A 57,671-nucleotide genomic window follows, 5' to 3' on the forward strand; every position below is an offset into this window, starting at 1 on the left:
TGGCGGGCGTACTGCTGAACCTGCTCGCACCGCAGCCGTACACGGGGCTGCCCCTGCTGGCCGCGGCGCCGCTGGTCGCCGGGGCGATGCTGTCGTTCCGGGCCTGCGTCCTCGTCGCGAGCTTCGCCTGCGGGGTTTCGTTGTCGCTGGATGTCTTCCAGGGGCGTTCCACGTCGGCGAGCCTCGTCGACATCGCCGTGATCGCCGTGATCGGGATTCTGGCCCTGGGAGTTAATCTTCTGTTGCGGCGTCAGGGCAGGGACCTGGCCCGGGCGCGGGTCATCGCGGAGGCGGTGCAACTGGCGGTTCTCCCGGACCCACCGTCCCGGGCCGGGCCACTGGCCGTCGCCGCCGGATACACCGCCGCGCAGGTCGAGGCGAGAATCGGCGGCGACCTCTTCGCCGTGCAGGAGACGCCCTACGGTGTGCGCATGATCATCGGGGACGTGAAGGGCAAGGGGCTCCAGGCGGTCGCGTCGGTCTCGGTCGCGATCGGTGCGTTCCGGCAGGAGGCCGAGAACGCCCCCACCCTGGCCGAGCTGGCCCAGCGCCTGGACGACGCGCTGAGCAGGGAGTCGAGCCGATGCGGGAACGCGACGTACAGCGAGGACTTCACCACAGCCGTGCTGGCCGAAGTGCCCGGCGACGGTGAACTGCTGCGCCTGGTCAACCGCGGTCACCCGGGCCCGTATCTGATCCACGACGGCGTGATCGAACGGCTCGACGCCACCCGCCCGCAGGTGCCCCTGGGCATGGGGCTGGGAGCGCTCGCGGCACTGGACCACGACGAGCTCACCGATGTCGTCCGGCTGCCGTCCGGCGCACTGCTGCTCATGATCACCGACGGTGTCACCGAGGCGCGCAACCGGACGGGCGCCTTCTACGACCCCTGCGCGTCCACCGCGCTCATCGGTGCCCACTACCTGGAACCCGGCGACCTGGTCCGGGCGGTGACCGCGGACGTCGCACGCTGGACCTCCGACGGCCATCAGGACGACATGGCCATTCTCGCCGTCGCCCGGCGTGGCGGCCATCGGATCGAACGGGACCTGTCCGGCTGATCATGAGGGTCGCGGGGGAGCGTGTGGACGCGTAGCGCGGTGGGTGTCATGATCACGCGGGCGTCCGGCGCGGGTCCGGTGCGCAGGGAGGGACCGTGAAGCTCTACGTCGCCATACCTGCTGTTCTGCTGGCGTTGCTCATCGCCGCCTCCGGCATAGCGGGGATCACCCGTGGCTGGGTGCTCCCCACGAACCGACGGCCGGTCCACCGACCGCGCCTCTACGGCTGGGGCCAGTTGATGGCTGCCATCGCCCTGTGCTGGCAACAGGCCGTCTTCTGGGTGCTCAGCGACCCCGACATCCGCCAGTGGGGAACCGTGGCCGGCAGCGCGCTTCTGCTGACCGGCTTCATCATGATGGCGGTGAGCCGGCGCACGCGTGGTCGTCGGCAGGGCAGCGGCACGCCCTGAGAGCCTGGCGGGTGGCCGGTTGATTACACCGCGATGAGGTCCTCGACGGTCTTGGCTCGGGCGGACTTGCGGTGGGATTCATGGCTCCACCGCGATGGTGCCCGGCGAGCCGGACGAGCATCAGACGGATCATCGCCACCTTGAGCCGTATGCCGCACGTCGGTCCGGCGGGGCGCCCTGGCAGACTCTGCGCTGTGATACCCGACCTGACGCAACTGCGCGAGCTGGTCGCAGAATCACCGGAGTACGGCCGCAGGCCGGCCTAAGCTGTGTCGGAGGCGGTGATCCGCGCCACCGAAGCACGCGTCGGCGCGCTGCCGCCGTCGTACCGGTGGTGGCTGGCCGAGTTCGGGCGCGACCGCGTCGGGCGCGCGGACATCGCGACGATCACACCGGCCGAGCTTGCCGACGACGATGTGTACGCGCCCGAGTGGGTGCTGATCGGGGACGACAGCGGGGGCGGGGGACTGTTCATGCGCCGCCACGGCCGCGACCGAACCCGCGTGCACCGCTTCGATCTGGGCGCGATCGGCGAGGACGTCGAAGCGGACTGCGAGCTGCTGACGGACGACCTGATCGGCTGGCTGGAGGCGAGCCGGGGTTGACGGCCGCCGGCCGCTCCGTGCGCGAGCGCCTCTCTTTCGTCCCATTCGCAGGCATCCGTGTGCCTCTGCCGAGCGTGGGTCGACCGGCGTGACCATGAGGGTGTGAACGGTCATCACCACTCTTCCGGGCCGCCTGTCGGCGTGCTGAAGACGAGGCCACTGGGGCCCGGTCGCCGCGAGAGGTACTGGTCGGCGCCGCGGGCCGCGGACCGACTCGCCACCCTCGCGTGCGAGTAGTTCAACTCGACCTGGTGCACAGCAACTTCGGAGTAATGTCAATATCCGTTGCGCCGTATCGGGGTGTTCAGATCCTCCGTATTCGACATGCGGGCGCGTTGAGGTTTGCCCTCGCTTCTTGTGCAGATTTAGTGACGCTTCAAGGGGTTGGTTATGCATGTCCGGTCTATCTCTCATAAGGCTGCGATGTCGTCATTTTCGAAACTTGTCACTGTTCGGCATTCGCTTAACAACATGTATCGGACATGCTCTTGACAGGTTCCAGGGGCCGTTATTGCATTTGCTTTGCTGTGTGCTGCCAAATGCCCTGAATCGGGGGTGCAGTTCTCTCAAGGGGTGTGATGTGAGTGCAAAATCTGGCATGTCCGGAATCATTGCCGCGATCGGATTGCTGGTCGCGACCGTGGGTGCGACGGCCATGGGGGCCGTCCCCGCCGCCGCGGCGGGCACCTGTGCCGGAGTGAGTCCGGACTTCAACGGTGATGGTCTTGTCGACATCGTGGTCACGGACCCGCAGGCCACCGTGAACGGAGTGCCGCAGGCCGGTCTGGTCCGAGTGCTCTACGCCGGAGGCAAGGGTGTCAGCGAGATTTCGCAGGCGACCCCCGGGATGGGGGTCACTCCGGAGCGAGGGGACCAGTTCGGGACGGCGGTCGCCTGGACGGACTTCAACGGCGACGGCTGTACCGACCTTGTGATCGGGACCCCGTACGAGGACACCGGCGGCACCGGGTCGGATGTCAAGGACGCCGGCTTCCTGCACATCATCTACGGCTCGCCCTCCGGTATCGGCGAGGGTTCGGTCATTGAGGCCTACGCCCAGGCGGCGTTCACCCCGGGGACGAGCAACGAGGCAGGTGACCGCTTCGGTTACGCACTCCAGGCAGGTACGACCGACAAGGGCCTGCCGTACCTCGTCGTCGGCGTTCCGGGCGAGGGGGTGATCGTGAATGGTGTGGATCACGTCAATGCCGGTGCCATCGCCTACCAGCAGGGCAGCAAGCGAAGCACGGTCACTCAGGACAGCCCGGGTGTGCCTGGCGTGGTCGAAGCAGGCGACCAGTTCGGTGCCTCGCTCGCCGGCACCAATCGCTATTTCGCCGTCGGGGTGCCGGGGGAGACCATTGGTACCGACGCGGTTGCCGCGGGAACCGTGGCCGTCTTCAACCACACACTCACCGACGGAGTACCGACCGCGATCGCCGGCATGGACCAAGCGGGCGAAGGTGAGGCTCTGACGGGAATTGCCGAAACTGGTGACCGGTTCGGTGCTGCGATATCGATGACCGGATATCGCCCGGCTGACCAGACGTACAACTCCGATGTCCTTCTCGCCATCGGAACACCGGGCGAGGGCGTAGGCAGTGTGCCCGACGCGGGCGGCGTTGCGGTGGTGCGAGTCGAACCCTCCGGCCGTGTCACCGAACTCAAGGCACTCGATGCCGAGACCGCGAACGTCGAAGGAGATGCCAAAGCCGGCGACTTCTTCGGGCAGCGTGTGGCCATCACGAACACGAACACCAATGTCGTCACCAGCACCGCCACGGTCCGGCTGGTCGTGGGCATTCCCGGCAGGGACGTCGACGGAGTGAAGGACGCCGGGGTGATCCAGGTGTTCAATCCGCTCGACAGTGCCATAGGAACAGCTGACAAGATCATCAAGCGTGGCTCGTCCGTCCTGCCGGGCAATCCGACAGCCCGTGACTTCACCGGCATCTCAGTGCGCTCCGGCACTGTGACCCTCTACATCGGTGTTCCGTACAGCAAGGACGCCGCCACATCCAAGGGCGTCCTCTACACAATGCCTTGGACCGACATCGACGGCACCACAACCGGTGGGACCAAGACGTTCCAGCCAGGTAGTGGCGGGATCTCGGACATCGGTACTTCCTTCGCCACGGTCGGATGACCGGCATGGGGCGCCATGAGCTGAACAACGATGTGAGCAACAGAGAGCAGAACACGATCGTGGACAGACGTTGCATCCAGAGGCGTCGGCGCAGCCGCAGACCCGTACTGGCGGTGACCCTGACGGCCCTGCTGGCCACGGGGATGGGATTCCCGGCCCTGTCTGGCGAGCTTTCGGAGGCTGCCGCGGCACCCGCCGAGGGCCGTGCCGCCGCCGGAACCGAGGCGGCTCAGCAGGTTGCCGCGGAAACCGATTCCCCGGTCGAGGTACTGAGCCTGCGTGACGAGCGCAGCACCACGGTTGCCAATCCCGATGGCACCTTCACCACCACCACGGCTGTCCAGCCCGTACGCACCAGTAAAGACGGACGGTGGGTGGACATCGATACCACTCTCGTCCGGCAGGCGGACGGATCGTATGCGCCGAAGGCGGCAGTATCGGCGATGTCCTTCTCCGGGGGCGGTGCCACGACGTTCGCCACGATCGAGAAGGACGGGCGGGCACTCTCTCTGGACTGGCCCGGCAAACTGCCCCCACCCACGGTCGACGGACCGACTGCTACCTACCGGGATGTGTTGCCCGGGGTCGACCTGAAGGGGACCGCGAACGCGGAGGGTTTCTCGCACCTGATCGTGGTCAAGGATGCGGAGGCAGCCGATAATCCGGAGCTGGCCGAGCTTCAACTGCTGGTGGACACGACAGCGGTGGAACTCAACAAGTCCGATGACGGTGCTCTCACCGCCATTGACGCGGCCGGCGGCATCGTCTTCGAAGCACCCGCACCGCTGATGTGGGACAGCAGCCAGGGGACTGGTACCGAGGAGCGTCCGGAGTCCGCGCTGTCGGAGACGGCCCGTGAGGATGCCGCCGTGACACCCCCGGACGGGGCCCGCGTCGCCGATGTCGACGTGCGCCTCGGCCCCGACACGATGACACTGACCCCGGACAGCTCGTTGCTCACAGGCGATGACACGGTCTATCCGGTCTACATCGACCCGGTGGTCAAGACCGCCAGCCGCACTGGCTGGACGATGGTCTCCTCGTACTACTCGTCGGCCGAGTTCTGGAAGTTCGGCAATCACGAGGGCGTCGGAAGGTGCCCTGCCGACGTGTCGTACCAGTGCGCCAGTTCCAACGACAAGAAGCGCCAGTTCTTCGCCATCCCGACCGCGTCCTTCGAGGGCAAGGACATCATCAAGGCCGAGTTCGCCGTGACGATGGTCCACACGTACAGCAGTTCCGCCAAGGCTGTGCAGCTGGGACGGGTCAATTCCACCGGTGCGAGCGCGATCAGTTCCTCCACCAACTGGGGCAACCAGCCCTCGCTGAAGGAGACCATCACCAGCAAGTCCCCCACGAACCCGGCCGGGTCGTGCACGTCGACCAATCAGAATGTGCGGTTCGACGTAAAGGGCACTGTCCAGAAGGCTGCCGACAGCGGCTGGGACGTCACTACCTTCCGGCTGGGTGCGGACAACGAGGACGACTACGCGTACTGGAAACGGTTCTGTGGAAACGCTCATCTCGAAGTGACGTACAACCGACCGCCGTTGGCCCCTGCCATGAGCGATCTCGGCATGGCCCCCGGTGGCTCGTGTCAGTACGGGCACGCCGATGAGCACTACGTCTCCGAAGCTCCGGTCCTCAGTGCCGTCATCAAGGACTATGACCACAACGACACCGCTGGCAAGTCCGAAAGCCTGAAGGCCCGGTTCCATGTCTTCTGGACCAAGGGCAGTGCGCAGGTCGATCACTATGCCACCACCGGAGCCCGCACGACGACGGGTACGGGCCAGACAGGCTCGGCCTCATTCAAGTACCAGGTCGGCTCGGACCTCAGCACGGATTCGGATGCTGGGTTCACCATCCCTTCCAACGTCACGATCGGCTGGGAGGTACAGGGCTCCGACGGGACCGCCTGGGGGCCGTGGAGCAGCGTGGGTGCTGCCACCCGCTGCGAATTCATCTACGACGCTTCTGCGCCCGCCGCGCCCGTGATCAGTTCTCTTCAATACCCCAATGATGACGCTTGGCACGCGGGCGTCGGTGATTACGGAAGCTTCACCTTCGATTCGCCGTCCACGGACGTGGCCCACTACCAGTACCGGTTCAAGGGCAGTAGCGCCTGGTCCACGGTTGCCACGGCAACGCCGGGCGGACCCGCGACGGTGAAGTTCATGCCGACCTCCGAAGGCGACTGGTCCGTGGAGGCCAAGGCCGTCGACGCGGCCGGAAACGCCCAGAAAACACCCATGGGATACGTATTCCTCGTCGCCGACGGGCGGGCTCCCGTCGGGGGCTGGACCCTCGGCGACATCGAGGGTTCCGGTTCCGCGGCCGGCACGGGGACCTCGCCCAGCGCCGCGGCCGGCGCGGGAGTCAGCTTCGGCGCCAAGCCCGGCCCGCTCGGAGCGGCCGACACGTACGCGGCCCTGGACGGCACCGAGAAGGCCTACCTGGACGCCGGACGGCACATCGTGGACACCGACACCGGGTTCTCGGTCAGCGCCTGGGTCAATCTTACTGAGGTGCCGAAGCAGGATCAGACCGTGGTCAGCCAGGACGGCACAGGCCTGCCCGGCTTCGAACTGGGATACGACGCCGACAGTCGCAGCTGGGTATTCCGTGCCCCGTTCAACGACCTTGAGTCCATGGGGGACTGGCAGGTCACCGGCGGCAAGGCGGTACCTGGTGTCTGGACGCACCTCATCGGTTCCTACGACGGCGTCACCGGCGTGATGAGGCTGTACGTGGACGGCGCGGCAGTCACCGCCACCACGAAGCGGACGGCCCCGTGGAACGCCGCCGGAACCCTGCAGATCGGCCGCAGGCTGACTCTGGAGGGGTACACCGCCCACCTCAGGGGCGGTATCGCCGATGTTACGGTCTACGACCGGGTGGTGACCGGCCCCGAGAGCGCCGACCTTGGCGGCATCGTCGCCCAACAGCTTGCCTACTGGGATGTCGACAGCGCCCCCGACGGGCTGGCTCCGGAGGCGGGTGGCGGAACCGGGCTCTTGCTCGGTGGCGGTGCGTCCATCTACGTGCCGGCACCGGGCTGCGACCCCGAGGCCGATCCGGAATGCGTCGAAACCGCGCCCGAGGAGCCCATGTGGGGTGACGGTCATCTGTTGCTGAACGGCACCGACGCCTATGCCACCCGGGCGGCCGGGCTGCTCTCGAAGCAGGACAGCTTCGCCCTGACCGCGCGGGCCCGGCTCTCTTCGGTGTCTCCCACCAAGGACCAGACGGTCATGGGATTGTCCGGTGTCCAGGGCAGTGCGGTCACCGTGGGCTACTCCGCCGCCGACAGCCGTTGGGCCCTCACGGTCACGGATTCGGCCACTGCGGTGACCGCGACTGCGAAGGCAACGGGCTTCCTGCCCAGCACCGAGAGCCAGGGCGATCACCTGGCCCTCGTCTACTCGGCGGTCTTCGGCGACGTGGTGCTTTACATCAACGGCGTCGAGAGTGCTCGGGTGCCCTGGGACAACACCTGGGATTTCACCACCACCGCGTTCCAGGCGGGCCGCAAGGTCACTGGCGCCACCTCCGGTGCCTTCCTCTCCGGTGCCGTCGATGAACTGCGGATGTTCCAGGGGGCACTGGACGCAAGCCTCGTGAACATCGTCAGAATTCTCGCGGACGACACGAGTGTCGAGGCGACCGTGTCCTGACCTGAGCAACGTGGCCGGGGGCGAGGCATCGGTGCCCCGCCCCCGGCCACGTTTCCTGCCCCACAACTCTGCTTGACATCTCTTGAGGAGCTTTTATGCGCTCATCACCTTTTGGGAGATCGCACTTCCGCATCCCCATACGCACAGTGCGAAGATGCGTACTCACCGTGGCTGTCGCCCTCTCTGTGGGCATGCTGCCCCAGTACGCTCCGCAGGCCGCCGCACGTGACGGAGTGACCCGGCCCGGCACCCAGACCAACCTCGACGATCCCGTCTCCGGCAAGAACGGCACTGTCCGGAAGTACACCGGGACCGACCAGGCCGCCCGCGCCGAGGTCACCAAGACCGCTGTTGTGCACTGGCCCGAGGCAGCCTCCGACGAAGTCACGGTCGGCGCCAAGGGATCCAAGGGTGTGCAGGCCGACGGCCTCCCCCTGAAGGTCGCGGCGACCGGAACCACCAGCCCGGAAGCCGTCCGGCTCGCGGTCCTGGACCGGAAGAAGGCGGCGGCGGCCGGTGTCGACGGTCCGCTGATGACAGTGTCGCGTGCCGATGACGCGACCAAGAGCGGGCCGGTCCAGGTCTCCGTCGACTACGGGGACTTCGCCGAGGCGTACGGCGGCAGCTACGGCTCGCGACTGCGTCTGGTGACCTATCCGGAGTGTGTGCTCACCACACCGGAACACCCGCAGTGCACTGTGGCAACCCCGTTGCCCACCACCAATGACACCAACCGCGCCACGCTGACCGCAAAGGTCCAGGCCGCTCCCGCCGCGACGACGGCCGCGGCAGATTCGAAGGCCGGGGCCGTCACATCCTCCCCGGTCACGGTATTGGCTGCCACTGCCGAATCCGGAGGCGACCAGGGCGACTTCGGCGCCACCTCGCTCAATCCGTCGTCGCAGTGGAGCGTCTCCAACTCCTCCGGTGCCTTCAACTGGTCCTATCCGATCAGCGCCCCACCGGTGCCCGGCGGTCTGGCTCCGGGAGTCTCGCTCACCTACAGCTCCCAGTCGGTGGACGGACAGACCGCTGCCACGAACAACCAGGGATCCTGGGTCGGCGAGGGATTCAGCTATGAACCCGGCTTCATCGAACGCCGTTACAAGCCGTGCGCCAATGACGGCCACGACAACACCAACGGCGACCAGTGCTGGGGCTACGACAACGCCACGATCTCACTGGCCGGCGGTACCTCCGGCGAGCTGATCAAGGACGACACCACGGGTGAGTGGCACGTCAGATCCGACGACTTCTCCAAGGTCGAGAAGCTCACCGGCACCACCAACGGTGACGACAACGGCGAGCACTGGAAGGTCACATCGACGGATGGGACCCAGTACTTCTTCGGCCTCAATCAACTGCCTGGCTTCGCGTCCGGCAACGAGACCACCCAATCCGCCTGGACAGTCCCCGTCTACGGCGACGACAGTGGCGAACCCTGCTACAAGTCCACCTTCGCGGACGCCTACTGCAACCAGGCATGGCGCTGGAACCTCGACTACGTCGTGGACCCGCACGGCAACACCATGTCGTACTTCTACGGCACGGAGACGAACTACTACACGCAGGGGCTGAAGACCGGGGAGAACGGCAAGCCGTACATCCGCGGCGGCTACCTGAAGCGCATCGACTACGGCCAGCGAGAGAACAAGACGTACTCCACCAAGGCTGCTGCGCGCGTGGTGTTCACCACTGCGGAGCGCTGCGTGGGCGATCTCACCGACTGCTCGGCCGCGGCACTCAAGGACACCACAGCCGCTGACTGGCCGGACGTGCCGTGGGACCGCAACTGCAAGGTCGACACCAAATGTCCGGGCCAGAACTCGCCCACCTTCTGGACACGTAAGAAGCTCACCCAGATCACCACGCAGATCCGCAACGGTGACACCACTTACGAGGACGTCGAGAGGTGGAAGCTGGGGCAGAAGTTCACCGACAACGGTGACGGGTCCAAGTCGCTCTGGCTCGAGACCATTGATCACACGGGTCTGGTCGGCACCGACAAGTCCGTTCCCTCGGTGCGCCTGCACGGTATCCAGCTCGCCAACCGAATCGATATTCCCAACGACAACATCCAGTCGTTCCACCGCTTCCGCCTGAGTGGGGTGGAGAGCGAGTCGGGCAGTGTCCTGACCGCCAACTACTCCGAGCCCGAGTGCACCTCCGCCACTCTGCCTACTCCGGGCAAGGCGACGGTGCGGTGCTACCCGGTCAAATGGAACCCGCCGGGTGCCAAGGACCCCGTCACCGACTGGTTCAACAAATATGTCGTCACTTCGGTGGCTGATAAAGATCTTGTCGGCGGAGGCCTCGATCAGGTCACCACGTACACGTATCTGAAGGACGCGGGCTGGCGCAAGGCCAAGCCCGATGGCCTGTCCAAGGCCGAATACCTGACGTGGAGCGACTGGCGCGGATACGGGAAGGTCCGGGTCGAGACCTCCGACGGCAGCGTCAAACCCTCCAACACCAAGACCGAGCACGTTTTCTTCCGCGGCCTGGACGGGGACACCGACCCCGATGGCGGCACCCGTTCGGTCAAGGTAACCGCCTCCAACGGGGCCGTGTACGACGACTCCGACTGGAAGTCCGGCACCGAACTGGAGACGACGACCTACAACGGCGACAAGATCGTCTCCAAGTCGGTCGACATTCCCTGGACCCAGGTCACCGGAACCCGTGTCAAGGACTGGGGTACCTCCACGGCCCGCTTCGTGAGGCCCGGCCGCTCCGATGTCTACGAGGCACTGGCCGCTGGAGGGTGGCGGCAGACCGCCTCCACCACGTCGTACGACGACAAGGGCCGCGCCGTCCAGGTCGCGGACTACGGGGAGGTGGACGTCGCCGACAACCAGTGCACCCGCACCGAGTACGCGGACAACCCCGACAAGCATCTGTACAGCTACGCCTCGCGGGTCGAGACCGTCGCGGTGGACTGCGGTACGACACCGGACCGTTCCAAGCAGGTCATCTCCGATGACCTGACCTTCTACGACAGCACGACCACGCTCGGTGCCGCCCCGACCAAGGGTGAACCGACGCTGGTGAAGCGGCTGGCCTCGCACGACGGCAAGACGGCCACCTACCAGGAAGTCTCCACCGCCGCCTTCGACGACTACGGTCGCCCGCTGGTCGTGACCGACGCGGCGAAGACGCCCACGACGGTCGCCTACAAGGAAAACGCCTACGGCCAGGCGGTGTCCAAGACCGAGACGAATGTCTTCGGCTGGGCCTCGACCACCGAGTACGCCCCTGAGTGGGGCGCGGTCTCGGCACTGACCGACATGAACGACAAGCGCACGGACCTGGCATACGACGGGCTCGGCCGCCTCGTCTCGGTCTGGATGCCCAACCGCTCGAAGGCGAGCTTCACCCCGTCCATCACCTATGAGTACGGCATCCGGACAACGGGACCGAACTATCTGCGCACCCAGAAGATCCGGAAGGACGGCGTCTCCTACAGCAACGAATACACTCTGTACGACGGGCTGTTGAGGCCACGTCAGATGCAGGTCGACGGTCAGGGCGGTGGGCGCCTCGTCGCGGACACGTACTACGACGGCTCCGGCCGCGTGGTGAAGATCAACGACACGTACTACACGACCGGTGCCCCGGGGAACGCACTGTTCGTCCCGCGCAATGAGGACATCGATGCGCAGACGGTGACCGAATTCGACGGGGCCGGCCGCACCTCGGCCACGATCCTGAACGTCGCGGGTGTGGAGAAGAACCGCACCACCTACACCTACGGTGGTGACCGGGTCCACGTGGACCCGCCGAACGGTCAGACTCCGACCACGACGATCACGGATGCCGAGGACCGCACGGTCGAACTGCGCCAGTACAAGGGCGACAAGCCGCTTCCGACGGGAACCAGGGCCGACTACGTCGCCACCCGGTACGGCTACACTCCGGCCGGTCAGCTCGCCAAGGTCACCGACGACAAGGACAACGTCTGGTCGTACACGTACGACCAGCGCGGCCGCAAGCACGTCTCGACCGATCCCGATACCGGCACCAGCAGGTACGAGTACGACGACCTGGACCGCCTGCTGTCGACCACGGACTCCCGGTCGAACACCATCACATCGGTCTACGACAAGATCGGCCGCGTCACCGAGACCTGGCAGGGCGGGGCGACCTCCGGCACCAAGCTCTCCGTCTCGAAGTACGACACGGTGGCCAAGGGAGAGCTGTACGGCACATACACCTACAAGGACGGCGCCGTGCTGTCGTCGGTGACCTATACGGCACTGTCCGACGACCTCGAACCGACCAGGACCAAGTACTACCTGTCGAAGACGGCCGAGCCGGAACTGGGCGGTACCTATCAGATCGACACCGCGTACAACGCGGACGGCACCGTCAGCGGACAGACGCTCCCGGCCGCAGGCGGACTGACCGCGGAGGCCGTCTCGTACCAGTACGACAGCCTGCAGCGCCCGGTCGCGCTGGACACCTCGCTGGGTGGGATGAGCTACGTATCCGACGTGTCGTACTCGCCGACGAACAAGCTGGAACAGCTGGAGCTGACCACGGGTGGCGCAGCGGACAAGAAGGCTTGGCTGACCTACGCCTATGAGCAGGGCACCTCGCGGCTCATCAACTCCAGGGTGTCCGTGAAGGGCGCCGCTTCGGTGTTGTACGACGCCCGTTACACCTACGACGCGGGCGGTAACGTCCAGTCGATCGTGGACACTCCGGGCGGCGGCAGTACCGACGTGCAGTGTTTCCGGTACGACGGTCTGCGGCGGATGACTGAGGCCTGGACGTCGAACGTCACTCCGAACGAGGCGGTCGGTACCGGTCGGACCGATGCGGCCTGTGCTTCCGATCCGTCTGCGACGACGGTCGGCGGGACGGCTCCGTACTGGTCTTCCTACGAGTTCGACACCCTTGGCAACCGGAAGTCGGAGACCAGCCACGGTGTCAACGGCTCCGCCACCTCCACCACGGCGTACACGTACGGGGAGAAGGGCGAGGGACCGCACCAACTGACCACCGGTGTAATGGACACCACCGCCACGTCCACAACGCCCGCAGTCAAACTGACCAATACCTACACCTACGACGAGACGGGCAACACCGACCACCGTGTCCTCAACGGCGAAACCCAGACTCTTGAATGGGACAAGCAGGGTGAACTGAGCAAGGTCACCAACGCCGACGGCACCGCCACGGAGTACGTCTACGACGCGGCCGGCAACCGTCTGCTGAGCAAGACCGCATCGGAAACGACGTTTTACATGCCGGGCACGGAACTGCACCTCAAGAAGTCCACCGGTGCGGTGACGGGGGCCCGCTACTACAGTCTGGCCGGCGAGACCATCGCGGTCCGGGACAACAACGGTGTGACGTTCCTGGCTTCCGACCACCACGGCACAGCACAGTTCGCGGTGAACGCGGCCACCGGTGCCACTCAACGCCGTCGTATGGACCCGTTCGGCGCCGAACGCGAAGGCGCGTCGTCGAACTGGGTGGACGACAAGGGATTCGTCGGCGGCACCGTGCAGAAGTCCACCGGGCTCACCACCCTCGGTGCACGCGAGTACGACGCCACGACGGGACGGTTCATCTCTGCTGACCCGATCATCGACTTCACCGACCCCCAACAGATCAACGGCTACGCCTACAGCAACGGCAACCCGGTCACCTTCTCCGACGCCACCGGCCTGATGCTCTTCGAGGGCGACAACACCGGCGGAGTCGACAGCGGCGGAGGCACCAACAAACCCGTCAAGAACCGTGACAAGGCACGGGCCGGCGGCGGCTCGAACCAAAGAGACCTGGACATTCAAGCAGCAAAGTCCAAAGCCTCCGATGGCAAACGTCGCGTAATCAATACGGCGAAGGTACTCACCAAGATCGCCGCTGACGAACTGGGCATCACCGATGCCTTCGACTGCTTCACCACCGGCAATTTGAGTGCCTGCGGTGCTACTGCCGTCAATATCATCTCCAGTGCGGTCGGCGGCATCCTGGGCAAAATAGTCAAGAAATATGGGCTGCCCTGGCAGTGGAAAAAGGGTGCAGCGCTGGCGGCGCGCCTGGTGAAGCTGAGCAAAAAGCTGATCAGCGGGATCAGGGACTGGTACAGCAATTCGAAACTGGCTCGGGCGCTGAGCAAATGTGAGACTGCTAGTAACAGCTTCACCCCTGGTACCCGGGTCCTGATGGCCGACGGCACAACAAAGCCGATAGAGGAGGTCCGGATCGGTGACGAAGTCCTCGCCACCGACCCCGATACAGGCGAGACAAAGCCACGCAAGGTCACGGCCGAGATCAAGGGCCATGGCCTGAAGCATCTCGTCAAGGTCACCATCGACATTGACGGAACCAAGGGCGACAAGACCGCCTCGGTCACCGCGACGGACGGTCACCCGTTCTGGGTTCCTGAACTGGGCGCCTGGGTCGATGCCACCGACCTGAAGCCGGGAGAGCAGCTCCGTACGAATTCGGGTGCACAGGCAGAGATCGAGGCCGTCAAGCGGTGGACGGCTCCGGGGGAGACGGTCTACAACCTCACCGTCAACGACCTGCACACGTACTATGTGCTGGCGGGCGCCACGCCGGTCCTCGTTCACAACTGCAACTTCGCGCCCGGTAAGGCAGACGAGCACTTCGACAAGCATGTGCTGGGGCTTGACGATGCTGGCCAGGCGACGCGTACGCCGGACATGCCTGAGTACGACATCAAGGATATCGATAAGGGTTTTGACAACTATGTGGCCGACGCGAAATCTCTGATGTGTTCGGATACTTGCCCGGCCGGTGCCCGTGAGGCTATTCGAAGTGACGGAGTTATTATCCGAATGGACTCGCAGGGGAAAGTCGGAATGAGGAACGGGAACACTATTACGACCTATTTCCGACCAGATGACCCAGCTACCTATTTTGCAAGGGAAGCGGCCAGGTGACTCGAAACATCGCCGACTTCGGAGAAGTATTCTCCAGCTTCATCAAGGCGTCGGGCCGCTGGCGAGACACCGCCCCCGAAGCGCTCCTGGGGCGGTGGTCGAGGTTCGTTGTTGATTGCGAGCAGGGTTACCCGCACGATGCTGAAGATTACTTCAACGATCTCACCTCAAGGGATTCCTTGGAGCGGGCTCTGGCTTCTGTAGAGTTGCAGGTATTCCCTGAGATGTCCCAACTGCGTGCAAGCGTAGAGGAGATCGATTCAAGGTTTCGCGCACTTCTGATTCCAGACGTTTTCCCTGGGATCCCAGAAGAACTCTGGTGGGCTCGGGGCATGGTAAAGGGTGGAGCGAGGCGTTTCGTAGAGGACGTGCGGCGTGAATATCACATCGACTTGATCGAGATCGAATAGAATTCCGATTTCGCGCTGGCCTTCCGGCTGGTACGTAGATGCCGCGCTATGTAGTGCAGCAAATTGGAAGCCCCGCCGGGTGCGCCCTGGCGGGGCTTCTGCGTGGGGTGACGGCAGTAGTTGACGGCAACGTCAGCGGACGGAGGTGGCGCAGGGCGGCGGTTCATAGCCGTCGGAGCGTGCCGCCTCGGTGGTCTCCCTGCTGTCGAGTGCGGCGCTGAGGATGTCGATGGCGTCTCGCTGGAGGCGAAGGCGTACGTGGGCGTAGACGGTGGCGGTGACGCCGATGTGGGCGTGGCCGAGGAGTTCCTTGATCACCACGAGTTCGACTCCCTGTTCCAGGAGCAGAGTGGCGGTCGAGTGGCGTAGGTCGTGGAAGCGGATGCGGCGGAGGTCGGCCTCGCGAAGGAGCGTGGTGAAGGAGCGGGTGAGGTTGGTCGGGTCGATCGGTCGGCCTGCGCGGTGGTGAACACGTGCCCGTTGTGCTGCCACGCGGTGCCTGCGGTCTTGCGCTCGCGTTGCTGGTGTTCGCGGTGGTGCTTCAGTGAGTGGAGGCAGGTGGTGGGGAGGGCGATGCGGCGTTCGGAGGCCCGGGTCTTGGTGGGCAGAGTGGTGAGTCCGCCGGTGCTGGTGCGCTGGAGTGTGCGGCGGATGGCGGCGGTGCCGGCGTCGAGGTTGAGGTCTTCCCAGTGGAGGCCGAGGAGTTCGCCCTTGCGGAGTCCGGTGTGAAGAGCGAGTTCGAACAGAGCGTGCAGCCGGTGGCCCTGGCCGGCGGTGAGGAGCTGGCGGGCTTCGTCGGCGGTGAGGGGTTCGAAGCGGCGGGGCCGGGGTGTGCCGGTGCGGACGTTGCGGGCGACATTGCGCGGGATCTCCTCCTCGCGTACCGCGTGCTCCAGGGCGGACTTGAGCACGGAATGGACGTAGGCCAGGGTCAGGGGCGAGAGCCGCTTGGAGCAGCACTTCCCGGCGGCGCAGCAGCGGGGCTCATCGCGGGCGGTGTCGAGGCCGCGTGTGCAGCACTGGCAGGTGGTGCGGAGCTGGTTGAGCCAGGTGCGGACGTCCTTGGCGGTGAGCTTGGCGAGCTTCTTTCGTCCGAGGCCGGGGATGAGGTAGAGCCGGGCGACGGCGGTGTAGCGGGTGTGGGTGTTCTCGCGGAGTTGGTAGACGGCGACAGCATCGAGCCAGTACGTCAGGAACGCGGCCACGCTGCCCTGCGCAGACGGAATGGAGACGCCACGGTTGCTGGCGGCGATCTTCTCGGTGAGCTTGGCCAGGGCTTCCTTGCGGGTGGTGCCGTAGACGCGGATGCGCTTGCGGGTGTTGCCGGGGGCGAGGACGTATCCGGCGGCTTCCCAGCGGTTGTCCTTGCGCTGGTAGACGGTTCCGTCGCCGTTGGCGCGGATGCGGCGGGAGGCGGGGGTGTCGCGGGGTGTGGTCATCAGGCGGCGTCCTGTTCGAGGCGGGTGCGGATGAAGTCGGTGAGGGCGTGGGTGGGGATGCGGCGGGCGCGGCCGAGGGTGATGGAGGCGAGTTGGCCGGTGCGGAGGAGGTCGTAGACGGCGGAGCGGCCGAGCTGGAGGCGTGCCATGACCTGGGGCACTGTGAGCAGGTCCAGCACCGGTGCCGCCTCTGTGCGGAGGACGGTGGGCGGGGGCGAGGTCATGAACAGCCCCCTTCAGCCGCGAACTGCCGTTCCAGTTCCTTGCGGTGCCAGACGTTGGCGGCGAGGAGAGCGGCGCCGGGGCTGTAGCCCGAGCCGAGGTAGTCCCAGTGGCCGATGACGAGCGTGGTCGTCGGGTCGGGTTCAGGGAGGCCGGTGTGGGTGCGGGCCTGTTCGGTGCGCCAGGTGCGGCGGGCGGCGCGCAGCGCGCCGAGTGTGACGGAGTAGCGGCGGGATTTGGTGGAGAAGTGGCCGCGGAAGCCGAGCATGTGCGCCCATTTCCAGAGTTTGAGGTCGGCGAACTCCGGCAGGCGGCTCAGTTCCCAGCAGGTGCGGATCATTTGCCGGACGTGGCGGGCGACGGCGAGTCGGGGCAGTGGCCGGGCCTGTCCGGTGCCGTCGCAGGCGGTGCACGGGAGCGGGGTTCCGTGGGGCAGGAGGGTGGCGCCGCGTCCCTGGCAGGGGCGGCAGAACAGGGCGCGGTCGAGGGTGCCGGAGGCGTCGGCGGACTTGGTGGCGTACTTGGCCACGTAGGCGGCGACGGTCTGGTCGGTGAACTCGGCGTCGGTGCCGAAGGCCGCGATCTCGGATACGTCGAGCTGTTCGCCCCAGGTGAGTTCGCGTTCCCCGATCGCGTCCGAGGTGACCGTGATGCGGACCCGTTCGGCGGCGGCGCGGGCGGCGTCGGTGAGCTTGGCGACGGTGGCGTACGGGGGCGGGGACTGGCTGGTGCCGTCCGGGCCGTCGATCCGGATGACGGCGTGGAAGTGGATCAGGCCGCGCTGCTGGTACTCGGCGACCTTGGCGAAGGAGATCCGCAGGACGGCATGGGCCGCCTTCTGGGTCATACCGAGCCCGGCGGCGAGCTCCCGGCGCAGGTAGGTAGTGAAGCGAGCCCACAAGGTCCCGGCATGGGCGTTGAACAGGACCGCGCCCGCGTAGTCGTACGTCGCCGGGTTCAGCGGCGTGCCGAGCAGGGTGTCCGTGGGGTCGTGGAGCTTGCGGCAGCGGCAGGGCCGGATGTCGCCGCCGGGGGTGGTGGGGCGGTTGTGGACGGGGCCGAAGGAGGGGGCGGTGAGGGTGGCGAAGACGCGGGGGTGGGTGCGGACGGTGTCGGGGACGTTCTTGCCGCCGGAGAGGCCGGCGCGGATGAGGTGGTAGGTGTCGGCGGCGTAGAGGCGGGAGCAGGCCGGGCAGCGGGAGGAGCGGCGGTTGCCGCACGCGGTGAGCAGACTGCCCGTGGGCTCGTCGTAGGAGGTGTAGGAGCGCAGCACCTCACCCGTTGCCGTGTCGACGGTGGTGGTGTGGCCGGTCAGGCGGACGGGTTCGGTGCAGCCGCCGAGGTGTTCGATCTGCTGCTGTGCGCGGTCGAAGTCAGGGTGGTTGACGAGGTGGAGCAGGTCCCGCACGGCGGGGCTTGCCACGTGGCGCAGGTCCAGGGCGACCATTCGGGGCGTGTCCCTTCTGTTCGGGTGGGTGGCCCCGAGCAGCAACCAGCCGGATCTGTAGGCGTGTTGGTGCTCGGGGCATGGCGAACCAGGCCCAGGGGCGGGCGTGGGTTCAGCGAGGGGGATGTGGCCGGTGGGGGCCGGTGCTCAGAGCTGAGCGAGTGCGGTGGTGGCCACCGGCAGGGCGATGCCCATGCGTGTGCCCAGGTGGGCGGCGGTGATCGGTGTTCCGTGCTCGGCGCGGTGGGTGTCCGCGATGCGCCGGGCCGCGTCCAGCAGGGCGGCCGGAAGGGCAGGGCCGGAAGCGGGTCGGCCCGTCGTGGTGACGGCGACCGGCGGAGCGGCGGCCGGAGCGGGCTCCAGCTCCTCGATCAGGGAGGCGGCGATCTGCGGGGCGGGCGTCGGGGGTGCCGATTCGGGTGATGGTGCGACGTCGGGCACCGGCTCGGTGGCAAGGGCGGCGGCGGTGGCCTCCAGGTGCTGGGCGGGGCGGGCGGCGGTGTGGAACTGGGCGAGGAAGGCGGGGCCGACGTGGCCCCAGCCGAGGAGCAGGAGCGGGGCGACGGTGTCCAGGCAGGCCCGTCCGTAGCGTCCGGTCAGCAGCGGTTCGGCGGTGTTCAGCGCGAGGGTGAGCAGGCCGCACAGGTGCAGCAGCCGGGTGCCGGCCTTCAGCTCCGCCTTGGGGACGCCGCGCAGAGCGAGGAAGCGCAGGGCCACCAGGAGCCCGACGACGGACAGGTCGACCATGGGGGCGATCAGTGGCGCGATCGGGTGGGGGACGCCGAGCCGCAGGGCGAGGGCCCAGACGTTGCCGAAGGAGAAGACGAAGGCCAGGGCCGCGATGACCGCCATGACCACGGTCACGGTGCGCCGGGTGAACCGTTCCTCCGCCATGTTCTCAACCTCCTTTCCAGTATGGGCTTTTCAGGAATACTTCGTGAGCGACGGCCGGGGTGCCGTGGTCCGGCCGGTCGAGGCGAGGAGGGCGTCCAGGCACAGGTCCGGGTCGGCGGTCAGGTGCGAGGTGGCTTCGGCGACGCGGGCCGCGTCGGCGTCGGAGACGTAGGGGGTGCGGATGCGGGTGTAGCCGGGGCGGCCCTGCATCGCCATCACCGCGACGCCGACGTAGGCGGGGTCCTGCAAGGTGACCGGGCTGGCGTCGGGCCAGTTGCGGATGTCGTCGCCCAGCGCGGCCACCGCGGCTTCCACGGTCTTCTGCGCGAAGGACAGCCCGATGGGGCACACGTCGCGGATGAAGGTGGGGATGGCGTCGCCAGTGGTCTTCTGGCTGATCAGGATCACCAGGATGCCGACGCTGCGGCCCTTCTTGACCAGGTCCTCCACCAGCCGGGCGTTCTCCGCCGTCAGCGCGGCCAGCCGCTTGGTGGTGGCGTCGCTGCCCTTGTACTCGCGGAAGAACGTGTGCGCCTCGTCGATGATCAGAACCGTGAGCGGCCACTCGGGCGAGGGGCCGACGTGCCACATGTTCTTCACGCCCAGCACGTCGCGGATGGTCGCCGAGCGCCGCTTGCGCAGCTCCACCAGGCGCTTGAACAGCGCGTTGGCTTCATCGAGGTCGTCACCGCAGAACGCGAACATCCGCTTGACCAGGTCGGCGTAATCGCCCTCCGAGGCCCGCGATACCTTGCCGTCCGCCGTCACGATCTGCACGGACGAAGACGGCGCGAAGTCGCAGACGAACTTGTTGACCCCCGAGGTCTTGCCCGCACCCGGGACGCCGGCCACGGTCACCCCGGGCACGTTGGCCAAGGACACGCACACCTGCGCGGCGTACTCGTCGATGCCCAGCTCCCAGCGCGTCAGGTCCACGGGCGGGAGGCCGGTGGGCCGATGCGTGGTCGGCGTGGTCAGCGGGTCGGAGCGCACGCCCCGGATCACCACCCTGCCGGGGCCGTCCGGCAGGACGGAGACCCGCGTGCACCGCCAGGCGTCCGCCAGGAACCGCGCCGACTTCTGGTACTCCTCCAGCCCGACCTTCGGCAGCGTGCGCGCCTGGACGATCACGCCGAACGGGTCGGGCTTGACCTTGATCCGGGGAGTCAGCACCCGAGGCGCGGGGGCAGGACCGTCCTTCTGTGCGGTGATCTGCGCGAGCAGACCCGGTGTCTTGTCAGTGACCGTCAGCCCGGCCATCTGAGCCAGCCGCACCCAGCCCCAGCGCACCCGCAGGGCCTGCCGCATGCTCACCCGCGTGCCCCGGTCGGCCCGCACGTAGCGACCCACCGTCACCAGAAGCCACACACCGACCAGGACGGCCACGGCCAGCAGCGCGTCCGGCGCGTATTCCGGCCCGGAATTTTCGAAGCGGATCACTGGGCCGCCTCCTCCGTCACCAGCTCCAGGCGGGCGGCCCGGTAGGCGACGCCGTCGGAGAGCTGACCGTTGAAGATCCGCGCCCACGGGGTCGCGAACAGCTCGACGGGCCGCACCATCGCGCCCGGCTTGAGCCCGGCGGCCAGGCCGGTTTCCGGGACGGTGATCTTCAGGACCTCGGCCCGGCCGTCCTCCATGAGCATCACGGTCACCGTGTACAGCGACGCTCCGGTCTCTCGGTCGGTGGCGACCTCCCCGGTCTGCTGGTCCTTGATCTTCAGCGTCGGGTCGGTGCCCGCGATGCACACCGCCGACGGCAGCAGGGCAACACGGATTCGAGTCATGGCCATGCCATCACACCCTTTGTTCGATGGAGCCGCTTGATCGGCTCGACATGGAGCATAAGGAGATAATCGCTCAACTTGCAAGGTCGATTAGGTTGTGACTTCGATCAGGTTGGTAGGCGGTCAGGTGGGGAACCCGGGGATGTGTCTGTATCGCTACGGCTTGCTGGCGATACCGTGGGGGCATGACCCTGCCCTTGGACGAGGACTCCCGGCCGCCGTACCTCCAGGCCGCCGAGGCCCTGCGGGACGCGATCCTGAACGGTGAGTACCGCTCCGGCGAGCGCCTGCCCTCGGCCAACGTGCTGGGTGATCGGTTCGGGGTGTCCAGCTCCACCGTCCAGAACGCTCTGCGCGTGCTCAAGCAGGAAGGCTTGGTCTACTCCCAGCTCGGCCGGGGCAGCTACGTCAGCGACTCCGTCGGCGGGAGCACCGAAGAGGTCGACGGTGATCATGAGGAAGCCGATGCCGAGGGGCCGGACTGGCCAGTCGGCGTCATCTACAACGGTGATCCCCGACCGCCGTACGCCCAGGTCGCCGACATCCTCCGCCGGGAAATCCTGGAAGGCACCTACCCTCCAGGCTCCCAGCTCCCTCCCGCCCGGGAGATCCAAGAGCGATTCAAAGTCGCCAACTCCACGGCGCAGAACGCCTATCGGCGCCTTAAGCAGGACGGGCTGGTGTACGCGGTCAAGGGACGTGGTGTTTTCGTCCGCCAGGAACCGGAGCCGGGCAAGCACCACGGGACGATCACGAACTACCTGCTGCGCGATGAGATCGCCCGCGAGGCACGTGTGGCCGCCACCGAGTTCGCCGACCTCAGCGACGAGGAGCTGCTGGCGCGGGAAGCAGAGCTCGACCGACGATGGGACGTGGTTCGGGAGGAGCATCAGCGGCTTTACGGCGAGCGCCGGAAGGTCAAGCGGGAGAAGAGCCGACGCGGCCTGTTCCTGCCACCCCTGCATGACGACGACGCCGAGCCGGACATGTCGCCGAGCGAGAAGCTGAACACCGCGCTGGCCGAATCGAAGAAGCGCCGGCAACAGCGGCCCTGACCATCGACCGGGCAACTCGATCAGTGGGTGAGCTGTTCAGAGTTTCTTTACTTGATCAAGGGCGCCCCGCTGACGCGGGCCGCCGCGCGCCGGCGGTCGGCGACCGCCGCCCGCTCCTGTCTGCCGCCCCGCTGGCGACGGCCGCCGACCACTCGGCGCGCAGAGCCCGGGAGCGTAGCCGGACCACCAATCGGAAGCCCCGGTCCGACCCCTCAGCAGCAGGCTGGCCGGGCACCTGAGAGGCCGCCCGGCGGGCTCGCGCCGTCCCGGACGTCCATGCTTGCTGCCTGGCTGGGGGCCGTGACGATGGAGATAACGGGGCTGATGCCGGTGCGGGGTTGAGCGAGACACACGTGGCGGGTGGTCGGTCGGCGCGCCCGCCGTCGTGGCTGACTTTCTGTGGCAGAGGCCAGAACCCCCACGGCCATGGGCACGGCACGCACGGAGGGCCCATCCCTGCCGGGGCTGACGAGTGCGGGGGAGCCTCGTTCGGCTGCGCCCGGCAGGGACGGGAGTCGGGTGGTCAGCGCGGTGCGGCGCCTGGGCGAGCGAGGCGGATCACGTCTGGCGCCAGGTCCGCCAGGGGCGGGTGATGATCTCCCGGTAAGTGTGGTGGGACGGGTTCTGACCGCAGTGCCGCAGCACCCACTCCTGCGGTTCGGCGAAGTCCTCGCTCGTCGGTGAGGTCTCTCCGTCCACGGCGCACTGCATCGCGTACAGGACCGGTTCCGCGTCCGGCTCGCGGTCGGGCTGGAGCGTCCAGGTCTCGTAGCGCAGGACCGAGCGCGGGGTCACCGTCCCCACCTCCGGTTGGCCACGGCCACCTTCGCGCTCAACTCCTCCGTCGGAGTCGGCGTACGTACGTCTTCGGGTGGCACGTCCCACTCCTGGCCACCGCGCGGTGGCCGAAGCTGCACGTACGGCCCCACACGCCCTATCACCACGCCTACCTTGCCGCTTCGCCGGTCGACCACCAGGGCGCCGGCATCGGGCGAGACGGTGTGCCCGTCGGCATCAGGGGTGGGGGCCGTCATCGTGACCACCCCGGCGAGGCGGCGCGGGGCCGGGCGTCCAGTCGCAGGGCGGGAACACGTGGGGTGGCGCTCATTCGCACGGTGACGCTCCTCGGCGGCGTTGATGCGTGCCCCTTGGGCCTGTTGGTGCCGCAGGGTTGGCACCGATCCTCACGCCGGTCACCGGGACGAAGGAACCTCCACCAAACCCCACTTCGGGACGTCCCGCACCGTGTAGAACGTCCCTAGTGCCGTCCTGGGACGAAGGGGGAGACTCGTGCCGAACGAGAGACTACGAGCCGTCATGGCGGCGGGAGGCTGGACGTACGCCGCACTCGCTCAGCAGGTCGAGGTTGACCCCAAGTCGGTCGAGCGCTGGGTGAACCTCGGGCGTACCCCACGTCGTGCCACAGCCCTCCAGGCGGCCAAGGCCCTGGGAGAAGACGTGCACGCACTCTGGCCGGCGCTCCGTCAGGCCCGCCCCGCTCGCGCCATCAGCCCTGAACTGGTCGCGCTCTACGAGCAGCGGGCCGACCTCCCCGTCTCGACGTTCACCGACCTGATGGCCCAGGCCCGGGAGCGGATCGACATCCTCGTCTACGCGGCCGTCTTCCTCCACGAGGCGTACCCGCGGCTGAACGAACTCCTCACCGAACGCGCCGCCGAAGGCTGCACCGTCCGCATCGCGATCGGGGACGCTGACAGCGGCAACGTCCAAGCCCGCGGCCAGGAGGAGCGGTTCGGGCACGGCATCGAATCCCGCTGCCGCCTCGCACTCATGCACTACAAGCCGCTCGCCGGCACCCCCGGCATCGAAGTCCGCACCCACAGCACCACGCTCTACAACTCCCTCTACCGCGCCGACGACCAGCAACTCGTTAACGCACACGTCTGGGGCGTCAACGCGTACGCCGCCCCTGTATGGCATCTTCGCCGACACCAGGAGAGCGGCATGTTCGACACCTACGCCGACAGCTTCGACGCCGTGTGGGCGACCGCGACCCCCGTACGAGAGGAAGACTGACCGTGGCTCGCACCGAGTACTACGACGACCCGAACGCGCCCGAGCCGAACAGCATGGTCGTCGCCGCATCCGCCGTCGTCACCGACGACCACGGGCGCATCCTCCTCCAGCGCCGCCGCGACAACGACCTATGGGCCCTGCCCGGCGGCGGCATGGACCTCACCGACTCCCTGCCCGGCACGGCGGTCCGCGAGGTCAAAGAGGAGACAGGCCTCGACGTGGAGATCACCGGCCTGGTCGGCACCTACACCGACCCGAAACACATCATCGCCTACACCGACGGCGAGGTCCGGCGACAGTTCAACGTCTGCTTCACCGCCCGCATCACCGGCGGCCAACTGACAATCTCCGACGAGTCCACCGAACTCCGGTTCGTGCCGCCGGACGAGATCGAGCAGTTGCCGATGCACCACACCCAACGACTCAGGCTCCAGCACTTCCTGGAACAGCGCGAGAAGCCGTATCTGGGCTGAACCGTCTGACGGCAGTAGCGACGGCAACAACCCCGCACAACCACGGACGCCCGCGCACGTCACCGGACCAGCAAACCGCACTTGACCTGCGAAAAAGCAGGTCGAAGGCTTCGCGTAGCACACGTACTATGTGCTGGCGGGGGCCACCCCCGTACTGGTTCACAATTGCGGAACGGGTCCCCGGGATGGTGTGGGTCTGGGCCCAGATGAACTCATGTCGAGGGCGGAGGGGCTTCGAGATGAGTATGCCGGAGAAATGGCCCAGCTCTCTAATAGGAAGAGGCCAGCCACTGTCACAGCTGGATACAATTCGGAGACCGGACAGTACGCCGCAGGTGCATCGTCTAAGGGTGTCTGCGCAGAGACTTGCGTTGTCAACCAGCTCGGAGGCGATCCGTCGAAGATTGTATTCACTACTGCCGTAAGGCCTCGGACTGGGGCGCCGATCAATATCTGCGTCTCATGCGAAGGTCAGTTCGGTCGTAGTGGGTTCAAGGGGGCGGGTACAGTGTTCGATTCAGACGTATTGAGACTCTTCGATGAATAACGCTTAAGGGTGGTTGGGGCCGATATGGACCTTGAACTGAGACGGCATTCCTGGGGATCACTCCAAGGGGCCTCTGGTGATGCTCGTGTACTCGGGGACGCCCTCCGGGACCTTGCCCATGCTGGCAGCCGGGAGGTTGCGGTGGGCGCTGCGCGCCGGGTAGAGCAGGTCGTATTTGCACAAGGACTTCTATGTGAAGCCTCAACCGCCTTGGCGTCTAGTCTCGTTCATTGCCTATGGCGCTGCTCGGACTATTCTGAAGATCTAATTCTAGGGCTTCTCTCGGATATTTCGGCCGCCGTGGTGAGCGAGAAGGATCCGGGTGTATACGGTCCGGCATCCGAAGCGGAGTGCATGAAAGAGATCAGCCTAGGATATCCGGCCTACGTTGAGATTCTTGAAACGAGCGCAACGGTTGATTCTCGTACGGCGTGTATCGACCTAATTCTCATGTGTGGGCTATTCAGTAGCGAGCTTAGGTCTCGGTCCGTATATTTCCTGGAGAGTGCTCAAGGGCTAGCCGGGCTAGAGGGGAATCTAGGTCTAATTTCTGCCTCGATTGAAGAATTGCGAGACGCTGGCTGATTTTCTCGGAATATTCGAGATATCTCCGATGGTAGGGGTGATGTCGATGTTCAGGGATGAGCCGACTGATCTCCGTCGGATTTGATGTCGCCGAGGATCTGTCGAAGGCCCGCCGGAATGCTTCCGGCGGGCCTTCGGGGCCTTTTGACGGCAACGGTGACGGCAACGTCAGTGGACGACGGCTGCGATGGGTGGGTTTTCAGGGCCGTCGTCGGCCTGGCCGAGTGCTTCGTTGAGGGTGTCGATGGCTTGGCGCTGGAGGCGGAGCCTTACGTGGGCGTAGACGCCGGCGGTGACGCCGATGTGGGCGTGGCCGAGGAGTTCTTTGATCACCACGAGTTCGACGCCTTGCTCCAAGAGTAAGGTGGCGGCGGAGTGCCGTAGGTCGTGGAAGCGGATGCGGCGGAGCCCTGCCCGGTCGAGGAGGGCGCGGAAGTTGCGATTGAGGTTCGCGGGATCGATCGGCCCTCCTGCCAGCGTGCTGAAGACGAGGCCGTTGTCCTTCCAGCCTTCCGCTGCCGCCTCATGTCCTCCTTCCTGTGCTTCACGGTGTTCCTTCAATGAGTGGATGCACTCGCCGGGGAGGGTGATGCGGCGTTCGCGGGGAAGGCCTGCGTACGGTCGATTCTTCGCTGAGGCCGGTCCGCTGCCGCGGTGACCGTCACCACGACTCTCCCACGCGGCGGACGTCACGGCGGCCTCGCCTTCCGCCTCGGCCGTCAGACGGTCAGTCGCAGCGAGGTCGCCGAGATGCCGAGCCGCACGGTCTGACCCCATGTCAGTTCCATCGCGTCCGCCTCCATTCCATCGCCGAAGGCCACCAACCGGTCGGACTCGACGGCGAGCTTCAGCCCTTGTCCGCGCCGCAGTTCGCCCTCGACCAGCGAGGTGCCGGTCGTGGGCGACGGCCAGGCCTCGCGGACGAACCAGAGCAGCCGCGGGTCGGTGGGGGCCGGGAGCCGCAGGGCGCAGTGGCGTTCCTGCCACAGGGAGCGGAGCCAGCCCGTGGCGCCAGTGCCCGTGCCGACCAGGACGCCGGACGAGGCCTGCGGTTCGGCGGGGGCGCCATCGGAATGGTCGGGGCCGATCCGGTAGCGGGCGGTCTGGTGGCCGGGCGGGCCGAGATAGATCTCGTTGAGGGCGAGGAGGCGCTGGGTGTCGTCGGCGACGGCCTCGACCATGGTGAGTTCCTCCGCCGGGCCGCCGGGGGACGCGGCCGCCCGGAGCAGGGCGGCCGCGTCGGACGGCCGGTGGCGTACGAGCACGCCCGGATTGCGTCCGGGGTCGGTGTCGATGCCGACGACGGGCTGGCCGGACAGGTACTTGGCGGCGTTGGCGACCAGCCCGTCCTGTCCGACGACGACCACCACATCCTCGGGCGCGAACAGGAAGCGGTCGAGATCGGCGCGCTCCACCCGGGACTGCCGCCACTGGAGCGGTACGGCCGCCGCGACATCGGCGAGCGCCTGCCGGGTGTGCCGGTGCCGCCGGGCCACCTCGTCGATGGACCGACCGCGGCTGGACAGGAAGAACGCGGCCTGGCCGTGGGTGCCGTGCCGGGCCAGCAACTCCTCGTACTCCGTGGTGCGGTGGACCAGGACCGCGCGCGGGGCGAGGCTCATGTCCGGGACTCCGGGGTGGCCCGGCCGAGCTTGCTGAGCAGGCCGGTGAGGACGTCGGGGGAGACGGTGAGGCTGTCGATGTGCGGCAGGTTCTCGGCCAGGGTGGTCGCTGCCAGGGCATGCAGGGTCGCGGCGTCCACGTCGCCGTGCACCCGCAGCCAGGCTGCCTGGGACTCCGCGCGTGCGGCGCCGACCTCGCGTGCCGCTTCGGCCTCGGCCCGGGCCAGCCGCACCTTGCGGGCTGCCTCGGCCTCGGCGCGCACCCCGTCGGCCGCTGCGTTCTCCTCGGCCTCGCGGCGGGTGTTGGTGCCCCGTTGCTCGACCAACTGCTCCTCGCGGCGCGCCAGTTCGATCTGGCTGGCCAACTCGTTCTCGGCGATGGCCCGTTCCCGCTCAACGGCCACGGCACGGCGCTCGTAGGTGGCCCGGTCCGCCTCCTGCTGGATCTGCTCACGGGCGGGGGTGCGCAGGGCCCGCTCCACCTCGGCCTCGGGGCGGATGGCGACGACCCGCACCGCGACCACGTCGATGCCGGTGGCGGGAAGCCGGGGTTCGGCGGCGAGCCCTGTCGCGACCCGGTGGCGTACCGATGCGACACCGTCGACCAGCGCCTCTGCGAGCGCCGTACGGGCCAGTACGTCCAGCGTGTGCTGCTGGGCGGTCTCGGTGAGCAGTGTGGCGATCTGCTCCAGCGGCGCGCCACGCCAGACCCCGGTGTCCGGGTCCACGGAGAAGTCGAGGCGGGCGGCGGCCTCGGCCGGGTCGCTGATCCGGTACGTCACGGTGGCCTGCACGGTGACGTCCTGGAAGTCGGACGTACGGGCGTGGAAGGCCATCGCCAACTCGCGGTCGTTGACCGGTACCTCGGAGAGCGCGGCAGTCAGCGACCGGTACCAGAAGCTCAGTCCCGGTCCGTCGTGGGCGAGCCGGCCGCGCTTGTGGTGGCGGATGTGGGCGGTGGGCGCGGAGCGCAGATGGCGCCAGCCGAAGCGCCTGGTGATGTCGGCCATGTCGGATCCCCCTTGTTCTCGTCATTAGGACGATAAGGGGGGTGGTCTATATCGTCAAGACGACGAGAATGATCGCTTGTGCGTTGCCCGACTTCGGCGCCCCGGCCCCGCGGCATCACCCGTCACTGCCGGCCTCGGCTGCTGCCGCCACTTCGGGGTCGGGGTGGCAGCGAAACGCGGACGGCCGGTGGCTCCCGAAGGAGTCACCGGCCGCCCGGGTGGTACGCCGCCCCCGTCCCCACGGTGCGGCGCGAGCAGGTCGTCGTCATCCGCTCGGACGGCGACCCACGTTTCTCGGGACTACGGCGCGGGTGCGCCCAGTCCGAGTGCGGGAAGGACGGCACTCTCCATGAAGCGGGTGAGGTATGCCTCATCCGCGTACTTTCCCTCCAGCATCGGCCTGGCGCGCATCACGCCCAGCAGCTGCACGGAGACGAACTCCGCCGCGGGAGTGTCCGCCGGAATCTCGCCGCGCTCCGCGCCGCGCCGGACCATCGCGTCGATCGCCGCGATCTCCGGCGCGATCAGTGTCTCGCGCAGCGCGCACAGCAGCTCGGGGCTCTGCAGCGCGGCATGGCTGAGCGCGTGCACCAGCGGGGTGTCGCGGCGTGCGGCCGTGCCGATGGTCTGGGCCGCCTCGCGCAGATCCCCCACCAGGGTGCCGGTGTCGATCCCCGGGAGCAGTACTCGCCGGGTGCCGTGCAGTGCCGCAACGACCAGCTCGGGCTTCGAGCCCCACTGCCGGTAGAGCGTGGACTTGCCGCAGCGCGTCCGCGAGGCGACCCCCTCCATAGTGAGGGCCTCGTAGCCGCACTCCCTCAGAATGTCGAGCACGGCCGCGTAGAGCTCCTGCGCCCGCTCGGGCGTGATCTTCGAGCGGCGTGACGTGCGTGCCTGTTCCCGCGCGGCTTCCTGCGGCGACATGCGCTTTCCCTCTCAGCGACTCTGCGACGAGGTCCATCGATACGCCAGTGTACCGAAACGCATATGTACCGATACGTTCGCGTATCGCTACACTGTCGTATCGATATGGCGCGGGCCGGACCGTGCCGCCGCAACACCGTTTCGTCAGCAAAGGGGCACCGGATGAGGTACGCCGGTAGCGAGCCCGCAGATCGGGAGCCGGACAGTTCTGCCCGACCGCCCCTCGTCCGCGAGCTACTTCTCGTCGTGGGACTCTTCGTGACCTACAAGCTCGGCCGGCAGGCCGCGACCGGTCACGTCGAGGAGGCATACCGCAACGCCGGAAACGTCTGGGACTTCGAACGGTCCGCGCACCTGCCGGGCGAGGGCGCGGTACAGAGCCTGCTGCTGCACAACGAGACGCTGATCCACCTCGCGAACACCTACTACGCGATCGTGCACTTCCCGGCCACGCTGCTCTTCCTCGTGTGGCTCTACTGGCGCCGCCCGCGCCACTACGTGTGGTCGCGCCGTATCCTCGCCGCGCTCACCGGTGCCGCGCTCGCCCTCCACCTGCTGTTCCCGCTCGCCCCGCCGCGGCTGCTGGCCGCCACCGGACTGGTCGACACCGGCCAGGTGTACGGGCCGACGGTGTACGGGGCGACGCCGGCGACCGACTCGATGGCGAACCAGTTCGCCGCGATGCCCTCGCTGCACTTCGGCTGGGCGGCGATGGTCGCCGTGGGGCTGATCGTCGCCACCCGCAGCCGGTGGCGCTGGCTGTGGCTGCTGCATCCGCTCGTCACCCTGCTGGTCATAGTCGGCACGGCCAACCACTACTGGCTCGACTCGATCGTGGTCTCCGCGCTTCTCGCCCTGGCGTTCGCGGCGTTGCCGCTCCGGCGGACAGAGCCGGTACGCGCACACGTTCCGTGGCCGTCCTCGGCGAGTGCGCCCGCGCCGACGGCCGTGCCCCGGCCCGCCGAGCCCGTCGCGGCGACCGCCCACGCCGCACCGCGGGCCCGCCCCGCGTCCCCTTACGCCTCGTCCGGGGCCTGGCAATGAACGCCACTTCGATCGCCGTCGCGCTGTCCCTCGTCTCCGCCGCCGCGTACGCCTCGGCCGCGGTGGCGCAGGCCCGCCTCGCCGAGCGCACCGAACCCGGCGCGGGATTCCTGAGACTGCTCGGGCGCGGCGCCTGGTGGTGGTCGGTCGGCCTGAACGCGGGTGGTGCGCTGCTGCACGTCGCGGCTCTCAGGTACGGCCCGCTCACGCTCGTCCAGCCGCTCGGCGCCCTCACGCTGGTCGCCGCCGTCCCGCTGGGAGCCAGGGCCGCAGGACGCCGGGTCACCCGGATCGAATGGCGCGGCACGATCCTCACCCTGCTGGGTCTCGGCGCCCTGCTGATGACCGCGGGCGGCACTGCCCCGCAGGAGACACTCAGCCTCCCCGAAGCGCTGGCCGTCGGAGCCGGGACCATGGCCGTCGTCGCCGGACTCGGCCGTCCGGGAACACGTCCCGGTCTGCGGCACGCGGCGGCGTCCGGCATCACCTCCGGTGTCGCTTCCGCGCTCACCCAAACCCTTACCGTGTCCGTCACCGACCACACCGGCCCGCTGCTCAGCTGGCGTGTGGTGATCGTCGCGGTCCTGGTCTCCGCGTTCGCGATGAGCGGGCTGCTGCTGGCCCAGACCGCCTACCGGGGCGGACTGGGCGCGCCGCTGGCCGTTGTCACCCTCGCCAACCCGGTCGCTGCGGCGGCCATCGGCCTGGCCCTGCTCGGCGAACGACTCCAGGGCGGCACGATCGGCCTGGTCCTGGCGCTGCTGGGCACGGCTGCGGCGGTACGAGGCGTGATCCTGCTCAGCCGCGCACAGACGGCGGCCCCGGCCGCAACCGACCGGGCCGTGACCGAGCGGGGGACCGGTTCACCGACACGGGTCGTGATCGGGAGCCGGGGGCCGTTCGACCAGCCGACGCTGCACCCGGAATCGGTCCGGACCCCGGTGGGCGGGCCGTAAGGCGTGGCGGCGACGCCCGGCCCGGAGACGTTTCGCGAAGACGTGACGGTCGATGGTCGAAGTGTCACGTTCAGGAGCAACCCGCCTGCTGACGTGTGGCGTGCGGGAGCGGCGTCTGCCGTTGCTGATCTGCGGACACCTGCAGAGCAAGATCTTGGTTGACGGGAGTGTCGATACGCTCTACGCGTGACGACAGGCGGCTCTCTGGCAACCATGCAGCGATCACTCGGCGATCCGGGCATCAGGTACCCGCTGTGGCCTCCGCTGACCAGAGGCTGTCCCCAGACCAGCACGAGCCGCATCTCCTGCCCCGTCGAGGTCGACTACAACTACGACCAGGTACAGGCCGCCATCTTCTCCTCGGCCGGCAGCACGGGGCGGAGTGGCGGGCTGGATCGGTGGGCACCGTTACTCCCGCCGCCGGTCGCTTCTCCCGCTACTGAACGCGGGTGGCCAGGCGGTTGTTGCGCGCCCGGGCGTTGGCGAGCTCGGCCTGGGGCGAGGGCCGGCTCACCGGCGAGACACCGGCCGGATCCCGGACGCGGATTCCGCGCCGGTCGAACTGCCGGAGGCTGACCCGGTCGACGGCCTCGCGTCGCCGGAGACTGCCGGGCCCAGGACACGGATTGATCCGTCGCTCCCTCCGCGCCGGATCGGAACCCGGGCCCAGAACCGCTGGTGCCAAGTCCTTGTCCGGCCACAACGTCACAGCACACCGGGCCGGCCCCCAGGGAGGCCTCCGGAGACGTTTCGCGAAGACGTGACACTCACCGGCCGAAGTGTCACGTACAAGAACAACCCACCCGCTGACCCGAGCCGTGCGAACCCCCACCTGCTCACCCGCCCTCCGGTGGTGCCGTCCTCAACAGCCCGGCGAGCTCGGCTCCTCGGTCTCATCCTCGGCCAGTGCCCGCGTCAGCCAGCCGATCCAGAAGTTCTCCAGATCGATGCCGCCACGCAGCACCAGATGCCGCAGCCGGTCCTCCTCGGACTTCCGCTCGGGAGGGAAGTCCCGCTGCTCGATCTCCAGATACTCCGCCAGTTGACGACGGTGCAGCCCCAGATGCCGGCGCAGCTCCGCGTTCAGCCCGGGCGCGCCGACGACCGCTGCCGCCCGCATGCGCAGCAGCAGCGGATCCCGGATCTGCTTGGGGTCCTCCGAGCGGGCCACCCATGCGGACAGCGCCTCCCGGCCCGCGGGCAGCACCTCGTACTCCTTCCTCTGCCCACGGGCGGGCTGCTTCGAAGGCAGTACCCGGATCTGCCCGGCCTGCTCCAGCTTCCCCAGCTCGCGGTAGATCTGCTGATGCGTGGCGGACCAGAAATGGCCGATCGACCGGTCGAACCTGCGGGTCAGCTCCAGCCCCGACGACGGCTTTTCGAGCAGGGCGGTGAGGATCGCATAGGGCAGTGACATGGGGTGCATCCTAGGGACGGCCGGGCAGTGGCCCCATGACGGAGGGGCCGGGCCGGCCATGAACCCCCGGGCCGGGGTTGCACGGTTCCGTCACAGCGAAGCCGCGAGCTCCGTGCCCTGGCGGATCGCGCGCTTGGCATCCAGTTCGGCGGCCACATCGGCGCCGCCGATCAAATGGGCGGGACGCCCCGCCGCGAGCAACTCCTCGTGGAGCTCGCGGCGCGGTTCCTGGCCCGCGCAGAGCACCACCGTGTCGACCGGCAGGAGATGCTGTTCGCCGTCGACCGTGAGGTGTAGTCCGTCGTCGTCGATCCGGTCGTAGGCGGCGCCCGCGATCATCGTCACGCCGCGGTGGCGCAACTCGGTGCGGTGGATCCAGCCGGTCGTCTTCCCCAGCCCCGCACCGACCTTGCCCGTCCTGCGTTGGATCAGGTGGACGGTGCGCGACGTCTTCGGACGCTCCGGGGCGCGGAGACCACCCCGGTCGCGGTAGCCGGTGTCGACGCCCCACTGCCGGAAGAACACCTCGGGGTCGAGGCTCGCCGCATCGCCCGAGTCGGTCAGGAATTCGGCGACGTCGAAACCGATCCCGCCCGCTCCGATGATCGCGACCCGGTCACCGACCTGCGCCCCGTCGCGCAGGACATCGAGGTAGCCGACCACGCTGGGGTGGTCCAGGCCCGTTATCGCGGGGGAGCGGGGCGTGACACCGGTGGCGAGGACGACCTCGTCGAAGCCCGCGAGGACGTCCACCGTGGCCCGCGTGCCGAGCCGCAGCTCGACGTTCTCCTCCGCGAGCCGGGTACGGAAGTAGCGCAGCGTTTCGTTGAACTCCTCCTTGCCGGGAACCCTGCGCGCCACGTTCAGCTGCCCGCCGATCTCCTCGGCCGCGTCGAAGAGAGTCACCTCGTGCCCGCGCTCGGACGCCGAGACCGCGCACGCGAGACCGGCGGGCCCGGCGCCCACGACCGCGACCCGCTTGACGGTACGGGTCGGTGACAGGGTGAGTTCGGTCTCGTGGCAGGCGCGCGGATTGACCAGACAGGAGGTGACCCGGCCGCTGAAGACGTGGTCCAGGCAGGCCTGGTTGCAGCCGATGCAGGTGTTGATCGCGTCGGCACGGCCCTCGGCCGCCTTGACGACGAAGTCCGGGTCGGCGAGGAACGGCCGGGCCATCGAGACCATGTCCGCCCGGCCCGACGCGAGGATCTCCTCGGCGACCTCGGGTGTGTTGATGCGGTTGCTCGTCACCAGCGGTACGGAAACGGCACCGCGCACCCGCTCGGTGACCCAGGTGTAGGCGCCGCGCGGCACGGACGTGGCGATGGTGGGGATACGGGCCTCGTGCCAGCCGATACCCGTATTGATGATCGTCGCGCCGGCGGATTCGATCTCGCGGGCGAGCCGCACGACCTCCTCCAGTGAAGAACCGCCGGGCACCAGATCCAGCATGGAGAGCCGGTAGATCAGGATGAAATCGCTGCCGACCCGCTCACGGACCCGGCGCACGATCTCGACGGGAAACCGGATGCGGTTCTCGTACGAGCCGCCCCAGCGGTCGGTGCGCCGATTGGTGGCGGCGGCGATGAACTCATTGATCAGATAGCCCTCGGAGCCCATGATCTCGACACCGTCGTACCCGGCACGACGCGCGAGCTCCGCGGCCCTGGCGAAGTCCTCGATGGTCTCCTCGACCTCGTCGTCGTCGAGGGCGTGCGGAGTGAAGGCGCTGATCGGTGCCTGGATCGCGCTGGGCGCGACCAGATCGGGATGGTGCGCGTACCGGCCGAAATGCAGGATCTGCATGGCGATCCGGCCGCCCGCCCCGTGCACGGCGGCGGTGACCTGTGCGTGCTGCTCGGCCTCCGCCTCGGTGGTCATCTTGGCGCCGCCGGGAAAGGAGCAGGCCCGGGCGTTCGGGGCGATCCCGCCGGTGACCATCAGGCCGACGCCGCCCCGCGCACGTTCCGCGTAGAAGGCGGCCATCCGCTCGAAGCCGCGCTCGACCTCCTCCAGACCGATGTGCATCGACCCCATCAGCACCCGGTTGGGGAGAGTGGTGAACCCGAGGTCGAGCGGGCTCAGCAGATTCGGGTACGGGCTCATGCGGCGGCTCCTCACGCAGTGTCGTTGCGCCAGTTGTAGACCAGGGGAACACCATTATGCAACAAGTTGCATAATGGTGTTCGTCGCAGAGCCGCGTGTGCGGTCGTCCCCCGGACGGCGTAACACCAGGGCCCGTCGGCACCTCGGGTCACGGAGAGTGGAACCGCGGCACCCGCCCGCCACGGCGCATCGGGTGGCGTGTCCGGCTCCCACGCACGACCCCGGACCCCTTCCCCACTCGCCCCCGAACCCCGCGGAGACTCCCATGGCCTGCCTCGACCGGCGTGACCTCGGCCTGCTCGTCCTGCGCGTCGGCACCGGCGCGGTACTGGCCGCGCACGGCACCCAGAAGCTGGCCGGCTGGTTCGGCGGCGGAGGCATCGAAGGAACCACCGCCGCGATGGAGGCCATGGGCTTCCACCCGCCGAAGCACAGTGCGGTCGCCGCCGGGCTCGGCGAGGCGGGCGGCGGTGCACTGCTGGCACTCGGCCTCGCCACCCCGGTGGCCGGTGCGGCCGCGGCCGGGGCGATGGCGGGGGCCGTGGCCGTCCACGCGCCCGCCGGATTCTACGCCCAGGGCGGTGGCTACGAGTACCCGGCCTTCCTCGGCTTCACCGCCGCGGCGGTCGGCCTGATCGGACCCGGTCGGTACTCCGTCGACCACGCGACCCGTCACGTTTTCAACAAGCCATGGGTGGTCGCCCTCGCCTTCGCGGGCAGCGCGGTCGCGGCTGCGGCCGTTGTCGGCCGGCGCGCCAAGGGCCGGGCCGTGATCGACCCCGACACGACCTGACCACCCGACAGGACAGGGACCGGACGGCGCCCCAGGGAGGGAGCCGCCCGGTCCCGACCGCACTACTTGCGGAACACCGGTCCCGGTCGCACTACTTGCCGAACGTCAGCGACGCGGCCGGGGAGGTGTTCCCGTACGCGTCGACGGCGACGACCCGCGCCACGTACCGCTTGCCCGCGACCGCGCCCGGCACCGGGACGTCGAGGGTGTTGGGGCGCGGCGTGAAGCAGAAGTCCGAGAGGACCTTGGACGAGACGACCGAGGCACCCGTCGACGCGTCCGTGATGTCGACGTCGTAGTGGTGCACCATCTGGTCGTCCTCGGCCTGCGCGATCCGCAGCACCGTGCCGCCCGCCGCGTCGGATACCCGGGACAGCGGCTGACGGGTGGTGAACTCCGGTGCCTCGGTCCCTCCGGCCGTCTTCGTCAGGGGCGCGGTCGGGGACGGGCGATGAGTATGGCCACGTCGTCGTGATCGTCCGGATCGCGCAGCGTGTCCAGGAGCCGGTCGCAGGTTTCGTCCAACGAGCGGTCGGGGCCGTCGAGTACGTCGAGGAGGACGTTCAGGCGCTCGTCGATGGCAACACGGCGTGTTTCGACCAGTCCATCGGTATAGAGAACCAGTTGATCACCCGGGTGCAGGGGGACGGTGGCCGCCTCGAAGGGGACGCCGCCTACTCCGAGAGGCGCACCCGTGGGCAGGTCGAGCAGTTCGGGGCGCTGACCGGCGCGGGTCAACGCGGGGGGTGGGTGTCCGGCCGCGGCAATGTGGCACCGGTCGCTGTGCGGGTCGTATTCCGCGTAGACGCAGGTGGCGATGTACGGCTCCAGACCCGCGGTGATCCTGTCGAGGTGCCGCAACACCTCGGCGGGCGGCAGGTCGAGGCCGGCCAGAGTGGCGGTGGCGGTGCGCAGGCGGCCCATCGCGGCGGCCGCGTCGATGCCGCTGCCCATCACGTCGCCCACCACGAGCGCGGTCCTGTCCCCCGCGAGCGGAATGACGTCGAACCAGTCGCCGCCGACCTCCGTCGAGGTTCCGGCCGGTTCGTAGCGGGTGGCGACCTCCAGAAGCTCGGGCGGCGCAGGCTGCGGCAGCAGACTGCGCTGGAGTGTCACCGCGGTGTTGCGGACGCTCTGGTACAGGCGGGCGTTGTCGAGGGACACCGCGGTCCGGCCGGCCAGCTCGCCCGCCAGAGTGACGTCGTCCTCGGTGAAGGAGGCCGGATTGCGGCCGCGCATCAGGCTCAGGACGCCGAACGCCCCGCCCAGGGTGGCCAGGGGTATCGCGAGATACGAATGGATCCCGGCGCCGGCCAGGACCGCGGCGGATCCGGGGTCGCGGGCGATGCGTGCCAGATCCCAGTCGTCGACGTGCTTCACGATGACGGGGTGGCCGGTCCGTACGCACCGGGTGGGCAGCCGATTGGCGTCGTAACCGACCAGGTCGTCGGGCCTCCCCACGGCGGCGGCCGCCTCGGTGAGGCAGCCGGCTTCCACGGCGAGAGTGCGAAAGAGCACCGGGCCGTTGGTAGGTGTAGCGGGGCGGCGGTCGTCCAGGGCGGAGTCGAGTACGTCCACGACCGCGACGTCGGCGAGTTCGGGCACCGCGACATCGGCCAGCTCGCGGGCCGTCTGTTCCATCTCCAGGCTGGTGCCGATACGGGCGGAGCCCTCGGCGATCAGGGCCAGACGCTGCCGGGCCTGGGCCGCCGCCGTGATCGCGCCGTACCGATCGGTGACTTCCACCACCGACGTGGCGACGCCCAGCACTTCGCCATGGGGATCCTCCAGCCGGTAGACGGAGACGGACCAGGCACGATCGGTGTCGGGGTCGGCCGGGGTGCGGCCAATGGTGTACCTGTCGACTTGCGGGATTCCGGTCTCGAGCACTTCCCTGACCGCCGCCTCGGACGCGTCGACACTGACCGAGGGCAGGACTTCGCGGAATCCCCGGCCGAGGTGGTCCTTGGCGGACAGGCCGTGCAACCGTTCCATCGCCGGATTGACGGCGACATACCGTAGATCGGTGTCCAGCAACTCCAACCCGATCGGCGACTGGGCGATCAGCTGCGTGGACAACGCCACGTCCCGTTCCACTTCACGCAGCTTCGACGCGTCCGTGACGATGCCCAGGGTGTAGAACTCCCCCTGTCCCACCGGTAGTCGTGCGCAGCGGAATTCGACCGACCGCGTACCGCCGTCCTTGTGCCGGACGGGAAAGACGCCGACCCAGCCCTCGCCGGTCTCCACCATCTGCTCGCACTTGCCGGCCACCAGATTCATGTACGCCTCATGGACCAGCAGTTGTGCCGCGTTTCGGCCCTGCACCTCCTGTGCGGAGTAGCCGAACAGTTTCTCGGCCTGCGGGCCCCACAACACGATCCGCCCGGCGGCGTCCAGTGCCACCACCGCCGCGCGGACCGCGTCCAGTACGCCGGTCGGCTGCTCAAAAAATCGGGCGTCGGGCGCGTCGTTGCCGGCGCCGAAGGATTCCGCTTGGCTCATACCGAGCGCTCCTTTCATCCGCCGGCACCGCGGGGCTACGCGGCGGAGTCGGGCCCCGTCACCGCCACCTGGGCCGGTCTCAGGAGGTGGTCGCCGACCCGGTAGCCGTGCCGCAGCACCTCGGTGCATACGGCCTCACGGGCCCCGCCGCAGGCGTAGTACGTGATCGCCTCGTGGGCATGGGGGTCGAAGGGCTCACCCGCCGCACCGACGGTCCGCAGGCCCAGGGCGGCGAGCCGGTCCTGGAGCGTGCCGGAGAGAACAGCCGCCGCGCCGTGGTCGTCGCCCTGCCGGCGGACCTCTTCCACGACATCCAGGACCGGAAGCAGACCGGTGAGGACATTGACCACGGCGATCTCCCGTATCGCCAGGCGGTCGCGGCGCACCCGCTTGCGGTAGTTGTCGTACTCGGCTTTCAGCCGCTGCAGGTCCGCGGTCAACTCCGCGATCTGCTCACGCGGTCGTGCCTCGTCCAGCCGTGCGTCATGCATGCGTGCCTCGTCCAGCCGTGCACCTTCGGCTCCCGCTCGCGCCCGACCGGTCCCCGCGTCCCGGCGGCGCCGGGACGGAAGGGTGACCGGGGCGGGCCCGCGCCAGTCGCGCACCAGCACAAGTGGCCGCTCGCTCTGATGCCGGAGGTGCGGGTTCTTGTTCATCCGGTGCCTCCCTTCTGCTCGTCGTCGATGATCTCCGCATCGACGACCTCCTCCTCACCGGTGCCCGTGCCTCCGGGCGTGCCGCTGCCGGCCGTACCGCCTCCAGTGGATTGGCTGCCCTGCGCCTGCGCGTACAGGGCGGTCCCGATCCGCTGCGCGGCCGCCGCCGCCTTCTCGGTGGCGGTACGGATCTCGGCTGTATTGTCGCCCTCGGCGGACTCGACCTTGAGCTTTTCCTTGAGCTCGGCCACAGCGGCCTCGGTCTCGGAACGCACATCCGCCGGGATCTTGTCGGCGTTGTCCCGCAGCAGTTGCTCGGTCTGGTAGACCAGGCCCTCCGCCTGGTTGCGGGTCTCGGCGGCCTCCTTGCGCCGACGGTCCTCCTCCGCGTGCTGCTCGGCCTCGCGCATCATGCGGTCGATGTCGTCCTTCGGCAGCGAGGAGCCGCCGGTGACGGTCATCTTCTGCTCCTTGCCGGTGCCGAGGTCCTTGGCGGTGACGTGCATGATGCCGTTCGCGTCGATGTCGAACGCGACCTCGATCTGCGGGACGCCACGCGGGGCCGGCGGCAGGCCGGTCAGCTCGAACATTCCGAGCTTCTTGTTGTACGCCGCGATCTCGCGCTCGCCCTGGTAGACCTGGATCTGGACGGACGGCTGGTTGTCCTCGGCCGTCGTGAAGATCTCGGAGCGCTTGGTCGGGATCGTGGTGTTGCGCTCGATGAGCTTCGTCATGATGCCGCCCTTGGTCTCGATGCCGAGGGACAGCGGGGTGACATCGAGCAGCAGGACGTCCTTGACCTCGCCCTTGAGGACACCGGCCTGGAGCGAGGCACCGATGGCGACGACCTCGTCCGGGTTCACACCCTTGTGCGGGTCCTTACCGGTCAGCTCCCTCACCAGCTCGGTCACCGCCGGCATCCGCGTCGAACCGCCCACCAGAATCACGTGATCGATGTCCGGCACCTTGATCCCGGCGTCCTTGACCGCGTTGTGGAACGGACCCTTGCAGCGCTCCAGCAGAGGCGCCGTGAGCTGCTCGAACTGTGCACGCGTCAGCTTCTCTTCCAGATGCAGCGGGCCCTCGGCCGACGCCGTGATGTAGGGCAGGTTGATCGTCGTCTCGGTCGCCGACGACAGCTCGACCTTCGCCTTCTCCGCGGCCTCGCGCAGACGCTGGAGCGCCATCTTGTCCTTGGACAGGTCCACGCCGTAACCGTTCTTGAACTGCTTCACCAGGTGGTCGACGACCTGCTGGTCCCAGTCGTCACCACCGAGGTGGGTGTCACCATTGGTCGCCTTCACCTCCACCAGGCCCTCGCCGATCTCCAGCAGCGATACGTCGAACGTGCCGCCACCGAGGTCGAAGACGAGGATCGTCTGGTCGTTCTCCTTGTCCAGGCCGTACGCCAGTGCGGCGGACGTCGGCTCGTTGATGATCCGCAGCACCTTCAGGCCCGCGATCTGTCCCGCTTCCTTGGTCGCGGTGCGCTGAGAGTCGTTGAAGTACGCCGGGACGGTGATCACCGCGTCGGTGACGTCCTCCCCGAGATGCGCCTCGGCATCCCGCTTCAGCTTCTGCAGCACCCGGGCGGAGAGTTCCTGCGCGGTGTACCGCTTGCCGTCGATGTCGCCGGACTCCGGGAAACGCCAATGAGCGTCCCCCATGTGCCGCTTGACCGACCGCGCCGTGCGCTCGACGTTCGTCACCGCCTGCCGCTTGGCGACCTCACCGACCAGTACCTCGCCGTTCTTCGCGAAGGCGACCACCGACGGAGTGGTCCGCGCTCCCTCGGTGTTCGCGATGACCGTCGGCTCGCCGGCCTCGAGCGCGGACACCACGGAGTTCGTCGTTCCCAGGTCAATGCCCACTGCCCGCGCCATCGCTGCCTCCTTTGCCCGTCATCATCCGCATGACATCGCATTTGTCATCCTTTGGACGACATTTTACAACCGGATGGAGCCGAAGCGCATGGGCGGATCGAGTCGGTGACGATGTTCCCGGCACGGGCGAGGCGGTCGGCGGCTCCCGCCCTTCGGCAGGCGTCGACAGGGTGTCGAGCCGGTGGCCACGGCGTGCGGGCGGCAATGCGGGATCGGGCGTGGACGCAGCGGCTCCGGAGTGCGGTGATGCTGCGCCGGGTACACGGTGAGGGCATGAGCCCGACCTGGGAATCGTCCTCCACAGCCCCTCGTCGGCCGAGTGGCGAAGGCGCACGGCCGGCTACGGGAACGGACCGAAGCACCCGCACCCCGCGCCGAGGCGCGACGAACCCGACCTGAGAAGGGGACCGTCATGGTCCACAGCGGCAACGTGATCGCTGAACTCACGGCCGATCACCGTGAGGTGGAGGAGCTCTTCGCCCGGATCGAGGCACAGCCGGTCGATCATCCCCAGCGGCGTGTACTGGCGAACCGGCTGACGGCGGAGCTGGTGCGGCACTCGGTGGCCGAGGAGATGCACCTGTTCCCGGCCCTTCGGAGAAACGTCCGCGACGGAAAGGGACTGGCGGCCGAGGAACTCGACGAACACGCCCAGGTCGAGCAGCTGCTCAAGGACCTCGAAGGCATGCACGCCAATGATCCGCAGTTCGACGACACCGTCGCGCAGCTGAAGGCGGAGGTTACCTCCCACATCGACGAGGAGGAGCGCGACCTGTTTCCGAAGCTCGCGGCCTCCTGTTCCCCCGAGAAGCTGGACGAGCTGGGAGAGCTGGTGCGCCGGTCCAAGGGGACGGCTCCCACCCGCCCGCACCCCTTGCTCCCCGACACCCCGCCCGCCAACAAACTGCTCGCCCCCGGCGCGGGGCTGGTGGACCGCGTACGCGACCTGCTGAGCGGCCGCACCACCAAAGCCTGAAGTCCGGGCCACGCTTCGCCACCCGTGACCCGGACGACTTGTTCACCGGAAGGAGCATCGAATGCCGGCCCTCGAACGGATCACGCCGGTCGCCGGGGCGCCCTGCTGGGTGAACCTGATGGCACGCGACCTGCACGCGGCGCAGTCCTTCTACACCGAGGTCATGGACTGGGAATTCCGTGCCAGCACCCTCGGGAACAACTTCTCCGTCGCCATGGCGCACGGCGAACCCGTCGCCGGAATCGGAGCCTGTTCACCCGGCGGCCCTCCCACCGTCTGGACCCCGTACTTCGCTGTCCGGGACGCCGACGAGACGGCCGACCGGGTCCGGGAACGCGGCGCCACGCTCGCGATCGGTCCGCTCAAGCTCGGCGCGGGGCGCGCCGCTTTCGCCGCCGACCGTGACGGGGCCGTCTTCGGTTTCTGGGAGGGCCCGGCCCTGGCCTGGTCGGTGGGGCGGGGCAGCGCCCCCGCGCGGCTCGACCTGCAGACCCGCCACGCGTTCGAGGCCGCCATCTTCTACGCCGAGGTCTTCGACTGGGCCCAACCGCCGGGCGGCTGCACGGTCGACTACGCGCAGGACCACGTCCTCGTCCAGCTCGCGGGACACACCGTCGCCACCCTGCGCGGCGGAGGCATCGAAACCGCCCCGGACCCGAAGATCAGGGCCCGGTGGAACGTCGACTTCCACGTCCAGAACGGCAAAAAGGCCGCCGCGGCCGCCATCGATGCCGGGGGCGACTCCTCACCGGTTTCCTCGCTCGCCGGTTCCGCGAAGGACGCCTTCGTCATCCGCGACCCGGACGGCGGCCTCTTCACGGTGTCCGACGACTGACGCGGCGGGAACATCGACTCCGGGAGCATCGACTCCGGGAGCATCGACTCCGGGATAACGACTCAGGCGGCACCGACCTCCCGCCTCTGTCCCCGGACGGCGGTCCGACGTACTCCCACGGTGCCCGGCGCGACCATGGGCGGATACCTCGGGACCTCCGGGGCCGAGACTCCCAGGACCCCCGGGACCGGGACTCTCAGGCCCGCGCGGCGGATTCGTAGAGGTCCAGCAGCCGGCCGCGCGTCGCGTGCAGCCGTTGGGTGAGTACCAGGCCGACCCATTGACTGATCGCGAATCCGAACTCGGGGTCGGACCGGCAGAGCGCGCGGATCTGGGATGCGTCGAACTGGTACGCGCGGACGGGGCTCACCGTCTCGGCTCCGAGCTCCCACTCGAAGGGCGGGAAGAGCCAGGACAGCCCGATCAGCTCGCCCGGCCCCAGGGACTCGATTTCCGCGCGACGCCGGTGCGGAAGCTGTGAGTCGAGGGTCACGGTGCCCGTCTTCATGATCCAGAAGTGGTCGGCAGTCGTGTGTTCCTCGAAGAGCCGGTGCCCGGCGGGGAAGAAGACGTTGTCGGCAAGGCTCAGGAGACGGTCGCGGTGTGCGGGCGACAGAGACGTGACTTTGAATGTGGTGGTCATCGGAGAACTCCTCCGAGGAACGGCTCTGCGGAGGGCGGAACCTCCGGCTGCCGTACGGCGTGCCCGGCATGGCATCGCGTGGACCCGTGGGACGCGGCGTGCGATGGACATGGCCCGAGCGCGTCGGCTCGTGCGGTCACGAGGTTCTGCCGACCTCTCGTAGAGGAGTTGTTCCCCATCACGGCCGAAGTACGCGACCGGCCGCCCGCGAGACCAGCCTGTCCTGTACCGCTGCCGTGATCGCGTCGGGCGGCTCCGTCACTGCGTGTGGCAGGTGTTGGGCCGAGCGTGGCCGGTCCGGCCGAGGGCGGCCGGCGGGACGCTCACGGGCGCGGGCACGGGCACGGCGTCGGCACTGGTACGGGCGGCGGGCCGGGAGCTTTGATCCGGCCTGCCGCGTCGTAGGCCGCTGACCTGTGTCGACGTACGGTCAGAAGGGCTTGGTGGGCAGGTACTTGCCGTCGAGGGTGATGACGGCGCGCTCGCCGCCCTCGGGGTCGGCGACCTTCTTGACGTCGAGCTTGAAATTGATGGCGCTGATGATGCCGTCACCGAACTGCTCGTGGACGAGGGCCTTGAGGGTGGTGCCGTAGACCTGGAGCATCTCGTAGAAGCGGTAGATCGTCGGGTCGGTGGGGATGCCGCCCTCGATGGAGCCGCGAGCCGGGATGGTCTGCAGCAGCAGCACCGCGTCCTCGTCCAGTTCCAGCAGCTTCCCATCGTGGCTGTCCGCCCCCAACGGGCTGACGTCATTCACCATGCATGACCCGTCCCTATAGAGTCCAAGACTTGATACCCATGACTGCCATTGGTGACATCTATAGGCCGTTCGGGCGGGCTGGGAGGCCGACGTCGTACGGAGTGTGGCGGCGGGTTCGTCCCGGGGTATGCCAAACCTGCTCGGTCTCGGCCCGATGCGGGAATGAGCGGCGTGGCAGGGGGGAACGCACACTGCGCAGCCGGATGCGCCGGCTGCTGGGACGCCGCGACGACCTCGTGGGCGTCGCGAAGAGGCGCGAAGATCTCTACGACGCGATCGCGAACCGCGATGTTCCACGCGTCGAGGAGCCGGTCATGAAGCACCTGGAGACGGGCCGCAGCGCGACCGCGGCGCATTTACCGGGCTCCAACGAGTAACCGACGCAAGCCGGTTGAGCGGGTATCGGTGCGAATCTCTGTGCCGACACGGCGCCCCAGCAGATCGTCGAGGCGGTCCGGAGGACCGGTGGGTGCGTGGGGAGAATGCAGCGGGCTTGAGCCGTGGAAGTGAACTCCTTTACATCTGTGAGGTGCTGAGGTCGTGCCCTCGGCCTACTGCTGGGCGCTGATGACGTCCTCCGGGCGTCCGCCGAGTGCGACGCGGCCAGGGACCAGCGTCGCCACCGCGGTGAGCACCACGGCGAAGCCGAGGACCCCGAGGAACATCGGCAGGTCGACAGACGGCTGGGCGACGCCCGTCATCCCGACGCTGAACGCGGTGAGCACCGCGAGCGAGATGGCCGTGCCGAGCACCGCGGCGACCAGAACGATCAGGGCGGACTCGATCCTGAGCATCGACATCACCTGGCGACGGGTCGTGCCGACGAGCCGCAGCAGGGCGAACTCACGGGTGCGGTCCGAGACCGACATGGCCAGGGTGTTGACCACGGCGATCGCGGTGAACGCGATGATCAGGCCCATCGCGAGGTAGTTGACCTCGGCGTTGGACTGCTGCACGTCGGCCTGGAGGTCGTCGACCTGGGTGCGGTCGAGGACGCCGATGCCCGGGAAACGCTTGAGGGCGCCGGTCAACTGCTCGCGGTCCGCCTTGCCGTCACCGGCCGTCTTGACGAGGACGGAGGAGGCGAGCGGGTTGTCGACGTGCCGGGCGACCAGGTCGTGCGACATGGTCAGGTCGCCGAATCCCAGACCTCGTTCGTAGACGGCAGCGACCTTCAGTTCGGCCACGGTGGCGTCGCCGAGCGTCACCTTGAGCGTGTCGCCGGGCTTCTTGCCGAGGTGGCCGGCGGAGACGTCGCTCATCGCGATGCTGTTGTCCCCGAAGCCCTTGAGGCTGCCCCGGGAGACGTCCGGGTCCCAGTTCGTGGTGAGGCCCTGCGCGGAGATGCCCTGCGCAGAGTACTTGTCGAGGCCGACGCGGACCTGGGTCCGGACGATCTCGGTGACCTGGGTGACGCCCGGGACGGCGCGCAGCGCGTCCGTCGCCTCGGCGGGGACTCCGGGGCCGTTCGAAGCGACCACCCAGTCCGCCTTGTTGCCCGCCTCGGCCTGGGCCGTGGCGGCGTCGCCCATGGTGGTCTGCACGAACAGGACGGTGCAGGCCATGCCGATGAGCAGGACCAGTGGGGTGACGGCAGCGGCCATCCGCTTGGCGTTGGCCCGGGCGTTGGCGGTCGCAAGGTGACCACCGACGCGCGAGAACTTCAGCGGGATCCCGAGGATCGCGACGGCGACGCGGACGATGACCGGGCCGAGCAGCGAGACCGCGACGGCGAGGACCACGACGGACAGGAACGTGACGGGCTGCGAGGCCGGTTCGGTGCGCAGGAAGCCCAGCAGGACGACCACACCGATGCCGAGGGCCAGGACGAGCATCCCCATGCCGAGCCGCCCCCACGCGAAGTGGTGCTGTTCCATGGACGCCTCGGACAGGGCCTCGGCCGGGCGGATGCGGGCGGTGCGGCGTGCGGCGATGCGGGCCGCGACCCACGCCCCGAGCAGGGCCGCGCCGACGGCGGCGGTGAACGGCACGAAGCTGAAGGTGAGTTCGAGGGTGTCGGGGATGGCCTTGAAGTCGATGAACTTGCCGTGCAGCCAGTACGCGATGGGCAGACCCGCGACCGAGCCGAGTCCGCCCGCGAGGCCGCCGATGATCAGGGCCTCGCGGCCGATCAGCTGACGGACCTGCTTGGGGGTCGCGGCGATGGCGCGCAGCAGGGCGAGTTCGCGGTAGCGCTGCTGGATGGAGAGCGCGAACGTGCCGACGACGACGAGGATCGCGACGAGCAGCGACGTACCGCCCATGGCGCCGCCCATGGAGACGAGCTTGACCCGGGCCTTGCCCGCGTCGAGGAACTCGATGGGGCCGCGCTCGTCACCGGTGGCGACGGCGTACTTGCGGCCGTTGCCGACGAGGGCCTTCTTGGCCTGGTCCGCGAGTTCGCTCGCCAAGACGCCGGGCTTGGGCAGCAGGCCGACGGTCGCGACCTGGCCGGCCCGTCCGGAGAGGTCGCGGGCGGTCACGTCGGAGAAGAACAGCGAGGTCTGCTGGCGCAGGTCGCCGCCTTTGGCCGCCGCGATGCCGCTGACCTTGTACGTCGTCGGGGCACCGGTCGACTGGACGACGAGGCTGCTGCCGGTCTTGAGGCCGGTGCGGGCCGCGAGTTCCCGGTCGAGGACGACCTCGTCGGCGCCCGTGGGCGCCCTGCCGTCCGTCAGCTCGAACGGCGTCAGTGCGGCGGAGGACCAGGCGTGGCCGTAGGACGGCTTGCCGTCGATGCCCGGCACGATCTGGCCCTGGGGGCCGACCGCGTACGCCGGGAAGTTCGTCTCGGGCACCGCCTTGCGTACACCGGGCAGGCCGGCGAGGACCTCGGTGGTCCCCGCTGGGAGCCAGACCCGCTCGGCCAGCGGCTTCGCCTTGTGCTTCTCCTTGATCTTGTCTTTCTTCTTCTTGATGGTGGTCTGGTGGACGTTCTGGTCGGCGCCGACGATGACCGGGGCGGCGGCGTAGCGCTCGGTGGCGATGGTGCCGCGCAGACCGGTCTCCAGGAGGATGCCGCAGGCGGTGACCAGGGCGGCGGCGCAGAACAGGGCGAGGAAGGCGCCGATGAAGCCGCCCTTCCTGGCCTTGAGCGTCTGCAGTGCGTAGCGCAGCATCAGGCCCACGCTCCCAGGTGTGTCATGCGCTCGGCGACGAGGTCGGCGGTCGGGGCGTCCAGCTGTCCGGCGATCTTGCCGTCGGCCAGGAAGAGGACGGTGTCGGCGTGCGAGGCGGCCACCGGGTCGTGGGTGACCATGACGACGGTCTGGCCGGTCTCGTTCACGCAGGCGCGCAGCAGGGAGAGGATCTCCTTGGCGGTCACGGTGTCGAGGGCGCCGGTCGGCTCGTCGCCGAAGATGACGTCGGGCCGGGTGATGAGGGCGCGGGCGATGGCGACGCGCTGCTGCTGGCCGCCGGAGAGTTCGGCGGGCCGGTGGGAGGCCCGGCCTTCCAGGCCGACGCGGCCGAGGATCTCGTCGAGCCAGTCCTTGTCGAGGCTCTCGCCGGCGAGGCGCAGTGGCAGCTCCACGTTCTGAAGGACCGACAGGGACGGGATGAGGTTGAACGCCTGGAAGACGAAACCGATGCGCCGGCGGCGCAGCTTCGTCAGCTGGGTCTCGTCCATGTCGTTGAGTTGGGTGTCCCCGATGTAGGACTGGCCCGTGGTCGGCTTGTCGAGGCCCGCCGCGCAGTGCAGGAACGTCGACTTGCCGGAGCCCGACGGGCCCATCACCGCGGTGAAGGAGCCGCGCTCGATCCCCACGGAGACCCCGTCCAGGGCGCGGATGCCGCGGCCGTTCCTGCCGTACACCTTGGTCACGTCGGCCAGACGAAGGGCGTGCCCCTGATCGACCGTGTTGTGGTCGTTGTCGAGGGAAGGGCGGCTCGTCTCGGTCACCATGTTGCGACCTGTCCTCTCCATAGCGCGGTTCCGGGTCTCAGGGGGGATCTTCGAGCGTATATGGCATCGAGTCGAGCGTGGTCCGTAGTTCGATTTCCGATCTACTTCCGGGCCGTTCGGGGTAGTTGACCCGGTGCTCGCCGGTGGTTCGAGGCGCGTCGGGGGAGCTGCACCTGGGCCACGGCGGCGGCCGGCCCGCCCGCGTGGGAGGTCGGCGCGGTCGGGCGACGTGACGCCCACCGAGTACTGGCTGACCAGCCTGCCCACCGACACCCCACTGAGTACTACTACGCGTTCTCGGCCGTACGGGCGGCCGTGCCGACGACGATGTGCCGACGTGCGCTACCGAAGTCGGCACGGCATTCGCCTGGGCGGCACCTCGACGCGCCGCAGCCCACAACCGCGAACGCGGTCCGTTCAGGGGGAGGTTGGGGCGGTCACCGCGTGCAGCGCGAGTTCCCGGCTCCTGCGGACGTGCAGGAGGGTGATCGCCGCTGCGGCGTCGGCGTCTCCCGCGGCGATGCGTTCGTACAATTCGCTGTGCTGCGCACGCATGGGGGCGGGTTCCGTGTTCAGGCCGAACAGCAGCCCCAGCTGTCCGTTCAGCCGCTGCATCAGCTGGGCCAGCAACGGGTTGTCCGCCAGGGCCACGATCCGGTCGTGGAAGGCGGTGCCCGCGTTGTTCTCCTGCGTTCGTTCGCCCGCGGCGGCTGCGGCCTCCGCCTGGTCCAGTGCGGCCCGCAGGCCCCTGAGGACGACGGAGGACTCCTCGGAGGCGGCGAGGGCCACGCGGCGGGCTGCGAGGCGCGATGCCTGGATGGCCAGCGGTTCCCACACGTCGTACAGGTGCTCCACGTCGGAGCGCTCCAGTCGGCGCACCCGCACGCCGCTGTGCGGCAGCAGGTCCAGCAGGCCCTCCTCCACCAGCGCTCGCAGTGCCTCTCGCACCGGTACCCGCGACATCCGGAGCTCCTGGGCGATTTCGCGTTCCACGACGCGGGTTCCCTGGGCGTAGCTGCCGTCGATGATGCGTTCTCTGATGGCCTGGCGCGCGAGCTCGCTCAGTGGAGTACGCGATGCCGGGGCCGACGGCTGTCCTCCGTCCCCTTTCCGGCTGGTGCTTGCCGTCATGTGTGCTGCCCTTCCTGTGCCCTTGCCGACCTGTCCCGGAGCTCGCGAGTCCGTGAGGTCTCGCGGGCCACGGGGCATCCCGTCACCTTATGTGTGCGGTGGGGGGGTGACGGGGCGCGGCCGGGGCACAGGAGGGCGGGAAGGGGTCGTCAGATCAGTTTGCCGTCGCGGGCCACCACCCGGCCGCCATGCACCACCATGTCACGTGCTGGCATGTCCACCACGACCTGCGGCAGGCACTCGGCACGCAGCAGGACGAAGTCCGCGGGGGAGTCCGGGGAGAGGTCGGCGCGGGGCAGCCGCATGACGTCGGCGCCACCGTGCGCTCCTACGTCGTAACAGGCTGCCAGCTCCTTGTCGAGGCGCACGTCCGTGATCCAGCCGAGCAGGTGCGTCCGGTGGAGCATGTCCGCGTTGCCGAAGGGGCTCCAGGAGTCGCGTACCCCGTCCGAGCCGAGCCCGACCCGCACACCGTGCTCCCGCAGCTTCGCGATCGGCAGAACGAGCGATTCGTTGGGCGCCACGGTGGTCAGGGAGATGTCCAGGTCGCCGAGGTCTTCGGCCATTCTGGCCAGTTCGGTGTCGGAGAGGCCGGGAAGGCAGAAGACGTGGCTGATGGTCACCTTGCCCTGCAGGGACAGGGCCCGGGTGCGCTCGATGATGGCGCGCAGCACCGTCAGGCCGGTCTCGCCCCTGTCGTGGAGATGGATGTCCAGGCCGACTCCGTATCGATCTGCGAGGTCGAAGACCAGGTCCAGTTGCTCGTCCATGGCCTGGTCGAAGCTGATCGGATCGATCCCGCCGATCATGTCCACGAGCCCGCTGCGGGCCGCTTCCTCGAGCAGCTCCGCCGTGCCGGGAGCGCGAACGACGCCGTGCTGCGGAAAGGCCACGATCTGCACGTCGAGTGCGTGCCGGAGCCGTTCGCTCGCCTGTCCGACCCCCTCCACGCAGGCCAAGCCATAGGCCGGGGCGATGTCGGCGTGGGCACGCATGGCCCGTGTCCCGCGGGTCACGGCGTGCGCCATGAGCCCGTACGCCCGCTCGGCCACCGGCCGACTCTGACTGCGCAACAGCTCAGCGTCCTGGGCGGCGAGGTCGGCGATGGTGTCCGCCGGTTTGCGTGAGACCCATGAGCCGCCCCAGGTCGTCTTGTCGGGGTGTATGTGCGCGTCGACCAGAGCCGGCAGGGCGATGCGGCCACCGCCGTCGATCACCTTGGTGCCCTTGGGGGCCCGCTCGCGTGTGATGCGGCCGTCGACGACCGTGAGATCCACCGGATTCGTCGCGCCCAGGGGCCGCACATCACGGAAGACCACCGCGTCACGCGGCAGACTCCGGGAGTCGGCCCGGGTGGCCGGCGCTCCTGTGGACACGGTGACACCGGTGCCCGCCAGGGAGGCGGCGCCGGCAACGACACTGCGCCGGGACAGCGGAGAGGGAGGGGGTGTCATGGGGACTCCTTCGGCTTGGGAAGAGACGACGGGGGCAGGTGGGATGAGGTACGGGGTGTCACCACGGGAGACAAGGTCTTCAGCCTCGGGAACGAGCAGGAGGGGCACGGCCGGACAGACCCTGGACCGGCAGGCCCGCGCGCACGACGTGCAGTGGCGTCCTCGGCACGGACACGTTCGCGAGCGGGTCGCCGTCCACCACGATCACGTCTCCCGCGAAGCCACGCGCGAGGCGGCCCACCATCTGCTGCAGGTCGAGGAGCCGGGCGGCCCAGGCCGTGGCCGTGCGGATCGCATCGAGAGCCGGGAGACCCGCCGCACGCATCGGCTTCCGCGTCTTCGGTGACGTCACCGGTTACCGGGTCGAGCAGGGTGCCGCCCTCGACGACCAGGTCACCTGAGCGCGCCGCCGCCTTCCCCGGTGTTCTTCCGGTCGCCGCTACGGACAGTGCCACCGACATGGCTGCGGCGGTACCCGCCAGTGCGGCCGCCCCGGCGAGGACGCCGCGGCGGGTGACTCGGCCGAGCGGCGGCGGGGCGGATTCGACACACATGACGGCTCCTCGGTAGTCGATGCACAACCGGGGTCCAGTTTGTATACCAAATGGGGGCCGAGGCGAGATCCGTCATGACATCGAGCGAAGTATGGCGCGAGTTGTCCTGATCGACCCATCTCTTTGTACTCAATGGTATACGGCGGCCGGAAATGAAGGCGCCGGCCGACCACGCGGGCCGGAGTGGGCTGATTGAGGAAGGGCTCGTCGAGGGGTGTCGCCGAGGCGCCCCACGGTGATTCGGCAGGCCCGCGCGATCAAGGTCTTTCATCCCTGACGAGCCTCCTGGTGGCAGGTGTGCCTCTCGGCGCCGGACTTCGCTCCGAGTGGCGTCGGTGCACCGGCCGGGGCGATTCTGGTGGAGACGGCCGGGCGGTGACCGAGGACGTGCCCAGTAGGTCGAGGAATGCCTCTGCTGCCGTGAGTTCTGGGACCGTATTACCCGCATGCGGCATGACCGCCGGATTCCCGTGGACGGGAGAGGACCGATGAGCGGAAAGCTGACCGGCAGGAAGGCCCTGGTCACCGGTGGCGCACGAGGGATCGGCGCGGCCGTGGCCCGCAGGCTCGCCGCTGACGGAGCCGACGTGGCGATCAACTACCGGAGCAGCGGCGCCGCGGCCGAAGCACTCGCCACCGAGATCGAGGCCGACGGCCGCCGCGTGGTCGCGATCAAGGCGGATGTCAGCGAACCGGACGAGATCCGCCGGCTGACCGATCAGGCCGCCGAGGCTCTTGGCGGCCTGGACATTCTCGCCGGCAACGCCGGAATCGAGTACTTCGGCAAGCTGGACGATGTCACCCCCGCCGACTTCGACCGTGTCTTCGCCATCAACACCCGAGCTCAGTTCTTCGCCGTACAGAACGCGGTACGGCATATGGGCGAGGGAGGGAGGATCGTACTGACGTCATCGCAGAGTGCGCACAAAGCGGTTTTCTACCACGCCCTCTATGCGTCGAGTAAGGCCGCCGTCGAATGTATCGCGCTCAACCTCAGCCCCGAACTCGGCCGGCGCGGCATCACCATCAACGCCATCGCGCCCGGGGGAACCGTCACCGACATGTCGGCTCAGGCGGCTTCCCAGTACGTCCATCCCGACGTCGACACTGATTTCCGCGACCTCATTCGCACCGCCAGTTCGCTCGGGCGGATGGCCCAGCCTTCCGAAATCGCCGCGGTGGTCTCGTTCCTGGTGTCGGACGATGCCTCGTTCATCACCGGCCGGACCATCCAGGCCGACGGCGGCTGGTTCTGACGTCACCGTGTCCGGCAGGGCGGGACTGCCCGTGCAAGCGCATGCCGAGGAGGCCGTCGTCTGTCGGTTGAATGCCACCGGCCGGCGGGTGAGCCGCATCACTTGAGTCGCCTTCCAGGATTGAGGTAGCGGAATGACGTATGCCGCCCAGGACCGCCCACGTATCGGCTGGATCGGTGTCGGCCGGATGGGCTTCCAACTCGCCACCCGGCTGCTGGACGCCGGGCACGACGTAGCCGTCTACAACAGGACCCGCTCCAAGGCCGAACCGCTCGCGGAACAGGGAGCGACGATCGTCGACCGGCCGTCAGATCTGTCCGACCGGGATGTCGTCTTCACCATGGTCGCCGCCGCGCCCGCCCTGGAGGCGGTCACCACCGGCCCCGACGGCGTGCATGCTGCATCGCGTCCGGGGCCGCATCGCCGGCGTGCTCGGTCAGGGGCCGGCAGTTCTACCTCGGCAGGTCCGACAGCGGGCCCAGCGCCAACGCCCGTGCCCGGCACCGCGGTTCGACCCGGGCGAACCGGCCTGCGATCCGCTCCATCGCCTGGTCGGACATCGACCGCCACCGGGCAGGGGCTACGTCGCAACCCGCGGCCACCGACTGATCTCCGTTCGGCCACACAACTCACGATGATCACTGGTGGTCCTACCTGTTGCCGCACCGGCCCTGACTCGCCAGCCACACCAGAGCCGGTCTGCCGCTTCTGTGATACTCCGCTCGGACCTGGAAGCCGCCCGGGAGAATGGTGTGAACTGGACGCGGGGATGCGGTTGTTGCCCCGAACCGGCCTCGGCATGATGGATGGCGCACGCCGTGAACCGCCACGGACCATCGTCTCTCCGTGATGAGACCCAGCTGGGATCCCCATCGCGATATGGCGTTAGTCTTCCACTTGCGCCGCTGCCTGCGTCGCGTGGAGACGTTCGACAGGACCAGGACGGAAGCATGTCAGGAGAGATTTCGCCCACAGGGAAGCGCTCCGGCCCCGGCTCGTCGCCCGAGCTGCGAGCCTCTCATGCCGACCGGGACCGGGTGGTGGATGTGCTGCGTATCGCGGCGGGGGACGGCCTGCTGACCACGGACGAGTTGGACGAGCGCCTGGAAACTGCTCTGTCGGCGCGGACTCTGAGCGAACTGACCACGCTCACCGCTGACCTGCCGCCCGTATCGGCCACGGTCGGCGCGACTGGAGCAGAGGTCAAGGACATAGTTCGGATCCAACAGGCCCACAGCGGCGCGGTCGAGCGCGTGGGGCGCTGGGTGGTACCGCGGAGACTGGAGCTCAAGGTGAGGTTCTGCAAGGTGACGCTTGACTTCACTGACGCAGTGATCACGCACGACACCTTGCGGATCGATGTGGACATGACGGGGAAGACCCTGACACTGGTCACGAGGCCGGGCATCGTGGTCGATACCGATGGTCTGCAGCTGGTACACAGCAGAGTCAAGTACCTTCAGAGTCCGACGAATCCTGATACGCCGGTCACTTTGCGCGTGGAGTTGGTCGGTCGGAAGGCCCACGGCCGCGTAGTGGTACGGCCCCCGCGTCGGACGTTCGGGCAGCGGCTGCTGCGCAGGCACACGTCCCTTTCTGCGGGCGCTTGACTCCATCACCCACGATGGGCTCGCCCTGTCCCGGGGAAGAACGTAGGACCCGTTGAGTGCATCTCGCCGGTCTTCGGCGGACGTGCGAGTCCGTGTCGTCGAAGGTTGAGCGTGAGGTGCTGGCCGGTCTCAGCCCCGGGGCTGAACGACACCACCCCTTCCCGATCGTTCGAGCCGTGTCGGGGAGGGGCGGCGCCCGGGTGAAACTACTGCTGGAGCACCGACGGAACTTCGTGGCCTCGGCCGATGCCTCTCCCTCGGAGATCGGTTCCTGCGTTGGGTGAAGGGCCGTAGAAGCATTGAGTGCCGGGCGGAAGGCCGCGATACTGACGACCGGCCTACGGGGGATCAAGGGAGAACACATGAGCCAGGTTGTCACGGGGACCATGGTGCGCGTCGAGAACGTCCACAAGTCGTACGGACAGGGAGCCGCCGCCGTCCATGCCCTGCGCGGCGTCTCCTTCGACATCCCCCGAGGTGAACTCGTTGCGCTCAAGGGGCGCTCGGGCTCCGGGAAGACCACCCTGCTGAACGTCGTCGGAGGGCTCGATGCACCGGACCGCGGCCGGGTCACCGTGGACGGCCTGGACCTTTCGGAGCTCGGCGAGGACGGCCTGCTGGCGCTGCGCCGGGACCGGATCGGCTTCGTCTTCCAGTCCTTCGGCCTCATCCCGATCCTGACGGCCGCGGAGAACGTGGGCGTGCCGATGCGCATGCGCCGGGCCGACATACGGGAGCGCGAGGAGCGAGTCGAGCTGTTGCTGTCCCTGGTGGGCCTCGCCGACCACGCGGCCCAGCGGCCCGGCGAGCTCTCCGGCGGCCAGCAGCAGCGGGTCGCCATCGCCCGCGCTTTGGCCAACAACCCTTCGTTGCTGATCGCCGACGAGCCCACCGGCCAGCTGGACGCGGAGACCGGCCACGCCGTGATGGAACTGCTGCGGGCGGTCGTGCGCAGCGAACAGGTCACCGCCCTGGTGGCCACGCATGACGCGACGCTCCTCGACCTGGCCGACCGGGTGCTGGAACTGCGCGACGGGGAGATACGGGACGAGACGGGGGAGTAGACCAAGCCGTCGCCTGTCAGGATTGCGTCACGCTCCCCGACCTGCGCCTCGTCACATACGTCGGGATCGTCGGCCGTTGGGCCGATGCTGTGCAATCAGCAGGGACCGGAAGACAATGAGGGGCAAGGAGCGCACGTACGAGGCGGACGTTGCCCGCGACGGTGCCGACGCGCTCCAAGGGCCGCCCGCGACCCGGACGTGGTCGTCCTCGACCCGGACGTGGTCGTCCTCGACCCGGAACCGGCGGACACTCCTCGGACGAGAAAGCGGAGGCGCTGTGCGCGGGCGCCGACGACTACGTCACCGAGCCGTTCGGCATGGACGAGCTGCCGACCCGCCTGCGGGCCGCCGTGCACCGGGCCGCGGCCGGCCGGGAGCAAAGAGGACACCGTGCTGGTCGGGACCGACGGGTTCACCGTCGACCCGGCCGCCAAGGCGCGTTGATGTGGCGAGCGGCCCGCGCACCCGCTGTTCGGTCACGGCCGGCGATCAGCTGCGCCCGCTGTCGTCCGGCCATACGGTGATGTGGTCCTCCTCCAGGTCCAGCGCCACTCGGTCGCGCATGCCCAGCGCCCTCGTGTACTCGGCGGGCAGCTGGAGGCGGCCGGCCCGGTCGAGCATCGCGTACTCGCGGGCCACCAGAGTCTCGTGGCCAGTGGTCTCGTCGACCTCGCTGCGGCGCAGGACCTCCGTGGAGGTGCGGCCGTCGCGGATGGCGACCGTGCGGCGGACCTCGGTGGCCACGGCGCGGTCATGGGTGACGATGACGATTGTGGTGCCCAGCTCCTCGTTCGCCGTGCGGAAGGCGGCGAAGATCTGCTGGGCGGTGTGGGAGTCGAGCTCGCCGGTGGGTTCGTCGGCGAACAGCACCGCCGGGTCGCAGGCGAGGGCCACGGCGATCGCGACCCGCTGCTGCTGACCGCCGGACATCTCATGCGGGCGGCGGTCCCGGCAGTCGGCGACCTGGAGCAACTCCATCAGTTCCAGGGCACGTTCGGCGCGGGCCCGGGATCGGCGTCGCCCGCCCACCAGTTGGAGGGGCAGGGTGACGTTCTGGGCCGCGGTGAGATACGGCAGCAGGTTGCGGGAGGTCTGCTGCCAAATGAAGCCGACCACCTTGCGCCGGTAGTGCAGGCGGTCCTTCGCGGTCATGGCGAGCAGGTTGTGGCCGGCCACCTCGGCCGCCCCGGCGGAGGGGGTGTCCAGGCCGGCCAGGATGTTCATCAGGGTGGACTTGCCGCTGCCCGAGGCACCCACCAGGGCCATGAGTTCGCCTTCGCGGACGAGCAGGTCGAGGCCCTGGAGGGCCTGCACTTCCACGCCGTCCGCCGAGAAGATACGGACCAGACGGTCGCAGGTGATGAGGGCGTCGTGGCCGTAGGCGGGCCGCGCGCGGGTGGCGGTCGCCTTGTCGGCCAGTTCGGCGAGGGTGGGATTCGTCGTCATCGGGCTCCTTGGTCAATGGGGGGCCGCGGCCGGCCGGGTGCGCGCCAGGGCTGCCGCGTGCGGGGGAGGCCGCCAGAGTGCGGGCCGGAGCCGCCGAGGCTGCCGAGGTCCGGGGCCGCCGAGCTCGTTGGGGTCAGGGGACGGAGTCGCCGGAGCCCCCAGGGTCCGGCGCCGGGGCCGCCGGGGACGGGGTGCGCTGCCCCTCTCACTTCGTGTCGCCTGCTCTCAACTCCCGCACCGCACCTCTCCTCCCCGCCCACCACGCCTGTATGCCGGCGATTCCCACCGTCACCGCCACCATGGCCAGCGCCGGTACCGTCAGTGACCAGGCGTCGGTGTGCAGCGGGGTCTGCTCCAGGGGAGCGACCGAGGGCGGCAGGGCCACTGCGGTCAGGTCCATGCCGGGGGAAAGCAGGCGGATCGCGGCCCAGCCGGTCAGGACGCCGCCCGCCGCGGCGAGCACGGCCTGGGGCAGGGACTCCAGGACGAGCAGGCGGCGGCCCTGCCGGCGGGTGAGGCCCATGGTGCGCAGGCGGGCGAGCAGCGCGATGCGCTCGGGGGCGGCGCGCAGGAGTGACAGGAGCAGCGCGAGCACGGCGTAGCCGGCGCCTGCCGCCACCGCCGCCGTGTAGAGGTGCTCCACGCCGGACTGGAGGGGGGAGTCGACGTACTGGGCTCTCTCGTCGGCGCGGAGGCGGACCGACACCGCGTCCCCGGCCGCCTCGCGCAGGGCACGGCCGTCCGCTTCCGGGCCCGTCACCAGCAGCGTCGTCGGCCTGGCCGCCGTGGCGCCGAGGCCGGCGCGGTCCACCACCAGGAAGTCGGCGCCCATCACGGCCGGAGTGATGTCCTGGACGAGGACGATGCGGACGGTGACACTGCTGCCGTCCTCCATGCTGACGGGGAACGGAGCCGAGCCGTGGACGTCCGCCACGCTCGGGGAGGCCACGGCGGGCAGCACGGCGCCGGTCCCCGGGCCGCCCCGGCTCTTCTTCAACACTCCTTCGGAGAAGGCACCGAGCCCCGTCCGCCTCGTAAGCTCCGCGTAGCCGCCTGGATCCACGCCCACCAGCGGCACCGACTGGCGCCCGTCGTTCGGCTTCGCCCGGTACGCGACGCTCACCGCCGCCACGTCCCGCACGCCGGAGACCCGGCGCACCCGGTCGGTGAGCCCCGTGGGCAGGGAATCCACCGTCGCATCCAGTCGGGCGTCGGCCCCGACGGCGAGGAGCGCCGAGTGGTCCCGGGCCTCGCCGATGCCCGCCAGGACCGAGCCGCCGAACGAGGCCGTGGTGAGGGCGGTGAGCAGGGCGAGCAGCGGCAGCACCGCGGACGCGGAACTGCGACCGGCCCGGGCCAGGGACAGATGGGTCACCACACCGCGCAGCCGCCCGGCCGGGCCGGCCATGC

Annotated in this window: 44 protein-coding genes and 5 pseudogenes (2 of these 49 running past the window's edge); 21 read left to right on the top strand and 28 right to left on the bottom strand. The window is 68.7% G+C overall.

Annotated features, from left to right (window positions below; all coding sequences use genetic code 11):
• The 7 genes from OG936_RS32375 to OG936_RS32405 all read left to right on the top strand — a co-directional run.
• Nucleotides 1–1,061, top strand: the 3' portion of a protein-coding gene (locus tag OG936_RS32375) for a PP2C family protein-serine/threonine phosphatase (RefSeq protein WP_406499489.1). The gene continues 61 nt to the left of window position 1, outside the view; only the last 1,061 of its 1,122 coding nucleotides appear in the window; its start codon lies beyond the left edge, outside the window; its stop codon occupies nucleotides 1,059–1,061.
• 95 nt (nucleotides 1,062–1,156) lie between these two features.
• On the top strand, nucleotides 1,157–1,471 hold the full coding sequence (locus OG936_RS32380; RefSeq protein WP_406499490.1) for a hypothetical protein: 315 nt from the start codon (nucleotides 1,157–1,159) through the stop codon (nucleotides 1,469–1,471).
• A gap of 281 nt (nucleotides 1,472–1,752) precedes the next feature.
• A complete protein-coding gene (locus OG936_RS32385; protein ID WP_406499491.1) occupies nucleotides 1,753–2,076 on the top strand; it encodes a hypothetical protein in 324 nt (107 codons plus the stop codon).
• A 442-nt stretch (nucleotides 2,077–2,518) separates the two neighbouring features.
• On the top strand, nucleotides 2,519–4,222 hold the full coding sequence (locus OG936_RS32390; RefSeq protein ID WP_406499492.1) for an FG-GAP repeat protein: 1,704 nt from the start codon (nucleotides 2,519–2,521) through the stop codon (nucleotides 4,220–4,222).
• Between the two features lie 5 nt (nucleotides 4,223–4,227).
• Nucleotides 4,228–7,899 carry a LamG-like jellyroll fold domain-containing protein gene (locus OG936_RS32395; protein ID WP_406499493.1) on the top strand — a complete coding sequence of 1,224 codons (3,672 nt, stop codon included), beginning with the start codon at nucleotides 4,228–4,230 and terminating at the stop codon, nucleotides 7,897–7,899.
• Nucleotides 7,900–8,066: 167 nt separating this feature from the next.
• Nucleotides 8,067–14,819, top strand: coding sequence for a polymorphic toxin-type HINT domain-containing protein (locus OG936_RS32400; protein WP_406499494.1), 6,753 nt, complete (start codon nucleotides 8,067–8,069; stop codon nucleotides 14,817–14,819).
• Entirely contained in the window at nucleotides 14,816–15,229 is a 414-nt protein-coding gene (locus OG936_RS32405) for a hypothetical protein (RefSeq protein ID WP_406499495.1), read from the top strand. Before OG936_RS32400 ends, OG936_RS32405 begins: the two co-directional genes overlap by 4 nt.
• Nucleotides 15,230–15,361: 132 nt before the next feature.
• Here the strand turns inward: OG936_RS32405 and OG936_RS32410 are convergent.
• From OG936_RS32410 to OG936_RS32435, 6 genes and pseudogenes are all read right to left on the bottom strand, one after another.
• Nucleotides 15,362–16,668 (bottom strand): annotated as a pseudogene (locus OG936_RS32410) (tyrosine-type recombinase/integrase).
• Nucleotides 16,668–16,892, bottom strand: coding sequence for a helix-turn-helix domain-containing protein (locus tag OG936_RS32415; RefSeq protein WP_406499496.1), 225 nt, complete (start codon nucleotides 16,890–16,892; stop codon nucleotides 16,668–16,670). The pseudogene OG936_RS32410 and the gene OG936_RS32415 overlap by 1 nt, the downstream one beginning before the upstream one ends.
• The gene (locus OG936_RS32420) at nucleotides 16,889–18,337 is read right to left on the bottom strand and encodes a replication initiator (protein WP_406499497.1); all 1,449 of its coding nucleotides are present in this window, start codon (nucleotides 18,335–18,337) and stop codon (nucleotides 16,889–16,891) included. The genes OG936_RS32415 and OG936_RS32420 overlap by 4 nt, the downstream gene beginning before the upstream one ends.
• 147 nt (nucleotides 18,338–18,484) lie before the next feature.
• The gene (locus OG936_RS32425) at nucleotides 18,485–19,231 is read right to left on the bottom strand and encodes a DUF2637 domain-containing protein (RefSeq protein ID WP_406499498.1); all 747 of its coding nucleotides are present in this window, start codon (nucleotides 19,229–19,231) and stop codon (nucleotides 18,485–18,487) included.
• A 30-nt stretch (nucleotides 19,232–19,261) separates the two neighbouring features.
• Nucleotides 19,262–20,671 carry a cell division protein FtsK gene (locus OG936_RS32430; protein WP_406499499.1) on the bottom strand — a complete coding sequence of 470 codons (1,410 nt, stop codon included), beginning with the start codon at nucleotides 20,669–20,671 and terminating at the stop codon, nucleotides 19,262–19,264.
• Nucleotides 20,668–21,021 (bottom strand): hypothetical protein, encoded by a 354-nt coding sequence (locus OG936_RS32435; protein ID WP_406499500.1) that lies wholly within the window; start codon nucleotides 21,019–21,021, stop codon nucleotides 20,668–20,670. Before OG936_RS32435 ends, OG936_RS32430 begins: the two co-directional genes overlap by 4 nt.
• A 179-nt stretch (nucleotides 21,022–21,200) precedes the next feature.
• On the opposite strand from OG936_RS32435, the gene OG936_RS32440 reads away from it, so the two are divergent.
• Nucleotides 21,201–22,070, top strand: coding sequence for a GntR family transcriptional regulator (locus tag OG936_RS32440; RefSeq protein ID WP_406499501.1), 870 nt, complete (start codon nucleotides 21,201–21,203; stop codon nucleotides 22,068–22,070).
• 558 nt (nucleotides 22,071–22,628) lie between these two features.
• Here OG936_RS32440 and OG936_RS32445 read toward each other — a convergent pair.
• Both OG936_RS32445 and OG936_RS32450 read right to left on the bottom strand, forming a co-directional pair.
• Complete coding sequence (locus tag OG936_RS32445; RefSeq protein ID WP_109886519.1) at nucleotides 22,629–22,874, bottom strand: hypothetical protein; 246 nt, start codon at nucleotides 22,872–22,874, stop codon at nucleotides 22,629–22,631.
• Complete coding sequence (locus tag OG936_RS32450; protein ID WP_406500692.1) at nucleotides 22,862–23,113, bottom strand: hypothetical protein; 252 nt, start codon at nucleotides 23,111–23,113, stop codon at nucleotides 22,862–22,864. Before OG936_RS32450 ends, OG936_RS32445 begins: the two co-directional genes overlap by 13 nt.
• A 274-nt stretch (nucleotides 23,114–23,387) precedes the next feature.
• Here OG936_RS32450 and OG936_RS32455 point away from each other — a divergent pair, with 274 nt between their 5' ends.
• Both OG936_RS32455 and OG936_RS32460 read left to right on the top strand, forming a co-directional pair.
• A complete protein-coding gene (locus OG936_RS32455; protein WP_406500694.1) occupies nucleotides 23,388–24,107 on the top strand; it encodes an XRE family transcriptional regulator in 720 nt (239 codons plus the stop codon).
• A 2-nt stretch (nucleotides 24,108–24,109) separates the two neighbouring features.
• Nucleotides 24,110–24,580 (top strand): NUDIX domain-containing protein, encoded by a 471-nt coding sequence (locus OG936_RS32460; protein WP_109886522.1) that lies wholly within the window; start codon nucleotides 24,110–24,112, stop codon nucleotides 24,578–24,580.
• A 604-nt stretch (nucleotides 24,581–25,184) separates the two neighbouring features.
• Here the strand turns inward: OG936_RS32460 and OG936_RS32465 are convergent.
• From OG936_RS32465 to OG936_RS32485, 5 genes and pseudogenes are all read right to left on the bottom strand, one after another.
• On the bottom strand, nucleotides 25,185–25,310 hold the full coding sequence (locus tag OG936_RS32465; protein ID WP_406499502.1) for a hypothetical protein: 126 nt from the start codon (nucleotides 25,308–25,310) through the stop codon (nucleotides 25,185–25,187).
• Nucleotides 25,311–25,880: 570 nt separating this feature from the next.
• Nucleotides 25,881–26,312 (bottom strand): annotated as a pseudogene (locus OG936_RS32470) (tyrosine-type recombinase/integrase); the annotation flags it as partial.
• Nucleotides 26,313–26,431: 119 nt separating this feature from the next.
• Nucleotides 26,432–27,334 carry a hypothetical protein gene (locus OG936_RS32475; protein ID WP_406499503.1) on the bottom strand — a complete coding sequence of 301 codons (903 nt, stop codon included), beginning with the start codon at nucleotides 27,332–27,334 and terminating at the stop codon, nucleotides 26,432–26,434.
• Entirely contained in the window at nucleotides 27,331–28,344 is a 1,014-nt protein-coding gene (locus tag OG936_RS32480) for an SPFH domain-containing protein (RefSeq protein ID WP_406499504.1), read from the bottom strand. Before OG936_RS32480 ends, OG936_RS32475 begins: the two co-directional genes overlap by 4 nt.
• Nucleotides 28,345–28,644: 300 nt before the next feature.
• Entirely contained in the window at nucleotides 28,645–29,268 is a 624-nt protein-coding gene (locus OG936_RS32485; protein WP_406499505.1) for a TetR/AcrR family transcriptional regulator, read from the bottom strand.
• Between the two features lie 162 nt (nucleotides 29,269–29,430).
• Here OG936_RS32485 and OG936_RS32490 point away from each other — a divergent pair, with 162 nt between their 5' ends.
• A complete protein-coding gene (locus OG936_RS32490; protein WP_406499506.1) occupies nucleotides 29,431–30,312 on the top strand; it encodes a phosphatase PAP2 family protein in 882 nt (293 codons plus the stop codon).
• Complete coding sequence (locus OG936_RS32495; protein ID WP_406499507.1) at nucleotides 30,309–31,268, top strand: hypothetical protein; 960 nt, start codon at nucleotides 30,309–30,311, stop codon at nucleotides 31,266–31,268. Before OG936_RS32490 ends, OG936_RS32495 begins: the two co-directional genes overlap by 4 nt.
• Nucleotides 31,269–32,130: 862 nt before the next feature.
• On the opposite strand, the gene OG936_RS32500 is transcribed toward OG936_RS32495, so the two are convergent.
• Both OG936_RS32500 and OG936_RS32505 read right to left on the bottom strand, forming a co-directional pair.
• Nucleotides 32,131–32,685: a PadR family transcriptional regulator gene (locus OG936_RS32500; RefSeq protein ID WP_406499508.1), complete on the bottom strand. Its 555-nt coding sequence runs from the start codon at nucleotides 32,683–32,685 to the stop codon at nucleotides 32,131–32,133.
• A gap of 90 nt (nucleotides 32,686–32,775) precedes the next feature.
• The gene (locus tag OG936_RS32505) at nucleotides 32,776–34,791 is read right to left on the bottom strand and encodes an FAD-dependent oxidoreductase (protein WP_406499509.1); all 2,016 of its coding nucleotides are present in this window, start codon (nucleotides 34,789–34,791) and stop codon (nucleotides 32,776–32,778) included.
• Between the two features lie 265 nt (nucleotides 34,792–35,056).
• Here OG936_RS32505 and OG936_RS32510 point away from each other — a divergent pair, with 265 nt between their 5' ends.
• The gene (locus OG936_RS32510; RefSeq protein WP_406499510.1) at nucleotides 35,057–35,584 is read left to right on the top strand and encodes a DoxX family protein; all 528 of its coding nucleotides are present in this window, start codon (nucleotides 35,057–35,059) and stop codon (nucleotides 35,582–35,584) included.
• A 91-nt stretch (nucleotides 35,585–35,675) separates the two neighbouring features.
• On the opposite strand, the gene OG936_RS32515 is transcribed toward OG936_RS32510, so the two are convergent.
• The 4 genes from OG936_RS32515 to dnaK all read right to left on the bottom strand — a co-directional run bounded on the left by OG936_RS32515 (nucleotide 35,676) and on the right by dnaK (nucleotide 40,628).
• Entirely contained in the window at nucleotides 35,676–35,927 is a 252-nt protein-coding gene (locus tag OG936_RS32515) for a hypothetical protein (RefSeq protein ID WP_406499511.1), read from the bottom strand.
• An 83-nt stretch (nucleotides 35,928–36,010) separates the two neighbouring features.
• Nucleotides 36,011–38,089, bottom strand: a complete 2,079-nt coding sequence (locus tag OG936_RS32520) for a SpoIIE family protein phosphatase (protein WP_406499512.1) — start codon at nucleotides 38,087–38,089, stop codon at nucleotides 36,011–36,013.
• A 35-nt stretch (nucleotides 38,090–38,124) separates the two neighbouring features.
• Nucleotides 38,125–38,745: a nucleotide exchange factor GrpE gene (gene grpE / locus OG936_RS32525; protein WP_406499513.1), complete on the bottom strand. Its 621-nt coding sequence runs from the start codon at nucleotides 38,743–38,745 to the stop codon at nucleotides 38,125–38,127.
• Complete coding sequence (gene dnaK, locus OG936_RS32530; protein WP_406499514.1) at nucleotides 38,742–40,628, bottom strand: molecular chaperone DnaK; 1,887 nt, start codon at nucleotides 40,626–40,628, stop codon at nucleotides 38,742–38,744. Before dnaK ends, grpE begins: the two co-directional genes overlap by 4 nt.
• Before the next feature lie 412 nt (nucleotides 40,629–41,040).
• Between dnaK and OG936_RS32535 the strand changes: the two genes are divergently transcribed.
• Entirely contained in the window at nucleotides 41,041–41,604 is a 564-nt protein-coding gene (locus OG936_RS32535; protein ID WP_406499515.1) for a hemerythrin domain-containing protein, read from the top strand.
• A gap of 61 nt (nucleotides 41,605–41,665) precedes the next feature.
• Nucleotides 41,666–42,439: a VOC family protein gene (locus OG936_RS32540; protein ID WP_406499516.1), complete on the top strand. Its 774-nt coding sequence runs from the start codon at nucleotides 41,666–41,668 to the stop codon at nucleotides 42,437–42,439.
• A 196-nt stretch (nucleotides 42,440–42,635) separates the two neighbouring features.
• Here the strand turns inward: OG936_RS32540 and OG936_RS32545 are convergent, their stop codons facing one another.
• Both OG936_RS32545 and cynS read right to left on the bottom strand, forming a co-directional pair.
• Nucleotides 42,636–43,082, bottom strand: a complete 447-nt coding sequence (locus tag OG936_RS32545) for a Crp/Fnr family transcriptional regulator (protein WP_406499517.1) — start codon at nucleotides 43,080–43,082, stop codon at nucleotides 42,636–42,638.
• Nucleotides 43,083–43,512: 430 nt separating this feature from the next.
• Nucleotides 43,513–43,794: pseudogene (gene cynS / locus OG936_RS32550) on the bottom strand (cyanase); the annotation flags it as partial.
• A gap of 251 nt (nucleotides 43,795–44,045) precedes the next feature.
• Between cynS and OG936_RS32555 the strand changes: the two are divergent.
• Nucleotides 44,046–44,219, top strand: a complete 174-nt coding sequence (locus tag OG936_RS32555) for a hypothetical protein (protein WP_406499518.1) — start codon at nucleotides 44,046–44,048, stop codon at nucleotides 44,217–44,219.
• Nucleotides 44,220–44,393: 174 nt separating this feature from the next.
• Here the strand turns inward: OG936_RS32555 and OG936_RS32560 are convergent, their stop codons facing one another.
• The 5 genes and pseudogenes from OG936_RS32560 to OG936_RS32580 form a co-directional block, all read right to left on the bottom strand.
• Nucleotides 44,394–46,961, bottom strand: coding sequence for an ABC transporter permease (locus OG936_RS32560; protein ID WP_406499519.1), 2,568 nt, complete (start codon nucleotides 46,959–46,961; stop codon nucleotides 44,394–44,396).
• Nucleotides 46,961–47,746 carry an ABC transporter ATP-binding protein gene (locus OG936_RS32565; RefSeq protein ID WP_406499520.1) on the bottom strand — a complete coding sequence of 262 codons (786 nt, stop codon included), beginning with the start codon at nucleotides 47,744–47,746 and terminating at the stop codon, nucleotides 46,961–46,963. Before OG936_RS32565 ends, OG936_RS32560 begins: the two co-directional genes overlap by 1 nt.
• 417 nt (nucleotides 47,747–48,163) lie before the next feature.
• Nucleotides 48,164–48,877 carry a GntR family transcriptional regulator gene (locus tag OG936_RS32570; RefSeq protein ID WP_406499521.1) on the bottom strand — a complete coding sequence of 238 codons (714 nt, stop codon included), beginning with the start codon at nucleotides 48,875–48,877 and terminating at the stop codon, nucleotides 48,164–48,166.
• A 149-nt stretch (nucleotides 48,878–49,026) separates the two neighbouring features.
• Nucleotides 49,027–50,331, bottom strand: a complete 1,305-nt coding sequence (locus OG936_RS32575) for an amidohydrolase family protein (RefSeq protein ID WP_406499522.1) — start codon at nucleotides 50,329–50,331, stop codon at nucleotides 49,027–49,029.
• Nucleotides 50,332–50,410: 79 nt separating this feature from the next.
• Nucleotides 50,411–50,656, bottom strand: a pseudogene (locus tag OG936_RS32580) (amidohydrolase family protein); the annotation flags it as partial.
• Between the two features lie 717 nt (nucleotides 50,657–51,373).
• On the opposite strand from OG936_RS32580, the gene OG936_RS32585 reads away from it, so the two are divergent.
• The 5 genes and pseudogenes from OG936_RS32585 to OG936_RS32605 all read left to right on the top strand — a co-directional run.
• Complete coding sequence (locus tag OG936_RS32585) at nucleotides 51,374–52,141, top strand: SDR family NAD(P)-dependent oxidoreductase (protein ID WP_406499523.1); 768 nt, start codon at nucleotides 51,374–51,376, stop codon at nucleotides 52,139–52,141.
• A gap of 133 nt (nucleotides 52,142–52,274) precedes the next feature.
• Nucleotides 52,275–52,991 carry an NAD(P)-binding domain-containing protein gene (locus OG936_RS32590; RefSeq protein ID WP_406499524.1) on the top strand — a complete coding sequence of 239 codons (717 nt, stop codon included), beginning with the start codon at nucleotides 52,275–52,277 and terminating at the stop codon, nucleotides 52,989–52,991.
• Between the two features lie 100 nt (nucleotides 52,992–53,091).
• A complete protein-coding gene (locus tag OG936_RS32595; protein ID WP_406499525.1) occupies nucleotides 53,092–53,751 on the top strand; it encodes a DUF1707 domain-containing protein in 660 nt (219 codons plus the stop codon).
• A 362-nt stretch (nucleotides 53,752–54,113) separates the two neighbouring features.
• A complete protein-coding gene (locus OG936_RS32600; RefSeq protein WP_383761437.1) occupies nucleotides 54,114–54,815 on the top strand; it encodes an ABC transporter ATP-binding protein in 702 nt (233 codons plus the stop codon).
• A gap of 115 nt (nucleotides 54,816–54,930) precedes the next feature.
• Nucleotides 54,931–55,250 (top strand): annotated as a pseudogene (locus OG936_RS32605) (response regulator transcription factor); the annotation flags it as partial.
• Nucleotides 55,251–55,304: 54 nt separating this feature from the next.
• On the opposite strand, the gene OG936_RS32610 reads toward OG936_RS32605, so the two are convergent.
• Both OG936_RS32610 and OG936_RS32615 read right to left on the bottom strand, forming a co-directional pair.
• On the bottom strand, nucleotides 55,305–56,261 hold the full coding sequence (locus OG936_RS32610) for an ABC transporter ATP-binding protein (protein WP_406499526.1): 957 nt from the start codon (nucleotides 56,259–56,261) through the stop codon (nucleotides 55,305–55,307).
• Between the two features lie 205 nt (nucleotides 56,262–56,466).
• On the bottom strand, nucleotides 56,467–57,671 hold the end of the coding sequence (locus OG936_RS32615; protein ID WP_406499527.1) for an FtsX-like permease family protein. Its footprint extends 1,555 nt past the window's final position; the window shows 1,205 of its 2,760 coding nt (coding positions 1,556–2,760); the start codon falls outside the window, past its right edge; the stop codon is at nucleotides 56,467–56,469.

Source organism: Streptomyces sp. NBC_00846 (assembly GCF_045207325.1).
Lineage (GTDB): Bacteria > Actinomycetota > Actinomycetes > Streptomycetales > Streptomycetaceae > Streptomyces.

Coding starts and splice junctions, on each gene's coding strand:
- OG936_RS32595 (WP_406499525.1), top strand. CDS start 53,092: ATGTCAGGAGAGATTTCGCCCACAGGGAAGCGCTCCGGCCCCGGCTCG.
- OG936_RS32395 (WP_406499493.1), top strand. CDS start 4,228: ATGGGGCGCCATGAGCTGAACAACGATGTGAGCAACAGAGAGCAGAAC.
- OG936_RS32535 (WP_406499515.1), top strand. CDS start 41,041: ATGGTCCACAGCGGCAACGTGATCGCTGAACTCACGGCCGATCACCGT.
- OG936_RS32425 (WP_406499498.1), bottom strand. CDS start 19,231: ATGGCGGAGGAACGGTTCACCCGGCGCACCGTGACCGTGGTCATGGCG.
- OG936_RS32555 (WP_406499518.1), top strand. CDS start 44,046: ATGCGCCGGCTGCTGGGACGCCGCGACGACCTCGTGGGCGTCGCGAAG.
- OG936_RS32570 (WP_406499521.1), bottom strand. CDS start 48,877: ATGACGGCAAGCACCAGCCGGAAAGGGGACGGAGGACAGCCGTCGGCC.
- dnaK (WP_406499514.1), bottom strand. CDS start 40,628: ATGGCGCGGGCAGTGGGCATTGACCTGGGAACGACGAACTCCGTGGTG.
- OG936_RS32565 (WP_406499520.1), bottom strand. CDS start 47,746: ATGGTGACCGAGACGAGCCGCCCTTCCCTCGACAACGACCACAACACG.
- OG936_RS32610 (WP_406499526.1), bottom strand. CDS start 56,261: ATGACGACGAATCCCACCCTCGCCGAACTGGCCGACAAGGCGACCGCC.
- OG936_RS32455 (WP_406500694.1), top strand. CDS start 23,388: ATGGCGGCGGGAGGCTGGACGTACGCCGCACTCGCTCAGCAGGTCGAG.
- OG936_RS32560 (WP_406499519.1), bottom strand. CDS start 46,961: ATGCTGCGCTACGCACTGCAGACGCTCAAGGCCAGGAAGGGCGGCTTC.
- OG936_RS32585 (WP_406499523.1), top strand. CDS start 51,374: ATGAGCGGAAAGCTGACCGGCAGGAAGGCCCTGGTCACCGGTGGCGCA.
- OG936_RS32505 (WP_406499509.1), bottom strand. CDS start 34,791: ATGAGCCCGTACCCGAATCTGCTGAGCCCGCTCGACCTCGGGTTCACC.
- OG936_RS32575 (WP_406499522.1), bottom strand. CDS start 50,331: ATGACACCCCCTCCCTCTCCGCTGTCCCGGCGCAGTGTCGTTGCCGGC.
- OG936_RS32545 (WP_406499517.1), bottom strand. CDS start 43,082: ATGACCACCACATTCAAAGTCACGTCTCTGTCGCCCGCACACCGCGAC.
- grpE (WP_406499513.1), bottom strand. CDS start 38,745: ATGAACAAGAACCCGCACCTCCGGCATCAGAGCGAGCGGCCACTTGTG.
- OG936_RS32480 (WP_406499504.1), bottom strand. CDS start 28,344: ATGGCCGACATCACCAGGCGCTTCGGCTGGCGCCATCTGCGCTCCGCG.
- OG936_RS32600 (WP_383761437.1), top strand. CDS start 54,114: ATGAGCCAGGTTGTCACGGGGACCATGGTGCGCGTCGAGAACGTCCAC.
- OG936_RS32415 (WP_406499496.1), bottom strand. CDS start 16,892: ATGACCTCGCCCCCGCCCACCGTCCTCCGCACAGAGGCGGCACCGGTG.
- OG936_RS32500 (WP_406499508.1), bottom strand. CDS start 32,685: ATGTCACTGCCCTATGCGATCCTCACCGCCCTGCTCGAAAAGCCGTCG.
- OG936_RS32485 (WP_406499505.1), bottom strand. CDS start 29,268: ATGTCGCCGCAGGAAGCCGCGCGGGAACAGGCACGCACGTCACGCCGC.
- OG936_RS32435 (WP_406499500.1), bottom strand. CDS start 21,021: ATGGCCATGACTCGAATCCGTGTTGCCCTGCTGCCGTCGGCGGTGTGC.
- OG936_RS32420 (WP_406499497.1), bottom strand. CDS start 18,337: ATGGTCGCCCTGGACCTGCGCCACGTGGCAAGCCCCGCCGTGCGGGAC.
- OG936_RS32475 (WP_406499503.1), bottom strand. CDS start 27,334: ATGAGCCTCGCCCCGCGCGCGGTCCTGGTCCACCGCACCACGGAGTAC.
- OG936_RS32540 (WP_406499516.1), top strand. CDS start 41,666: ATGCCGGCCCTCGAACGGATCACGCCGGTCGCCGGGGCGCCCTGCTGG.
- OG936_RS32520 (WP_406499512.1), bottom strand. CDS start 38,089: ATGAGCCAAGCGGAATCCTTCGGCGCCGGCAACGACGCGCCCGACGCC.
- OG936_RS32495 (WP_406499507.1), top strand. CDS start 30,309: ATGAACGCCACTTCGATCGCCGTCGCGCTGTCCCTCGTCTCCGCCGCC.
- OG936_RS32490 (WP_406499506.1), top strand. CDS start 29,431: ATGAGGTACGCCGGTAGCGAGCCCGCAGATCGGGAGCCGGACAGTTCT.
- OG936_RS32510 (WP_406499510.1), top strand. CDS start 35,057: ATGGCCTGCCTCGACCGGCGTGACCTCGGCCTGCTCGTCCTGCGCGTC.
- OG936_RS32590 (WP_406499524.1), top strand. CDS start 52,275: ATGACGTATGCCGCCCAGGACCGCCCACGTATCGGCTGGATCGGTGTC.
- OG936_RS32440 (WP_406499501.1), top strand. CDS start 21,201: ATGACCCTGCCCTTGGACGAGGACTCCCGGCCGCCGTACCTCCAGGCC.